The sequence below is a fragment of the Paeniglutamicibacter sulfureus genome, assembly GCF_039535115.1.
Classification (GTDB): domain Bacteria; phylum Actinomycetota; class Actinomycetes; order Actinomycetales; family Micrococcaceae; genus Paeniglutamicibacter; species Paeniglutamicibacter sulfureus.
Genome location: NZ_BAAAWO010000001.1, coordinates 3,022,261 through 3,079,931, shown reverse-complemented (window position 1 = coordinate 3,079,931; position 57,671 = coordinate 3,022,261). Strand labels below are relative to the sequence as shown.

The following is a 57,671-nucleotide window of genomic DNA, read 5'->3' as shown; positions in this document are numbered from 1 at the left end:
ACGAAGCCACCCCCCGGGTCCAGAAGGCCGTTGATCGTGCCACTCCCGCGCTGAACGAGGCGCTCGAGAAGGCGACGCCTGCCCTCACCCATGCGCGCAATGTCGTTCTCAACGATTACCTGCCGGCGGCCAATGAAAAGATCGGCCAGGCGGCCGAATTCACCACGCGCAAGCTTGAGCAGGCCAGGGTCCCCGAGGCACTTCACCAGGTTTCCGAAAAACTCACGCCTAGTCCTGAAACCGTCGAACGTGTCCAGAACAGCGCAAGCGCTGCCGTGGGCCGAGTCAGCAAGGAGCTGAACAAGGTGCAGAAGCCTGCGAAGAAGAAAAAGGGATGGCTTGTCGTAGCCGTCATTGCCGCCGCGGGCGCAGCGGCCGTGGCTGCTTGGCGTGCCTCGAAGCCCATCGACGACCCGTGGAAGACCCCGGCACCGGTGGAACCGACCACCGTACGCGCAAGCGGCCCGGTGGAAGTCCCCGCCAGCGTGGAGGAAGTCCGCGACGAAGTGGCCGCATCGGCAGCCGCCGCCAAGGAGAACAGCTCAGCTAAAGCCGACGAAGCGGTGGCAGACAACAAGAAGCAGCTTTCCGAATCGGCTGAGGAAATTTCGGAGGCGGCCACCACCGCCAAGCACAAGGCAGAGGCAAGCCTGGACTCCAGCGAAGCAAGGGTCTCCGAAGCCGAGGCTTCCACTGGGGACACCGCGCCAAAGCCGGGTCCCCGCACCAAGAAGTAGTTTCGGTCGATCCCGGGACATCCGCAACGGATGCCCCGGGCAGACATAGAGCAACAGGGCAGCACGTGGTCTTCACTGCATCCGGCAATCCGAGATGCGATGGATCAGGTGGTGCCCTGTTCCTTTGTCAGCGGTTCCACGAGGGCCTTGCTCTGAGCGTGCGCCTGTCCACGCACGACAAAGAACAGGCCGACAAGGATGATAGCCAGCCCAAACACGGTTCCGGCCGGCAATATCTGCCCCAGGAACAATGCGGCCAGGAGGGCCGCCCCCGGGATTTCCAGCAAGATCAGGGTGGAAACGGTGAGCGGGCCCAGCGAACTCAGCAGATGGTTCAGGGCCGAATGCCCGAGGACCTGGGAGCAGAGAGCCAGTGCAAGGATGCCGATCCACCCATTGAGGTCGAATCCCCAGACCGGTTCGCCGGCCAGCAGGCACATTGCCAAGAGCAGGACAGAAGTCAGCCCGTAGCAGATGGTGGTGTAGGAACTGGTGCTCATGGTCGCGCGGGCCTTGGACCCCGCCAGAGTGTAAGCGGCGGCCAGGACGCCGCCTATGAGGGCCAGCCCGTCACCGATAAGTGCCTCCGTGCCCGACCCGATGTCGAATCCCGTGATCACCAGAACGCCGGCAAAAGCCAGCAGCACTCCCAGACCGACCCTCCAGCCATACCTTGTTCCGCGCAGGGATTGGAACAGCGCTATCCACGCCGCTTGCAGGCACACCAGTGCGGTGGATGCAGCGACGGTGGTCATTCGGATCGACGTCATGAAGAAGGCGAAATGCAGCGCAAGCGAGAGGGCGGCGAGGGCGCTCCATCCCCATTCCCGGCGGCGCAGCCGGCCGAAACCGCGCCGATCATTCACCAGTGCGGGCACGGCCATGACTGCAGTGCCTATGGCATTGCGCCACAAGGCCATGGAGAGGGCGGGAACGGCCGGGAACGCGGCAATGAGCGGCCCTGAAGCGGCAACTCCCAGGACGCCCACCAGGGCCAGTAGAAAGGTCACCTGCCCACTCTATGGTTACTCGTGCCGGGCCACCGAATGCGGGCAGCGGGGGAGCCGACAACCCCTAGAATTCAAGGGGCTGGCTGGGCGCGAGTGTTAAAGAATAAAAGACCCGGAACTTGCGTCCCGGGTCTTTTATTTCGGTGGAGACTAGGGGGGTCGAACCCCTGACCTGAAGCTTGCAAAGCTACCGCTCTACCAACTGAGCTAAGTCCCCGTATTTTGTTGTGCATCAACTTCTTGCATGGCAGGTTGCCCTGCCCCGGATTCAGGATACCTTATCGGTGCCCTGGCTCCAGGTGGCCTTTTCAGCCGTGGATCCCTTGTACTTACGATAACCAATAACGCCCGCGGCTACTGCCACCAACACCAGAAATTTCCGCATGGAGATTTCCTTTCACCTATCGTTCGGACGAGGGAATCCGTGGGCGTACCTGGACTTGAACCAGGGACCTCTTCGTTATCAGCGAAGCGCTCTAACCGCCTGAGCTATACGCCCTCTATGTTCCCGCCGGGAACGAGATAAAACTTTACCCGAGAAACCACCAAAGAAACAAATCGGCCCCCAAACGTCCCTTTATCAAGGGCGTTGGGGGCCGACTTTGGCGTGTTTCCGCGAATTAATCGTCGGTCAAGGTCACGCCAATGCCGCCAACCAGGGTCGACGAGAGGTTGTAAAGCACCGCTGAGAGCATCGACAGGGCCGTGAGTAATACCACATTCACCACGGCGATGATGGTGGCAAACGAGGCAACCTGGCCCAGCGATGCGATTTCCATCAAATCGAACCCGGTTTCGGAGCCGATAATTTCGCGCAGCAACCCGTTGATGGCCTCGAAGATGCCGGTCAGGTCAAGCACCGACCACAGGACGACGCTTGCAACGACGGTAACAATGCCAAGGGCGACCGAGAGCAGGAACGCCATCTTCAACACCGACCAGGGGTCGACCTTGGAAATGAGCAGGCGTGCCTTGCGGACCTTTGCCTTGGGTGCCGGGCGGACCAGCTGCTGTGGGCGTCCCTGTGCCGGGCCGGCGGGTCGCGGTGCGCCGGGACGTGGTGCCCCGGGGCGGGGTGCGCCTGCCGGACGCTGCGCTGCCGAGGGCTTGGGCGCGGTTCCTGGCCGGGGCGCACCGGCGGGGCGCTGTGCCCCTACGGGTGCCTGTCGTGGCGGTGCGGGACGGGTACCACCTGTGCCGCCCGCCGGGCGGGGCGTATTCGGGGTGCTCACGCGTTACCTCCGTCGTTGGTGGCCTCGTCGTCGTGCCCAAGGTTTTCCTCGGTTCCTGCCGGGTTTTCATCACCCGGAAGGGCCTCGGAGGCCGTTTCTTGTGTCTTTTCCGCGTTCAACGGTACTGCATCTTCCTCGGCGTTCTCTCCGAGGCCGCGCTCGGTGTTCTTCGCGACGGCGATGATGCGGTCCTTCTTGTCCGGCTTGGCAAAGATGACGCCCATGGTGTCGCGGCCCTTGGCGGGAACCTGCGAAACGTCCGAGCGGACCACCTTGCCGCCCTCCATGACCACCAGAACCTCGTCCTCATCGTGGACAATCAGCGCGCCGACGAGGTCGCCGCGGTCCTCGGCGAGCTTGGCTACCTTGATGCCGATGCCGCCGCGGGACTGCACGCGGTATTCATCCACGGAGGTGCGCTTGGCGTAGCCGCCCTCGGTGACGACAAACACATAGGAATCGTCGGTGACCACGTCGGCGGCCAGCAATTCGTCTTCCTCGCGGAACTTCATGCCGGTGACGCCGCTGGTCGCGCGTCCCATGGGGCGCAGTGCCTCGTCGGTGGCGGTGAAGCGCACCGACTGCCCCTTGCGGGAAACGAGCATCATGTCGTCGGTCTCGCTGATCAATTGCGCAGAGACGAGTTCGTCGCCCTCGCGCAGGTTGATGGCAATGACCCCGGCGGTGCGATTGGTGTCGTAGTCGGACAGGCGGGTCTTCTTGACCAGGCCGTTGCGGGTGGCGAGCACCAGGTACGGGGCCTGCTCGTAGTTGCGCAGGTCAAGGACCTGGGCGATGCGCTCGTCGGGCTGGAAGGCCATCACGTTGGCCACGTGCTGGCCCTTGGCGTCGCGTCCGGCCTCGGCCAGTTCGTAGCACTTGGTACGGTAGACGCGGCCGTGGTTGGTGAAGAAGAGCAGCCAGTCGTGCGTGGTGGTGACGAAGAAGTGCTCCACCACGTCGTCGCCGCGCAGCTGTGCGCCCTTGATGCCCTTGCCGCCGCGGTGCTGCGAGCGGTAGTTGTCGCTCCGGGTGCGCTTGACGTAGCCGCCGCGGGTGATGGTGACGACCATTTCCTCTTCGGGGATCAGGTCCTCGACGCTCATGTCGCCGTCGTAGCCCATCAGCACCTTGGTGCGCCGGTCATCGCCGTGCTTCTCGACGATCTCGGCGAGTTCCTCGGAGATGATGGTGCGCTGGCGCTGCGGGTCCGCGATGATGACCTTGAACTCGGTGATCATCGTTTCGAGTTCCGCGTGGCGGTCCTGGATCTTCTGGCGTTCCAGGGCGGCCAGGCGGCGCAGCTGCATGTCGAGGATCGCACGGGCCTGAAGCTCATCGATGTCCAGCATTTCCATCAGCCCGTCGCGCGCGGCCTCGGTGGTGTTGGAGCGGCGGATCAACGCGATGACCTCGTCCAGGGCGTCCAGGGCCTTGAGCAGGCCGCGCAGGATGTGCGCTTCCTCCTCGGCCTTGCGCAGGCGGAACTGGGTGCGCCGGATGATGACTTCCATCTGGTGCGTGACCCAGTGGCGGATGAACGCGTCCAGCGAGAGGGTGCGCGGCACCCCGTCGACGATGGCAAGCATGTTCGCGGAGAAGTTGGACTGCAGCTCGGTGTGCTTGTAGAGGTTGTTCAGCACCACCTTGGCCACGGCGTCGCGCTTGAGCACGATGACCAGGCGCTGGCCGGTGCGGCCACTGGTCTCGTCGCGCAGGTCGGCGATGCCGGAGATCTTGCCGTCCTTGACCAGCTCGGCGATCTTCACCGCCAGGTTGTCAGGGTTGGCCTGGTAGGGCAGCTCGGTGACGACCAGGCAGGTGCGTCCCTGCAGTTCCTCGACGGAAACCACGGCGCGCATGGTGATGGAGCCGCGGCCGGTGCGGTACGCATCTGCAATGCCCTTGGTGCCCAGGATCATGGCGCCGGTGGGGAAGTCAGGGCCCTTGATGTGGCGCATCAGCTCTTCGAGCAGTTCCTCGCGGTTGGCCTCCGGGTGCTGGAGGTACCACTGGACGCCGGAGGCGACCTCGCGCAGGTTGTGCGGCGGGATGTTGGTGGCCATGCCCACGGCGATGCCGGAGGAGCCGTTGACCAAGAGGTTCGGGAAACGCGCCGGCAGGATGGTGGGTTCCTGGTTCTTGCCGTCGTAGTTGTCCTGGAAGTCAACGGTGTCCTCGTTGATGTCCCGGACCATCTCCATGGCCAGCTGGGCCATCTTGGTTTCGGTGTAACGCGGGGCGGCCGCACCGTCGTTGCCCGGGGAGCCGAAGTTGCCCTGGCCCAGGGCCAGCGGGTAGCGCATGGTCCAGTCCTGGATCAGGCGGACCAGGGCGTCGTAGATCGCGGTGTCGCCGTGCGGGTGGTACTGGCCCATGACCTCGCCGACCACGCGGGCGCACTTGTTGTAGGAGCGCTCCGGGCGGTAGCCGCCGTCGTACATCGCGTAGATCACGCGGCGGTGCACGGGCTTCAGGCCGTCGCGCACGTCCGGCAGCGCGCGTCCCACGATGACCGCCATGGCGTAGTCAAGGTAGGAGCGCTGCATCTCGGTCTGCAGGTCGATCTGGTCGATCTTGTCGACGCCGAGGTTTACCGCCACGGCGTCGTCGATCACCGCGCCCTCAACGATTTCTTCGCTGCCGGGGGCGTTGTCCTGCGGGTTTTCGGGAGTCTGATCGCTCATCGATTTCTTCCTCTAGTCAAAAGTCTGTGTCTAAACGCTTCGGGAGTGCGGGATCGAGGACTAGATGTCCAGGAAGCGCACGTCCTTGGCGTTTTGCTGGATGAAGTTTCGACGCGATTCGACGTCCTCGCCCATCAGCACGGAGAAGATCTGGTCCGCGGCTGCGGCGTCGTCCATGGTGATCTGGCGCAGCGTGCGGTGCTCGGGGTCCATGGTGGTGTCCCAGAGTTCCGAGTAGTCCATCTCGCCCAGGCCCTTGTAGCGCTGGATGCCGTTGTCCTTGGGCAGGCGCTTGTTCTTGGCGGCGCCGGTGGTCAGCGAGTCGTCGCGTTCCTTGTCCGAGTACACGTATTCGTGCGCGGCGTTGGACCACTTGATGCGGTACAGCGGCGGCATCGCCAGGTAGACGTAGCCGTTTTCGATCAGCGGGCGCATGAAGCGGAAGAGCAGGGTCAGCAGCAGCGTGGTGATGTGCTGGCCGTCGACGTCTGCATCGGCCATCAGCACGATCTTGTGGTACCGCAGCTTGGCCATGTCGAATTCCTCGCCAATGCCGGTGCCGAAGGCCGTGATCATGGCCTGGACCTCCGCATTGCCCAGCGCGCGGTCCAGGCGGGCACGCTCGACGTTCAGGATCTTGCCGCGCAGCGGCAGGATGGCCTGGACCCGCGGGTTGCGACCGCGCTTGGCGGAGCCGCCTGCGGAGTCGCCCTCCACGATGAAGACCTCGCACTCGGCGGGGTTCTTCGAGGAGCAGTCGGAGAGCTTGCCGGGCATGCCGAAGGATTCCAGCGGCGACTTGCGGCGCGCGTTGTCGCGGGCCTTGCGCGCGGCCAGGCGTGCCTGGGAGGCCAGCTGGGCCTTGCGGATGATGTCGCGGGCGGTGATCGGGTTGCGCTCGAGCCAGTCGCCGAGTTCCTCGTTGACCACGCCCTGGACGAAGCCCTTGGCCATCGAGTTGCCCAGCTTGGTCTTGGTCTGGCCCTCGAACTGCGGTTCGGCGAGCTTGACGGAAATGACCGCGGTCAGGCCCTCGCGGATGTCGTCGCCCGTGAGGTTCTCGTCCTTTTCTCGCAGGATCGTCTTCTCACGCGCATAGCGGTTGATCAGCGAGGTCATGGCGGCGCGGAAGCCCTCTTCGTGGGTGCCGCCCTCATGGGTGTTGATGGTGTTCGCGTAGGTGTGCACCGACTCCGAGTAGGCGTTGGTCCACTGCATGGCGACCTCGACGCTGATGCCCTTGGAGGTGTCCTCGGATTCGAAGGCGATGACGTCTTCGTGGACAAGCTCGACCTTCTTGGAGGAGTTCAGGTGCTTGACGTAGTCGAGCAGGCCGTCCTTGTAGAGGTAGTCGACGACGCGGTGCTTCGGGGTGTCGTCTTTGAGTTCGTCTTCCTCCGTGGCGATCTCGTCGGCGTCGACCTCAAGGGTGCGCTCGTCGGTGAGCGTGATGCGCAGGCCCTTGTTCAGGAAGGCCATCTGCTGGAAGCGGGCGCGGAGGGTCTCGAAGTCGAAGTCGATCGAGTCGAAGATGCTGTCGTCCGGGTAGAACGTCTGCATGGTGCCGGTGGCGTCGGAATCCTCGCCCTTGACGAGGGTGCCCTGCGGCTTGCCGCCCTCGGCGAAGCTCATGCGCCAAACGCTGCCCTGACGGCGGATCTCGGTTTCCACGCGCGAGGAAAGGGCGTTGACGACGGAGATGCCCACACCGTGCAGTCCGCCGGAGACCGCGTAGCCGCCGCCGCCGAACTTTCCGCCGGCGTGCAGGATGGTCATGACGACCTCGACGGTCGGCTTGCCCTCGGTCGGGTGGATGTCCACGGGGATGCCGCGGCCGTTGTCCTCGACGCGGACACCGCCGTCGGCCCGCATGGTGATCTTGATGTGGTCGCAGTACCCGGCAAGGGCCTCGTCGACGGAGTTGTCCACGACCTCGTAGACCAGGTGGTGCAAGCCGCGCGGGCCGGTGGAACCGATGTACATGCCGGGGCGCTTGCGCACCGCTTCGAGGCCCTCGAGAACCGTGATGTCTTGGGCGCCATAGGTGTGTTCCACCCGGCCGTTGACACTCTCATCCGCCGGCTGCGCCGCGGGGGATTCGCCGGCCTCTACGGAATCGATGGGTTCCTGGGGTGTGGTGTTATCGGTAGACACAGGTGCTACAGACTCCTCAAACAGTGGAAGGCCGAACACCGAAGGTGCCCGATCATGAACCAGCGTCCCATCGCACGGACAAGACACCTTCATCAATTCTACCGTGTTGCGCCATATTATCCGGCATTGACGGGCAGCAACATGCCGTCATTGGCCACCAATCATGCACAGGAGCGATTTGTCCCGCCTCGAGTGGGGGGCTATGTGGTTCGCGCGCTCTCGGTGCGCCAGTCGGCCAGCTACGCGTTTTGGTTTTCTACCCGTAGGTGTCGCGCGGACCTCTGCCCTTGACCGAGCGCCCGCCGTGGCGCCAGGATGGTGCGGCCGGTCCAAGGACCCGGATCACGGTGATCACTCCGGGGCCGAGTTCCCTGTCAAAGTGCTTGAGCAGTTCATGGGAAAGCAACCGCATTTGCGTGGCCCAGGTGGTGGAGTCGCAGCGCACCACCACGGTGGAGTCCTCGAACGACTCGGGGATGCAATGCGCGGCAATCTGCGGGCCCACCAGTTCGCTCCAGCGCGAAAGCACCGAGCCCACGGCCACCGGTGCGCTCCAGCCGCGGTCGCGCACGATCTTGCCGAAGAGGTTGCCGATTTCCTGGGGGTCGCGCCCGTCAGAGTATTTTGCCGGCGCGGAACTCGCTCGTCTCTTGGCTTTGCGCGCGGCGGCATTCTCTTCGAACTTGGCTGCCTTCGCCGCGTCGATCCGGGCCTCCCCCCGACTCAGTGCCGCTTCGCGCATGCGGTTGAGGATGGCGCGGGCGGCGTCCAATGCCTCCGGGGCGTGCGGGTCTTTTTCCTCGCTCACGAGTGCACCGCTCCCGGACTGACCTTCAGGAAGGTGCCGCCGAGCTCCCCTGGGACATCCCCGGCAACCGCGGCGGTGACTATCACCTGGTCCGCGCCGGCAACGATGGACGCCAGGCGGGTGCGCCGGGTGGCATCGAGTTCGGCAAACACATCGTCCAGGATCAGAATCGGGCCGGCCCCGGGCCGCGGGTCGTCCTCGCCCATGACCTTGTACGCGGCAAGCCGCAGCGCCAGGGCCAGCGACCAGGTTTCCCCGTGGCTGGCATAACCCTTGGCGGGGGCGCCTCCCAGGGTCAGCAGGACATCGTCGCGGTGCGGACCCACAAGGGTGATGCCGCGTTCAAGTTCCTTGGCGCGCGTATTCAACAGGGCCGCGAGGAACATCTCTTCGAGTTCCTCCGTGGTGGCGTCCAACAGCGCCGCGGGTGCCACCCGTGTGGCTTCCTCCTCGGTCTCCGGCACCCCGGAGGAGGATTCCTCGCCGTCAAAATCGGCCAGGACCGTGCATTGGTAGTAGGCGCGGGCTTCCTTGTTGGCGTCGGCCAACGATGCGTAGGCAGCACCCATGTAGGGCGAAAGCAGGCGGAGCACCTCGAGCCGCCCGCGCAGCACCCGTGCCCCGGCACGGGCAAGATGCGTGTCCCAGACATCGAGCGTGGATTCGTGGGCCGTGGAGGGTTTTCCCCCGGCCCGGGCGGATTTCAGCAGGGCATTGCGCTGTTTGAGCACCCGCTCATAGTCCCCGCGGGTCGCCGCCTCGCCAGGACGCAGGGTGACCAGCAGTTCGTCGAGGAAACGGCGTCTATTGGACGGATCCCCCTTGACCAGGGCCAGGTCCTCCGGGGCAAAGAGCACCGTGCGGACGATTCCCAGGATGTCTCGCGCCCGCACCGGGTTGGCGCGGTTGATCCGGGCACGGTTTGCCTTGCCGGCGGTTATTTCCACCTCGATGGTGGTCACCAGCTTGGCCCGCTGGACGCGTGCCCGAACCAAGGCCCGGTCGGTGCCAAAACGCAGAAGTGGCGCATCGTTGGTGACGCGGTGTGAGGAAAGGGTTGCCAGGTAGCCGATGGCTTCGACGATGTTGGTCTTGCCGACGCCGTTGGAACCTACCAGGACATTGGTGCCGGGTCCCAGCTCGACATCGGCTTGCGCATAGGAGCGAAAGTCGGTGAGAGAGACATGTGAGATATACACCTAGACGTCCTGCGGTGGGATCAAGGGGCGGGGTGCCGTCGATCGGGTGATGAAGGCCTGGCGGAAACCGCCAAGAAAAGTCGTGTTCGACCGCTCCGGTTGGAGCGGACGTGGAGCGGTCGAACACTGGATTGCAACGGGGAAGAAAACCAGGTTTTCCCCCGCTTGCAACCTAATTGGGCAAGTTTGGTAGGCGCACCGGCATGACCAGGTAACGGTACTGGTCGCTGTCCTGTCCATCCAGGGACGATTGCGCCGTCATCATGGCCGGCTTCGGGGCACTGGTGAAGGAGAACCGCACGAATTCGCTGTCGAATGCGTTCAGTCCCTCGCTCAGGTAGGCGGGGTTGAATGCAACGGTGATTTCCTCGCCGTCGATCTGCGCCTCGATGGATTCCTCGGCCTGGGCATCTTCCCCGGTGCCGGCATCGAGGGACAGCTGGCCGCCGGCGAACGATAGCCGGACCGGGGTGTTGCGCTCGGCAACGACCGCCACGCGGCGGACAGCTTCCATGAGGTCCGAGGTGCGCACGGTGGCATGAATCGGCGTGTTTTCGGGGAAGAGGGAGCGGATCTTGGGGTAGTCCCCGTCCACTAGCAACGAGGTCGTCCGGCGGTTTCCGCTTTCAAATCCAATGAGTTCGTTGCCTTCGCCCAGGGCGATCTTCAGTTCGCCGGCGGAGCCAAGGGTCTTGGCGACCTCATTCAGGGTCTTGGCCTTGACCAACGCAGAGGTGGAAATACCGGACTGTGAGGGCTTCCAGTGGACCTCGCGCATGGCCAGGCGGTACCGGTCTGTCGCCAGGAACGTGATCAGGTCGTCTTCGATTTCCATCTTGACGCCGGTGAGGATCGGGAGGGTGTCGTCTTTGGACGCTGCAACGATGACTTGGTTGATCGCGTGGGCAAAAGCCTCGCCATCGACGACGCCGGTAACCTCTGGAAGCACTGGAAGTTCCGGATACTCGGCCACCGGCATGGTGGCCAGGTGGAATCGGCTTCGTCCGCAGGTGAGAGTGACCTTTGTGCCATCGGTTTCGATGACTGCGGTGGCGTTTGGAAGGCTCCGGCAAATTTCGGCCAACAACTTGCCCGAGACCAGGATGGTTCCCTCGGTTGCGACATCCGCGGCGATCTCGAGGTGCGCAGAAATTTCGTAGTCGAACCCTGCCAGCGAAACAGTGCCGCTGGTCGCGGTGATGAGGATGCCTGAAAGCACCGGTGAGGGCGGTCGCTGAGAGAGTGAACGGGCGGTCCAGGATACGGCTTCGGCCAATACATCCTTTTCAACGCTGAACTTCACGAAGTGGTCCGCCTTTCACGACGAAGTCGACAGTACTTGACTTAAAGCAAGCTTAGCGGCTCGGAAAAAATCCAAACCCAGAACCGATCCTTGGACCGGCGTGCGTTGACACGCTTGCTTTTGAACCGACTGCAGCTGATGGCAGAACTACGGCACAGCCTTCGAGCATACCGGCTTTTGAGACTCGCAAACGATGATCCTGCCTGTGGCTTGTGTGTGAAACGCGATGACTTTAGCCGAAACCGGAAACCTGTGGCCTCTCTGAAGCCACGAAACGAACGGGGGTGTGCACTGTCCTGAACAAGCGCGCTGTAGCAAGAGAAGCCACTCAATCGAGGCAGCCGATATCACAGGTTGTTTTCGGCAGCCCCGACTATCTGAAGAGCACAAAACGCAGACGGAAGGAGCATGAAGTTTGGGTATCCAAGGTCTTGGCCGGAGTGATACGCGTTTTACGGAGTGCTAGCTAAAATCCAGGTTTCTTCGTCTTGACCAAGGGGGAGCGGACCACAAGTTTCTTCCAACGGCGAATCCAGTCCGGCCCGATGGTGGCGTCCTGAGCGGGATGTTCCATATCGGAGAAACAGAAATTCGGGCGTCTATCTTGGCGGGCAACTCGGCTGCAAGGAACCCATGGGAGCGAGGCAAACGATGGCGATATGGGCCTTGGGGCCCGGGGACGGAAAAGAGGTCTTGTTATCTGGATGAATAAGAAAGATGGGATTAGTAGTGTTAATAACCCCTGTGGATACTGTGGATAAGTACCCTCCGCCGCGGGAACGCACCAATTATGCATGTGCACAACATGTGATTGGGCGTGACACTGAGTGTCACGCCCCGGTGGATAACTTTCTGCGTAAATTAAGGGATCCACAGCGACCCCTGTGGTTATCCGCAGGTAATCGCCGTAGTCCACTTAACTGTCCACAGGCTTATCCACACCTGTGGTTATTGGGTCAAGCAGCCCCTAGCCTTCTCGCTGACGTTGCTTGATCCGGTTGGTCAGTTCGGTGACCTGGTTGAAGATTGCCCGACGCTCGGCCATGAGTTCGCGAATTTTCCGGTCGGCGTGAATCACCGTGGTGTGGTCACGGCCGCCAAGTTCTTGGCCGATCTTTGGCAAGGACATATCAGTGAGTTCCCGCAACAGATACATGGCGATTTGCCGTGCTGTCACCAAAGTCCTGGTTCTGGATTTGCTGTTGAGTTCTTCAATTGTGAGATTGAAGTACTCGGCAGTCTGGGCAACGATCGTGGCCGGGGTGATTTCCTGCGCACCCTCGTCGGTGATCAGATCCTTCAGGACTGTCTCGGCAAGGCTCATGTCAACGGTTTGGTTATTGAGTGAGGCGAAGGCCGTCACGCGGATCAACGCACCCTCAAGCTCGCGGATGTTCGTGGAGATCTTGGAAGCGATGTATTCCATGACCTCGTCGGGCGCGGAGAGATTCTCGGCAGTGGCCTTCTTACGCAGAATGGCAATACGGGTTTCGAGTTCTGGAGGCTGGATATCGGTGAGCAAGCCCCATTCGAATCGTGAACGCATCCGATCCTCGAAGCCTGACAGCTGCTTTGGCGGCAGATCAGAGGTGATCACGACCTGCTTGTTGTGATTGTGTAGCGCGTTGAACGTGTGGAAGAACTCTTCCTGGGTGGCGTCCTTGTTGGCCAAGAACTGGATGTCGTCGATGAGAAGGATGTCGACATTCCGGTAAGTCTGTTTGAAGCTGGCACCTTCGTCGTCCCGGATGGAGTTGATGAAGTCGTTGGTGAATTCCTCGGAATTTACGTAGCGGACGCGGATTCCGTTATAGAGATGCCGGGCATAGTGACCGATGGCATGGAGCAAGTGGGTCTTGCCCAAACCCGAATCGCCGTAGATGAACAGGGGGTTGTACGCCTTGGCTGGAGCCTCTGCGACCGCAACCGCAGCGGCGTGGGCGAAACGGTTCGAGGAACCGATAACAAATGTGTCGAAGATGTATTTGGGGTTCAGCCGGCCAAATTCCTGGGAATTGGACGGTGGCGACGGCTGCGGAAGGACATCGCTGATGCGCGCCTTGGGAACCGGGGGCAGCTCCACGGGGGGAGCCGGAGCCTCCTCTGGGACCAGATCCGAGTCGATGCTGAACGCACAGCGGATATCTGACTGGAAAACCAGCTTTAGAGACTGTTCCAGGGGATCCTTGAGCTGTGTTTGGAGAACGTCGCGAGTCAACTCATTGGGTACCGCCAGCAACAGGGTTGTCCCGATCAGACCTTGGGGCTGAGCCAAGGCGGCAAATGCACGCTGCATGGGAGTGACACGGTCGTCTTGTTCGACATGGCGAACTACCTGGCGCCAGGCACTGCCGACACTATTGGTCTCGTCTGTGCTCACAGTTAGGCCCCTTCGTTTTCTTACATCGACCAAACGGGCGACGAATGGGGCCGGCAACGACCGGACCCAACGGAATGATTCTAGCCGTCATCCACAGCGTTATGCACAGACGGTGGATAACTTGAGGTGGATATCTCCCGAGGGCTTGCAAATCTGCGTGTTAGCAAGTAAAAATTGACAACTAGGACCATGGTGTCAGACCCGATATTCGCTAGTTTTAAGCGTTTATCCACCGGGCTATCCACAATTAACATCACATCACGCACAGTGGTCCTTGCCGGGCCATGGTCGGTTCAATTTGACGTACCCTCACTTCCACCCCTATCGTTGTGTAGTCCTATGTGTGCACTTTTGGCACTGTGAGGTGCCTTCGAAAGTCTTCGGATTATCGAAAGCTCGGAGCAGTCCACGAGGGCCACCTGAATACGAGCGTCGGCCTGTTCTTCCCTACTTATTAGCAACGGGCAAGGCGCATCACATGATCGTCTTGGAGTTACTACCGTGAGCAAGCGGACTTTTCAGCCGAATAACCGTCGTCGTGCCAAGAAGCACGGTTTCCGACTTCGTATGCGTACCCGTGCAGGCCGTGCCATCTTGGCAACCCGCCGTGGCAAGGGTCGCGTCGAACTTTCTGCATAACCATTAAGCACTACTGTCCTGAAATAGCGCAGGTTTTCGTGGATTCTTTGTTTTACAGACTCGACGCGTGACGTCGTGTTGCCAAAGAATCAGCGATTGCGCCTTTCGAAGGACTTTACAGCCACTGTACGTTCCGGCGCCCGAACTGGGCGCCGGAACGTAGTGCTATATGCACGGGTTCGCTCTGAAGAACCCCAGGGCAATAACCGTTTTGGTTTCATCGTTTCCAAGGCCGTTGGCAATGCCGTGCACCGCAATCTCGTCAAGCGAAGAATGCGTGCATTGGCTCAGCAGTTCGCTGCGGATGCCACCGGCCTCGACGTCGTGCTCCGGGCATTACCTGGTTCTGCCGACATCGAATGGGACGAGCTAGGCCAGCAAGTCCGTTCTGGGCTTGATTCGGTTGTCCGTAAGGCGGGTGCTAAGCATGAAAAAGGATCGTAGGCCCAGAACCGGGCTCATCTGGTTCCTTATAGATATCCCGAGAAATCTCATCATCGGGTTTCTCATGGTGTATCGCAAGATCATTTCGCCTGTCTACGGCGACGTCTGTCGTTACTTTCCCAGCTGTTCGGCCTACGGCCTTGAAGCAGTCACGGTACATGGCACCATCAAAGGCATCGGATTAACCATCTGGCGTGTCTTAAGATGTAATCCTTTTAGCCATGGCGGGATCGATTACGTTCCCGAAGGCCGGCGAATTTGGCCAGAAGGCAAGACCCCCAAGATCATGGTGATGAATCATCCTCCGATTCCCGCCGACGAAGACGCCGCAGATGCGGCCTGAGGAGCATGACCGGTAATGACAAATTTCTTTGACCTGCTGCTGAGCCCGTTTCGGTATGTAGTTTCGTGGATCCTCTGGGCCTTCCACGAATTGTTCACGCTCATAGGACTTGATCCCAACTCGGGGTGGACGTGGGCGCTGTCCATCATCTTCCTGGTGCTCTTGATCCGTACGGCCTTGATCCCGGTCTTCGTCAAGCAGATCAAGGCACAGCGCGCCATGCAGGCCCTGCAGCCGGACCTGCGCAAGCTTCAGGCCAAGTACAAGGGCAAGAAAGACCAGCTTTCGCAGCAGGCCATGATTGCGGAGCAGCGTCAGCTCTTCAAGAAACACAAGACGAACCCGTTGTCGTCCTGCCTGCCGATGCTCGTGCAGATGCCGTTCTTCTTCGCACTGTTTACGGTTTTGAACAACGCTTCCAAGGCCAGCGCGAGCAATTCGGCCGTTGGCGCGCTTTCGGCAGAACACATCAAAAGCTTTGACGCGTCGTCCATCTTTGGCGCTCGCCTTTCCGACACCTTCCTGAACACCTTGAATTCCGGGGCTCCGAGCGCCGCGGTGATCATTGTTGCCATCATCATGATTCTTGCCATGACGGCTTCGCAGTTCATTACGCAGAAGCAGATCATGTCCAAGAACATGACGAAGGAAGCCCTCGAGGGTCCCTTCATGCAGCAGCAGAAAATCATGCTCTACATCCTTCCGTTGGTCTTCGGTATTGGTGGCATCAACTTCCCGATCGGTGTCTTGATCTACTGGACCGCCACGAACCTTTGGACCTTGGGCCAGCAGTACTACGTCATTCGCAACAACCCGACTCCGGGTTCCCAGGCAGAACGCGAACTCAATGAGCGCCGTGCAGCCAAGGGCCTGCCTCCGGTTGGCCAGAAGAAGGCAGAAGCGGAAGCCGCGGCGGTAGTAGTTGAAGAGCCAAAGGTGCAGCGTGTCCAGCCCCAGCGCAAGAACAGGAAGAAGAAGTAGCCATGAGCAATGTTGAGGAAAGCGAAGCTGCCGAGACCGTAAGCCCGGTGGAGGAGGACGACGTTCGCAACGAAGCCAGGAACATCGAGGAAGAAGGCGACATCGCTGCCGACTACCTCGAAGAACTGCTGGATATTGCCGACCTCGATGGCGACATCGACATTGAAGTTCGTGGTGGACGGACCTACATTTCAATCGCAGGCGAGCCGGAAGACGAAAAGTCGTTGCGTCGCCTTATCGGTTCCAATGGGGAAGTCTTGGACTCCTTGCAGGAACTCACGCGACTGGCTGTCCTGACCGCGACAGGCAACCGTTCGCGACTCGTTCTGGACATCACTGGCTACCGCCAAGGTCGTGCTGGCGATCTCAAGCGCATTGCCGAAGAAGCTGTGGCCAAGGTGGGGACGACCGGCGGAAGCGTAGCGCTCGATCCCATGAGCGCCTACGAACGCAAGCTTGTACACGATTGTGTGGCCGCCCTGGGCATGCAGAGTGAGTCCGAGGGCGAGGGTCCCGGTCGCCACATCGTTGTCTCTCCCGCTGACGCCTGAGCCTGGAACCAAGGAACAACACTTTATGAGCAACGAAGTAGAACTTACCGCCGAAGAGAGCCAGGCGGCCCGAACCGTGTTCGGCGACCGCTTGGGGCTTGCAGAGCGATACGTTCAGCATTTGGCCACATCCGGAATGGAGCGCGGCCTGCTGGGTCCCCGTGAAGTCCCACGTTTGTGGTCCCGGCATGTCTTGAACTGTGCCGTCGTTGCCAACTTGATTGACCAGGGTGCTCATGTGGCCGACGTTGGCAGCGGGGCAGGGCTACCGGGTCTGACCCTGGCCCTAGCCCGGGCCGACCTAGAATTGACCTTGATCGAGCCATTGGAGCGTCGGTGCATTTGGTTGCACGAAGTCGTTGAGGATCTCGGGCTCGAAAACGTTACGGTGATGCGTGGACGTGCCGAGCAAGTGATTGAAAGCGTGAACGCCGACTTCGCGACAGCCCGCGCAGTTTCGGCTCTTACCAACCTTGCTGGGCTCACGATCCCCCTGCTTCATGGCAAAGGAACCGTCCTCGCCATCAAGGGGCGTTCAGCTGCTGAGGAAGTCGAGAAGGCAGCGAAGATGATTCGTCGTCTCGGTGGTAAAAAGACTGAGGTCGTGACCGTGGGAGAAGATATTCTTCGCGAACCGACGACCGTGGTGCGTATCAACGTAGGCTAGCGCTTTAGCGATAGGCTGTATCAGGTGGTTCGATGCCACCGACAGAGATAGTAGAAAGAACTGTTTTGAAGCGTAGCGTCAACAAGATTCCACCGTTTGCAGCGCTTTTTGCTAGTTTTGGTTCGTCGAACACTCAAGAGCAACCTAAAACAATTGATTTAACCGAGCCCGACTATGTTTCACGTGAAACAATCTTTACCACTGCAACGATTCTCGACGAGAACGAAGCAGTGGAATTGACGGATTCCGATGGAGAGGACCCAGTGGTGGCGAAGGAACCTGCGATGGCACGAAACGTTTTCGATACCACTGACGACAGTTCTCCACTTGCAAGCCAGCTTGCTAGCGAACACAAAAGGCGGGAAAAGCTCAGCGGCCGAAAACTGCCGAAGCCGGATACCACGCGTTACATGACTGTCAGCAACCAAAAGGGTGGCGTAGGCAAGACAACCACCACCGTGAACATTGCTGCAGCGTTGGCCATTGCGGGCCTGAATGTTCTTGTGATCGATATCGATCCACAGGGCAATGCCTCGACCGCGTTGGGCATCGAGCATCACGCTGATGTTGACAGCATTTACGATGTGCTCATCAACGATCTTCCACTAGCCGACGTCGTGGCCATTTGTCCTGACATCGATAACCTGACGGTAGCTCCTGCAACCATCCATTTGGCTGGTGCGGAGATCGAACTCGTATCGCTGGTGGCCCGCGAGCAACGGCTTCGACGCGCACTGGAGCAGTACGCTCAGTATCGCGATCTGCATGGCATGGACCGCTTGGACTATGTATTCATTGATTGCCCGCCAAGCCTAGGCCTGCTGACTGTTAATGCGTTTGTTGCCGCACGCGAAGTCCTAATTCCCATTCAGTGCGAGTACTACGCACTTGAAGGCCTTAGCCAGCTCTTAAAGAACATCGAAATGATCCAGAAGCATCTCAACTCGGATCTCACCGTCTCGACGATTCTTTTGACTATGTACGATGGCAGGACAAACCTGGCAGCGCAGGTTGCTAGCGAAGTTCGGGAGCACTTCCCAAACCAGGTGCTGCAGGCCTTGATCCCTCGGAGCGTCCGCATATCCGAAGCTCCCAGCTACCAGCAAACGGTCATCACGTATGACTCGAGTTCGACGGGGGCGCTTTCCTATTTGGAAGCAGCTGCCGAGATCGCTGAGCGCGGCACCAAGTAGAGTTGCCGATGTCGGCCCGGAATCTTGCCGCGCCCGTGAAATAGTGTCGAATCTTTTCGAGCTGTCGGATAAGTGGCTTTTTCAGTTGTTTTTGTCTGTTATTTTCTACAAAGCGTTTTTGCGGCGGCTAGATGTATGCCCCGGGGTCAGGTAGGGTGCAGATGACCGCTTTTGACGTCCGCGGGGCATACCCGTGAGCCGCGTCCTCTACAATCAATCACCACCCAGTAGAATTGCCTTGGGTTCAAATAGCAACGGTGTCGAAAGGGAGTAACTTCCAATGTCGGAAAAGCGACGTGGTTTAGGACGAGGTCTTGGTGCCTTGATTTCGAGCAGCCCTGTCGCGGAAACCGAGGAGGATGCTCCGAAGAATGTTTCACGTGGAACATCGAAGCCGGCAACCGCAAGGTCTGCAAAGAGCCCGGAACTGACCGCTGCCAAAGGCAAGCCCGCCGTGAGCGCGGCAAATGGCAAAAAAGCGCGGCCGGTCGATATGTTCTTCGTGCCGGGGAAGACCGAGGAAGAAGTCGCCGCGGAGAATTCCAAATCGATTTCGGCTCCCTCTGCAGCGGCCAAAAAGCGTAGGGCCCAGATGCCCGGTCTCATTGCTTCCTCCGGACGCGCGGGGGAGCTAGACGCCAACGACGTCGATTCCAGCAGTCTGGTTGAGGTTCCTGGTGCCAGCTTTGCGGAGCTTTCCGTCGATCAGATCCACCCGAACCGGAAGCAACCGCGTTCGTACTTCGACGAAGAACATATGGCCGAATTGGTCCATTCCATTCGCGAAGTGGGCTTACTTCAGCCGATTGTTGTTCGTCCTTCACGGGAGAATGACAAGGAACCCTACGAGATCGTCATGGGTGAACGCCGCTGGCGTGCAACTCAGGCAGCAGGTCTGACAACAATTCCGGCAATCGTCCGGGAAACGCAAGACGATGATCTACTCCGGGATGCACTACTGGAGAACCTCCATCGTTCGCAGCTTAACCCTCTCGAAGAGGCCGCCGCATACCAGCAACTCCTGAGCGAATTTGCTTGCACACAAGAAGTGCTGTCAGAACGAATCGGGCGTTCACGATCTCAGATCTCGAACACCATCCGTCTGATGAAATTGCCTGCCCTCGTGCAACGTAGAGTGGCTGCCGGAGTTATATCTGCCGGACACGCCCGTGCACTGCTGGGACTTGTTGACGCTGCAGCGATCGAGCAGCTGGCCCAGCGTATCGTCAACGAGGGCATGTCCGTCCGGGCCACAGAAGAAGCCGTAGCCCTGAGTGACGGACAGGAAAAGCCTCGAAAGAGCGCAACGCCGAAGCTGACCCCGCGCCATGAGCGCTTGGATTTCCTGGCAACCTCGCTCTCCGATCGACTGGATACAAGCGTGAAGATCTCGTTGGGTGCTCGGAAAGGGCGGGTAAGCATCGAATTTGCCAGTGTCGACGACCTGAACCGCATCATGAGCGTGTTGTCACCGGATTCCCAAGTGGAGTAAGGAGCAAGACTTGCGAAGTTGGAGTGTTTCACGTGAAACACTCCAACTTTTGTTTAAGGCAGTATTACCCCGCGCGATGACCACGCCGGAAATTCCGTGACATCACTCCGCGCAAGACCACTCAGAAGCCGCTGATGGGCTCCACGAGCCCCAACGGTGACACGACCCGCCCACCTTGCGATGAGGGGCTCTTAGGGCGCGTATGTGCCGCAGGGAGCGTGCGGGGCAAATCGCGTGGATCGTCGTACGACATCTGCAACATCGGATCCTTTCGTGGTCATGAGATGAACCTGAACCAAGGTGATGCTGCATGGGCTGGACGACGATCTACCTATGCGCTGCCCTGCGTTGCATCCGACTCGGCACGTCGCCGGCCGGAAATCATCAAGCGTTCGTCCGGAAGCTGCGTGACTGAAGCCTGCGTTCCAATGTGTATCCGCGGGTTTGGGCCTTCAGATATTGCCACTGGGGGCCACACGTTCTTTGGGGGAGACGGGGCCACCGAAGTTCCTATCTGTTCCAGCTCCGCCTTGGTCTGCTCCCGGATGCTGCATGTTTGGGGCTCAATGGAAATCGTGATGCGGATGATCGCCTCTACAGGAACGCCGAAACCAAGTCGCTGGTGTAAGTCCTTCTGCTGATGATGCGTGAAGGGCAGCACCGCGTGAACCGCGAGCGCCAGAAGCCCGCCGAGAAGGGCGTTGGAGGGACAATCGAGCGGCCCACACCAATCACCACCTTGTACGACGCGTACTCAGGGACAGCGTGGCACCCAGGAACGCTACAGGTGAATTCCAAGAACAAGTTTCTGGTCTTTCCGAGGTAGTCTCCAACGTCTCTTTTGTTGCATGCTGGAGAGGAAAATTTTCCTTAAAGATACTGACACGAGCTTCCTGAGTATCCGTCGCTTTGGGGAGCGCCCATTATTGACGTTGGGGGCAAGTACCTTCCTGGGAGGAAGTCAGCGGCCTCCTACGGGCCTATCTATTCCTAATCGGCGCCGATCTTCTCGCGCATGTTGTAGCTTCCGGTCTCGATCCAGATGGTGTTGTGGATGATCCGGTCCATGATCGCGTCGTGGTGAGCCCAAGACCTGAGCCGCTGGTGCAGTCCTCGCCCTGTGCGGCCGCGCAGCTGTTCACTGTTCCATCCACGATGTGTCTTTTACCTGGCCTAAGGAGCTAACTCATGGCTCTCAAGATCGCTATAAGTGGCTCTGAAGGAGAATGTTCGCTTTTTGGCGAAGTGCCTCTGAGCGGCAATATTGTTGCCTCTCAAAGAGTCAAATATTCACGAATTCCAAGAATCTGTGGCGACCCGAAATGTCGGTTGCGCAGAGCAGAGAATGATGGGGACGCCCTGCAAGTGACGATGTTTCACGTGAAACGACCCGGCTGATGCCGATTCTCGGCGGTATCAAGATTGTCGGTGATGATTAGCCATTTCCCAACACGCATTGGTGATCGACCATTGAGACCACTTGAATAAGCGCCATAAATCCTGTCGAACTCTTCTTGTGTCCGCCCGACATTCCACATGAAGACAGCCAGCGGGTCACAGCTACATTGAAGACGTAGATTTCTAGCCCAGCATAATGCCGTCTATTTTCATGGATATGCTTGCTGCCCATTGGAAGGCAATGTGATTGCAGCCATCGGTCGTATGCCGGCCTGGCATCTCTCAGTAGTTGCATCCATGGGACGTTTCCGACTCCTCGTGGATGAGAATCAAAAGACAGGCCTCGGGTATGGCGGTCATAGATGCGCGAACAGACGGCCCGATTCCTGTAAAAGGCTCCTATGACCATCGCAGGGAAAATGCCGCATGCCCAGCGATTGGTGCCAAGAGAACGGCCGGGGGAGCAGGTATGAGCAAGTAGTCGGGATCGTGGGCATAATCCAGGACTGGCGAGGGTTTCGGTGGTGGACCGCCCGCAGTGGTTGCCTCGACCAACTGACCCGGGTGGGCTTCGGCCGCCCAGTTATTCTGCAGATGTGGTCGATGCGTGTATGGCTGGGTGTGGTTTCGGAAATCGTGCAAGGTGGGTACTGTCCAAGGTGCCACGTTCATAGACAGCCAAGGAATTTGCCGCCGGTTCCGGCGTGGTTTCGGGTGTCCCACACAGCAGGATGGCGGCGGCGGACAGGGCCTCGATTCCTGACGGGATGCGCTACTTGCGCCCGTGTGGTTTGAGGGTGCGGGCTCCGGCAATAGCTGTTAGCCCGCCATCCTGCGATGATGGCGCCCAGGCTGTTGATGGCACGTTGGTGCGGAGCGATTACGGTCCCGTCCACCGCGGTGATGTTCTATGCAATTGCGTGATGCCCGGCCGGTGCGGCACAGTATCCTTCGCATGGGGGAATTTCGGCGGCACCGAATGGTAGTTCCCGCACCAGGCAACCAACGCCTAGCGGCTGGCGATGCGTTCCTCGCTGAGGATCACCGGGTACGGGACCGCCAATGTTCCCAGGCTCTCATTGGTTGCCATGGTCTGCTCGAAGATGGCTCCGTGCTGCACGGTCGGCCACCGGCGGTGAGTTGCCGTGTGGTCGTTCTTCTTTACTACGCCGATACGATGCCCCGAATGCGCCGGACGCACGGCCACCTGCCCGTAGCGCCTGGCGGAGGTGATGGCGCGAGATCAATTTTAGGCCGGTCATTAAAGCGCTAAGAATCAGGCCACTTGGGCTCGATTTCCTGCCATGTTGGCATTTGGCCTATTTCATGAGGGCGTTCCTGACCCGGTAGGACTCGCCGGGAACTGTAGGAGCCTTCCGTGGTGCGCCTGCCGGTCGATGACGGCCGCGGCTATGTTGTCATTGCCGAACACCGATCCCCGCCGGGAAATCTCCAAATTTGTGGTGATGATCAGGCTACGCTATTCATGCCCGTCACGTGATCACCTGAAACGGCAGCCTGGTCTCTTCGATATCGTTCGGTAGATATCCCAGCTCGTCGAGACCGGGAATATGTCGATATCCAAGGCGCGGGGCGGTCCAGTTACGTGTCGATGCCGGGCCTCTTGTTAGTTGCGATAGATGTCGTGGCGGCATAGTTGCAAGCTCTTCAGGAAGTCCACGAGGCTGTCCGGTCCCTGGCATCGTCCTGGCGGCGAAGCAATTGATGTGGTCAGGGCGATAGCCCGTTCCTTGATGGTCATGTCGACGTACATGTACATGTACATGTACGTGTTCGATGACCGGACGTCGGCGCCACCGAGCTATAACGCGCTGACCTTGCAAACGTCGCCGGCATGCAGGAACGTCTGTGTTTCGTCAAATTTAAGTAGGCCATTAAAGCGCTAAGAACTAGACCACCTTGGCTCACTTCTGGTCCATTTCAGCGCCAAGCTATTTCATGAGCGCATTTTTGACCCGATAGGACTCACCACGGAACTGCAACAGCCTCCCGTGGTGCACCAAACGATCAATGACAGCCGCAGCCATGTTGTCATCCCCGAACACCGTTCCCCACCTCGAGAACTCGAGGTTTGTCGTGATGATCAGGCTCCGCTTTTCATACCCATCCGCGATCACCTGGAACAACAACCTGGCCCCTTCGGTATCGATCGGCAGGTATCCCAGCTCGTCAATCGCGATTAATTGATTCTTGGCCAAGGACGCAAGTTCCTTATCCAACCGACCCTCCTCCTTCGCCCGCCTCAGCATCATCACCAACGCCGAGGTGGTGAAGAACTTCGCCGCGATGCCCCGCTGGCACGCTGCGACCACCAGAGCGGTCGCCATATGAGTCTTGCCCGTCCCCACGTCCCCGTAAAGGACCAAGTCTTGGGCGCGATCTATGAAGTCCAAGGATTCAAGGGGATGGCTTCCATAGTCGTCGGGGAACCTGACGTTGCTGTAGTCGAATCCTGTCAGAGACTTCATCGCCGGCAACCGTGCAGCCTTCAACAACCGCTGGCGCCGAGATTCGAGCCTGGATTCATGCTCGGCCACCAGCACCCCGTGCAGGTATTCACGTTGCTTCGGGGTGCCTTTCTCAGCCCATTCGCTCAATACGCTGCCGGTCAAGGAAGCATGCTTGCCAGCATCGAGGAGGTCTTGGACGGTAATCGGGTTCATGCGACTTCTCCCGTGCTCATATTCAAGGTGGTGAAAGTGTCATAAACGCTCAAATCCACGTTCGCTGCCGAAGGTTCGGTGCCGTCGGCCAGGCGACGGGCGAGCATGCCCAGCATGGCCATGTCCGGTCCGTCCCCACGCTGGATCAGCGTGTCTGCGGCCTGTATTGCATGCTCGAACCCGGTGGTCCCGGATACGGCATCCACCGCATTGAACAGCCGCCGCCGATCCGTGGCGGTCGCCTTATCCAACCAGTCACGCACCGGATCAGTGACCAAGGTACGTAACGGAGAATGAGACCACGCCCCGGGCTTGGTCACCAGCAGCGGCACCAAGGAAGAGGGCTCGAAGATCGTCTCGGTCTGCTTACCAAAAACTCGACCGAAGGTGCGGACCGGTGCGGAATGCTCATCCAAGATCTGCACCACCTCATGCCCCAGCCCCACCGTGAGCAGTCGCCCATGGAACGAGGAACCGGCCGCGTAAGTGTTCCCGTCCACGAGTAAGTTCCCGACTCTGTCGGCCCTACGGGACTCGTAACGCACCGCCTCGAACCCGACCCCCGGCAACTCCAGGGACGCGGCGACGTCTTGGGCGAATAGTTCACCCAAGGGCAGCCCTTTGCGGTAGTGGACGGTGGAGGCCAACGCGTCGCATTTGGCCATGAACCTCTTGTTCAAACCCTCCAAAGTGGCGGCTTCCGGTTCAGGGACCATAAAATTGCGGCGGAGAAACCCCACCGCGTTTTCCACGCTGCCCTTCTCGTGGCCAGAATATGGATTGCAGTAGCGTGATTCTGTGCGGTAGTGGAGTTTGAATGCGGCAAACAGCTTGGTCTCCACGACCTTGGTTCCTACCCGTCTGCCGATGCCCGTGGCGTTATCAAACACCATGTGGCGTGGCACGGCCCCAATGTGTTCGAACACCGTCCGCAGGCCGTGGGCCACGCATTCTGCCGTTTCTCCTCGGTACGCCTGCACGAAGCGCATGTTCGAGAACGGGAAGCTCACCACGAAGATGTGGATGACCTGCCGTATCCCGGCGATGATGGCTTCGGCTTGGCCGAAGTCGACTTGCACGGTGCCGGCGGGCCAAACCAATTCTGTGAAGCCTTCCCCGGTGGTGCGGTTCCGTGCGATCCATTGCTTCATGTGGCGCTGGACCGGCGAATAGGTGCCGGTGAAGCCATGCTCTTCTACGAGACGGTCAAAAACTCGCTTAGCCGTATGCCGTTGTTTCCGTGGCCGACGTGCATCCTCGCTCAACCACTGTTCAATGATGTGATCAAAGCCGGTCAACACCGAGGCTCCAGGTCTGGCTGCGGGCAACGGTGCTGCCGGGGAGAAGTCTTCTTGCTTGGCGTATTTGGCTGCCGAAGTCCGGCTGATGCCCAACCTACGTGCGATCTCACGGACGGGGACTCCTTGGGAATCCAATTTTCTGATATTTTCTTGTAACGACATGGGTACCGTCATCTGCTTTCCAGCCCTTCCGGCGCACACGCTTTGCAATGGCAGCGCCGTAAGGAACTTATCGGCCGGCGGCGGGCCCATGTCTTTTGACACTCTGGACTGGACTCCGAACCACCGGGTGATCTCTATCTCCAAGCCAAAGCCGGAATGATGTGCTCCGGGATGAATTTACTGGCCTAGTTCTTACCGCTCTTTTGGCCTGAAATGGGCCGCCAACTTGGCTTACATTCTTGGCTGAAACGGCCTAAAGATAGTCGATCACACACAAACGTCATCGCCGTGGTGTGGCGCAGGGTGTGCGGGGTGATCTTCTTGGTCTGCAGCTTCTCGCACGTCAATGCGGCCGTGGCGTCGTGCTTGGCCAATCGTTGTTCAACGGCGTCGCGGCTCAAGCGCCTCCCCTTGCGCGTGGAGAACAATGGATCGACGGGCCGTTGCGTTCGGCTCTCCTTTCAGGACCAATGCCGTGGGATGGGTCAAGGGAACGGCGCGTTCCTCGCGTTCCTTGCCGCGGCATTGGATGTGGACTCCGGTGCGCGGGCCAATGTAACTGCCGTTGAGGCTTGTCAGCTCTGAGACGCGCAGTCCTGCTTGGATGGCTAATATCTGCAGTGCGTGGTTTCGTCGGCCTGACCAGCATGAGCGGTGCGCTGCCGCGATGAGCGCCCCGACTTCTGCCGGCGTGAGGTAGGAAGACGTAGCCTTGTCGAATCGTTTCGGAGGTATCCCCAGGACACCGGAGATCAGCGCTGAGTGCTCCGGGTGACGCAACGAGGCATCGGCGAACATGGGCCGAATGGCACCCAATCGATGAACGAACTAAAACAACAGCCGGAAGGTGCCGCGGTAGGAAGCACTAGTGCGTGAACTTGCCTGGCGCTGTCTGGCCATCCGGTCGGTGAAGGACAACTGTACGGTCGGTGCGATCGTGCTCATGGTTGGTCTTCTTCGCTGCTGGAAGCGGCATCCCCGAGGCAGTCGGCGGCAAGGGCCAAAAGCCCGACGCTGCCGAGAGGTACCAGTAAGTGAACCCCGGGTCCCGGTGTCCGAGATATGTCGAGAGATGCGGCGTCCGGGCAGGCTCGTTGGCTCCCTGCAGGTACCACTTCACCAAGGTATTCGCCGCGAACGTGTGCCTCAGGTCGTGGAGCTTAGGGCTGTGTGGCGCGCCGACTCCCACGCCGCCTTCGCGCATAGGTCCCGGAAGGTCCCGCCCACCACGGTATAGAAGAGCCCCTTTCCGGTGACGGTCACGAGGAACGCGTTGGTCTGGCGCTGGGGATGCACCGCACCCCGCAGTTTTGCATAGGAGCCCATGGCCTCCCTGGCCCCATTCTGGAAGGGTACGAGACGGGTCTTTCCGAACTTAGATTCCCGGATCAGCAACGCTCAACAACCCAATCAGCGATTTGTATGTTGCCGCAGGCAGCCGCGGACCCAGTGCAAACCGAGACTGGGCCATCAACCCCGCGACGTACCGGGCCGAGTAGATGTAGGGATGTTGACCGTCGCGTTGTTTGACGATCTTCGCGTCACCGGGTTTGACGACGAGCCGCCCATGGAAATGCCCTGCCGAGGGGTTTCGGCAGGGCATTCGTTGTCTTGCTGACGGCGTGGTCGTCGTCGGTGCCGGGCTCCTATTCGCTGTTTTCGGTGATCGCGGATTGCGCCGCGGCCTGGTCGACGATGGTCTTGTTGCCGGCGTAGGTGGCGATCAACGCGGAGACGGCGAGGTTGTTCACCGCTCGCGGGTAACCCCGGGAGGCCTGGTGGATGGCGGTAACGGCATCCTCGGAGAACAGCGTGTCCGATCTGCCCGCAAAACCGAGATGCGCTTTGATATAGCTGGCTGTGTCGGCCAGGTTCATGCCGGTGAGGGTGAAACGGGTGCCGATGCGCTGGTCCAGCGCGGCCAGGACGGCCATCTTCAGGCGCCTGCGCAGCGTGGGTTGCCCAATGAGCAGCAATGCGAAGTGGGACCCGGTATCAAGGGCCGTGTTGGTGAGCATGCGCAGGGATTCCAGCTCGGTGTTGCTCAAAAGGTGCGCCTCGTCGATGACCACGACCGGCAGGCGGGAACGGTCGTCCAGCTCCCCGGCCAGCAGTGCCGCGGTTTGGGTGGCCAGTACCCCGGAATAGAAGGAAGGCTGGCCGCCCAGGGCCGAAACGATGGTGGCATGGATGCCGCGCATGGTGATGGTCGGGTCCGGAAGATAGATGACCTGGTGGCGGGAGGCCTCGAGCCCGGCCAGTGCCGCGCGCACCGCGACGGTTTTCCCGGCACCGACCTCCCCGGTGATCACACCCATTTGGCGTTGGCCGATGCACCAGTGGATCCGGGCGATCGCCTCGCGGTGCCCGGGGTGCGGATGCAGCGCCTGGGGCGGGATGTCCGCGCTGAAGGGCATGCGGGAAAAACCGTAATGGCTTTGCAGTGACGTGATGCTCACGGCGTGTTCTCCTGGCGGTGGTGCGCTTTGGCGGTGTCGGTGTTTCTGGACGGGGTGGCGAGTTTCTCGAAGCTGATCGGAGCCCCGCTCATGGTGTGTTTGTGTTGGTCCTCGAGCAGGCGCAGGTAATCGATGCCGGTGGAAACGTTTTGGGCCCCGGCGTCCCGGTCGGCGGCCGCATTCTTGGCCTTCGGGTGCACGTGCCGACGAATCTGAAGCAGGGTCGCGGTTCCGGCCGGGACTCCCAGGTGGGAGTGCACGGCGATGGGGGCGGCCAGGTCGAAGGGATCATAGATGAGTTCGACCCGGGTTCCTGCCAGCACCGGGTCCACCTGGTAGGTGTTGCCCAGCAGGGAGATCGTGGCAGTCTTGGTGACCTTACGTTTCTCGGACCAGAGGAATGCCTCACTGACCTGGTCCGGGGATTTGCGTACCGGGGTGCGTTTGACCCAGCTGGCATCCCAGCGCTCAAGCGGTGTTTGCCCGGTGGTGGAGTGGATGGTGCGGTGATAGAGAACCTGCACCCAGGAGGTGAAGAGCGCGTTCAGTTCTTGCAGGGTGGAGATCTCCGATCCCTGCCCGGTGCCCGGAAGCGAGGGCTGGTTGGTGACGGTGATTTCACCCAGGAATTGCTGGGTCACGGTATTGAAGAACCGCTCAATTTTGCCCCTTCCCTGGGGGCGGTAGGGGGCCGAATGAACCAACCTGATCCCCAGCTTCGCCGTGACCCGCTGAAGTGCCTTGTCAGCAAAGGCACTGCCGTTGTCGACATAGACCTGACGTGGTATTCCGTGGGTTTGCAGGGCCGGACGCAGCACCGCGGCCAGGCGGACGGTGTCCTCGGCGAAGGCCCACCGGGAGGCGACCACCATCCGGGAATGGTCATCGAGGAACGCGAACAAATAGGTTTTGCGTCCCTCGATCCGCGGCCCATGCAGGGCATCTCCCTGAGTATTCGACGGTTTGGGGACCACCCATTATTGCCGTTGGGGGCCAGTGATATTGCCGTTGGGGGCCAGTACCTCCCTGGGCGGGAGCCACCGGTCCCCAACGGGCCTGGCTATGCCTGGACGGCGCCGGTCTTCTCTCTCATGTTGTAGCTACCGGTCTCGATCCAAATGGTGTTGTGGATGATCCGGTCCATGATCGCGTCGGCGTGGACGCCGGAGCCGAGGCGCTGGTGCCAGTCCTTCTGCTGGTACTGGGTGCAGAACACCGTCGACGTCGACCCGTAGCGCCGTTCCATGAGTTCCAGGAGCATGCGGAGGAAGTCGCCGCTGGGGCGGTCCAACAACCACTCGTCTACGACCAGCAGCGTGAAGGCCCCGTACTTTTTCAGGAACTTCGCGGCGCCCAGCGGCTTGTCCTGGGCCTGGACCCATTCCTCCTCGAGGTCCGGCATGCGCACGTAGTGGGTGCGGATCCGGTTGCGGCAGGCCTGCTTGGCCAGGGCGCAGCCCAGGTACGACTTTCCGGAACCGGTGAATCCCTGGAAGACCACGTTCTGGTTCTGCTCGATGAAGGCGCAACTGCCCAAGGCGGTGAGCATACTGCGGTTCAGCCCGCGTTCCTCGACCAGGTCCACCTGCCGCAAATCGGCGTTGGGGTAGCGCAGCTTGGCGCGGCTGATCAGGCCGCCGACCTTGGAAGTGGTGAACGTCGAATGCGCCTCGTCGACGATGAGCCGCACCCGCTCATCGAAGCTCAACGCCATGCTCAGGATTTCGTCCTGTGCCTCGAAGGCCTGGAGCATCTCGATGGCGTTCATCTCGCGCAGCTTCCGCTTGGTCTCGATATCCAGTGAGCTCATCGGGTGCCTCCCGCGTAGTAGTCGCCGCCGCGGACATAGCCGCCGTCGTTGTGGAAGAGCTCGGGCTGTGTGGCCAGGTTCTGGTCCTGGCCTGTTTCCAGCAGCGGGCGCAGGTGGGCGTAGCGTGGGGAGCGGACCTGACTCTGCAGCGCGATCCGGCAGACCGCCTCCAGCCGTGCCGGGCCATAGCGCCGGCTCAGGCGCAGCACCGCCAGCGCGGCGTTGAGGCCCTGCTCTTGGACCTGTACGGCTTCAAAGATCCGTTCCACCACGTTCAGCGTGCACGGCCCGGTGCGCGAGGCCCACTCCTTGACCCGGGCGGTGTCCCAGTGCTGCCACTGGCGCTCGGGCGGGATGTCGGCGTCGTTGGTGCGGTACTGGTTCAGGGCCTCGGCCGGCAGCAGCCGGTGGCTGGTGAGCCGCTCGTGGTTCCGATAGACCTCCAGTACGGACTCGGTCAGCCGCAGGTCCACGGTGGCGCCGATGCTGGACATCGGCACCGAGTAGAAGTTCTTCCGCCACGAGACGTAGCTGTTCCGGGCGACCTTCCGCCCGTAGACCCAGGTGCTGATCTCGTAGGCGGCCGCCGGCAACGGGTTCATCAGGGGCTGCTCCTCGGCCAGGAACACCGATTTGCGGGACCCTGCACGTTTCTGGAAGGGCTCCTGGTTGTAGGCCTCGACGCGCTCACGGATGGCGGCCCGCAACTGCCCCAGCGACCCGAACGTGGTCTTCCGCAGCCCGGCGATCACCCACGTGGCCACGTGGCTCACGGTGTTTTCCACGCTGGCCTTGTCCTTCGGGGCCCGGACACGGCCCGGCAGCACCGCCGCCCCGTAGTGGGCGGCCAGGTGGCGGTAGGAATCGTTGAGCACGATCTCGCCCTCGGCGGGGTGCTTGATCACCCCGGTCTTCAGGTTGTCCGGCACAATGCGTGGCACAGAACCGCCGAAGGCCTCGAACATCGCCACGTGCGCACGCAGCCAGCTGTCCTGCTTCATGTCCAAGGTCGCCTCCACGAAGGCGTACCGGCTGAACGGCAGGCACGCGACGAACAGGTAGACCCTGCTCCGCGTCCCGGTGACCGGATCGACCAATTCCATGGTGGGGCCCGACCAGTCCACCTCGATGCTCATCCCGGCCTTGTGCTGCACCCGGGATGTTGCGTGGGACTCCAGGACGAACCGCTGATATGTCTTGCAGAAGCGGTCGTAGCCCATGACCGCCTGCCCGGAGCCGGCCTGGGAATCGAGGTATTCGCCATGCAGGAGCTTCAGCGTCACCCCGACCTTGGCCAGTTCACGGTGGATGGCGCCCCAGTCCGGCTGGGCGAACACGCTCTGGTGGTCGCCGCGGCCCGGGAACAGCAGGGCGTACACCTCGCCCTCGGACTTTTCCCGCACCTCGTCCCAGCCGACGCATTGTTGCTCGGCCGCCTCGAGAACGGTCGTGATGCTTTTCCTCGAGGCCCCGACCGAGGTCGAGATCGCCCGGCCCGAAAGCCCGTCTGCGCGGAGCTTGAGAATAAGCTTCGCCTTGATCCTACGTACCATTGAAACTGTTCCTTCCACCATGTGGCCGTCACATGGTGGAAGGAGCCTATTTGGTGGCTCCCAAGAACACTACGGGTGGCCCCCAAGGACAATAATCCCGTTTTCCCGCGGTGGCCCCCAAGCGCAATATTGCTGGCCCCCAAAGAGTCAAATATTCAATCTCCCACCCAGATTTCGTTGGATTCCTCGGTTTCGAAGCGGCCGGTGGAGGCCCCGGGAACGCCGGTGGAAATGTCCAGGGACCGGAAGTGGCGCAGCAGCGTCGTTTCCGAGGGTGCATCGCCCAGCGTGGTGGCGATGATCCTTTTGATTTGGGCGGCAGTGCCGTGAGGCTTCTCCCGCTTCAAGGTCTCGGCCAGCAGCAGCACCCGGGGCTCGGTGATCGGGCCTTGGGCGCGTTGGGTTGGCTTCAACCCGTCAAAGCCGTCCTTCTTCCAGGCCTTGATCCAGCGATCGATACTTTCCCGGGAGAACCGCTTGGTGCCCCCGAAAGGCCAGGGATGGTATTGGGTGGCCAGTGCGCGCACCATGACACCTCGGGCCTTGGCACCGAGCTGGTCATCGGCTGCTTCTCGGATGAGCTGGTAGCGGAACAGGGCGATCTGCTCGGCGCGTTCGCTGCGTTTCACCGGTCCTTTTACCGGAGCCGAGGACGGTGCCGGTGTTGCCGGTGGAGGGTCGGCTGCAACGAAGGTTTCCGGACGCTGTTCCGGGATCAGGGCAAGTGGCATCAAGGCGGTGTCCTTTCAGGGAAACGGTATTTATCGGCACCACCTGCACCGGGGCGCAGGTCATGCTTGTTGCCCACTTTCGCCCATCAACACCCCGCCCTATCAGGGCCAATTGGTGTTGCAAGCCTTTTCACCCACCAGGTGCCGCTGAACACCCACGGCCCGGCGCTGGCCAACGCGGCAGCATGCCAAGGAACTGCGCTGGCTTCCGGGACCGCAAAACGCTCGCCCACCACCCGGGCATAGGCCAACAGAACCCCCAAGGCCTGGGCAAGAATTCCACGGGCGGACTGCGGCCAGAGCGACGCGGCATCCGACGCGTCCCGGAGCAGCAGAGACCGAAACCAAGAACACAGGGACGCGGCGGAAGAGCCGAAAGACCGCAGCCAACCACGCACCGTGCTCACCGGCCGGCCCACCCGATCCGCGATGGAGCGGTGGCCGAGCCCCTCGAGGGCCTTGGCTTCGATGGCTGCGGCGATCACCAAAGCCTCATCAGCCTTCCGTGCCGCCAGAACAACCGGCAACAGCACATGAGTCATCCGGCATCCGGTGCACCGGGCCCGCAACGGGCAAAACACCGACACGGACGGCCCCGCGGTTCCCATGCGGATCCGTCGTTCCCGTGCATGGCCCCACGGACGCAATGCCCCGGCGCATTCGGGGCATGAAAGGAGCCCGCCACGCAGATCAGATTCGACAGCGGCGGGCGCATAACTTACCGTGATCATTAGCGCGACTCTTTCGCGTTAGAACGACCCGGCGCAGCCTTCGAAATCTGGCGCTGGGTCGTTTGCCTTAAGTTTGGTTATCGTCAGCTTGCCGCCGCCAATAACCGAAGATCAAGACCTACAAGTCGAAACCTTGCATCGGCACCGAACTCGACGGCTCATCCCCAAACAACGCGACGCTCAACAAGGGAGGGTGCCACCGTCCCCGATGCGGGAGCAAACCGACAGGAGGGACCCCCGTGCATCGGCTGCGCGGGCAGGCACACCTGAGCACGTCCACGACGAGGTCAGGCCGAATAGGTTTTCGGGGGCTGGTTCGATCAGGAATACTTTCCTAGGTCCCGCGTGTCCGATGTCCCCGTTCCGTCGCAGGAACCCACCAACTTCTCCACCTCGGTGGCGTCAGCGAAACGGGCAGGCCGGCATCCCTCCATCCTGCGACCGACGACACTGAAATCGCCAGATCCAGCTCTGTCAGGTGGCGCAAGAGCGAACGAACCTCGACCACGCGTCCGCGCGCGGAACCCAAACTCACCCGCCCGCTCTCGAGCAGCATGAACGCTGCCACGTCCTCCGCAGGGCGGACGGTTGTGTCGAGGAACCGCCGTGCCAAATTGGCGTATCGAAGTATGGTCATTTCCGAGAGATCACGCTCAGCAGCCAGCCACTGCCGATAACCCCGCAAGAAGGTTTAGGGGCTGATGGCGGCTTGACGAGTGCGGCCGGGAGCACGTCCTGCTCGCGTAGGAAAACCATCAGCAATGTCTAAACGCTCTTTCGATCAAGTCCAGGGATTCCAAGGGATGGCCTCAGTAGTCCTCGGGGAACCTGACGTTGCTGTAGTCGAACCCGGTGAGGACTTTCATGGCCGGTAGCAGTGCGGCCTTGAGCAGTTCTTGCCGCCGCGATTCGTGTTCGGCCACAAACACCCCGTGTAGGTAGTCACGTTGCTTCGGGGTGCCCTTCTCGGCCCATTCGGTCAGCACTGTGTCGGTGAGCGAGGCATGCTTGCCGGCCTCGAGCAGGTATTGGACGGTGATCGATCCATGCGGCTTCTCTGGTGGTCATATTCAGGGTGGAGAAGGTGTCGTAGACGCTCAAGTCCACCTTGACGGGACAGCATGGCCATGTCCAATTCGTGCCCATGCGCGATCAGGGTGTGGGCGGCCTTTATCGCGAACTTGAACCCGGTGGTCCCGGGCACGGCATCCACCGCGTTGAACAGCCGTCGCCGGTCGGTGGCGGTGGTTTTGTCCAACCAGTCACGCCGGGTCGGTGACCAGAGTCCGCAACGGGGAATAGGCTCAGTTACCGGGCTTGATCACCAGCATCAGGACCAGGGACGCGGGGACGAAGATCGTCTCGGTGTGCTTCCCGAAGACGCGCGGGAAGGTGCGGACCAATGAGGAATGCTTGTCAAGGATCTGTACCACGTCGTGCCCGAGCACCACGGTGTTTGGGGGAAAGCTGGTGAGAGGCGCAATGGCTGAATAATCTGCTCGGAGTGCATGCGGGATCTTGCTTCGGTACGGTTTCACGTGAAACATCTAGTTCCTATCGTTTGAGAAGGGAATCGAGACCTGGCCAAGATGTTGAGTGTTTCACGTGAAACACTCCGTAAACGCGCAAGGCACCAATCGTGATCTACGGAGGCTGGCCGTGTTTGTTTCACGTGAAACAGTGCCCATGCCGCCCAACCTAGGGTCGAATCGTTCAGGATGAAACGGTCGGTATGCCGATCCCTGACCGCAGTAGACCACGGTCGTCGCGCGACTGGGGGAGCGGCGCACAGGAGCGCAGAAGCCGCGTTCGCGCAGCTTTGGGGGAGTGGAGGCGCATGCAAGGAGCCTCGAACGGTAAGCCCTTCATTGTTGCAGTGACCCGCGTGCACCCAACGGATAATGAATTCGAACTAGCCCACGGCTTCAAGCCTGTCCAGACGGTACTACTGGCATGCTGAGCATGTAGGGATGAGGCGCAGGATCGAAGGCCTTTCCCATGAAGAATCGATAAATGTAACCCAATCCTGTTCATCCCGTGGTGTGCATGAACCATCATGGAGATGAGCGACATGCGGCCCGGGAGCCACATATGCACGCCCTATAGCCACACACCGGGGACAACGGTCGCTCATGACAGATGCCTGATGACCAATCGGCATCGGGGTTGGTTCGCGGAGATGCGAATGCGCCGGTCAAGATCATCCGTCACCGCCTGATTTCCTGTCGGGCGAAAATCGCGGGCAGTCGCAAACTGCATGCACATGACCGGCGACCGTCCAAGGCTCACATGCGAACTTGCCTCGCGAACTCAACGTCGAGGTGCCGTCGCTCGGGACAAATCACGCTTGATTGGAACGGAGAAAGAATTGCACACGCCGCACCGCCCGCTGGATACTCGACGGTGGGGTATCGCAGAGAGATTTGGTGGCTGCTTGGTGACGATTCATGGACGTCCTGAGCGTTGAGCGAATTTTGGTGATGAATATCTGACTCTAAGAGAGTCACCAATATTGCCGTTCAGAGCCACCAATTGCGCCTTGGGAGGCGTCAATATTGCGCGTGGGGACCATCCCGGGGAAACGGGAATAGTCTTCATGGGAACCGATTTGCCGTCGAATTGGAGCAGGCCCTGCGAAATGAGTGAGTCGGTCCGGCCTCGACCGATTGCCCCGATTGCTCAGGACAACATGCTGCTGGGCACCGCGAAGCTCTGGAAATGCACTGCGGACTCCATTCTGCCGCCGATCGGCGGGCTGTTGCCGGAGCGCGCTACAGGGAAGGGGCTCTGCCTGCGGATCGAGTCTTGGGACCGCCGCTGCGGCTCAACCTCGCCGGTGCTCTGCAGGCAGTATCCGTAGAATGGCTACCGCCATCGACTCGGCTTCGGCGGCCACGCCAAAGCGAACATGGACCGGACCATTATCAACACCATCTGTAGCGAAACCGGAACGTACAACTTGCGCGAGAAGATCGGTGCCGTCCAGGCCGGCGAGGAACCGTTGGAGGCCGGTGGCTCCCGCCCGTGGCGGTACTGGCCCTCAACGGCGATATTGCTGGCTCTGACAGGCAATATCCGGTGGCTCTCAAACCTCCGGATATTCAGTCGACGTCGAACAGGCACGGCGGATGCTCTCCGCCAAGAGGTCTCACGGCTCTCCGCCCAAGAACATCGAGGGGTTGGGAACCGATGGGGAGCTGACAACGGCAAGCCTGGAACGGATGCGACCATGGAATTGCTCAGTCGGTGGATCGTGCACGCGCGTGCGTTGAACAACGAGGCATCGTCAGACCCAACACGAACCAAGCCTGAAGCCACGGATTCACTGTCGCGCAAAGGAAAACGTCTGCGTCAATCCTGGATATGGCGGGGCAGTGTGTGGGTGACGAGCTGCAGACCAGCGGTCCGTGAACTTCACGGACCGTCGGATTCGATCGGACGTGTTGCCCGAACAGGGGCAAGTGTTTCGGCGCGGACTGACAGCGTTCCGTCATTGTTGCTGTTCGCGAAGCTTGAGGTTGCAAGCAAATGGCTGAGGTGTCGACAAGCCGGAGGCCATCTATGGCAGGTGTGTAGATCCTGGTGAGTTACGGAAACTAAAACCGGGCATCGATGCCGAGTCGAACAGAATCGACTACGTTTTCTAGGTAAACAAACAATTTCAATTGTATATGGACAGCACTTGTTCCAGAGCGTATCCATTGTCGTTCGATCGGGAGACGGACCCGAGGTAGGGCTTAAAAAAGCTCGGTGCATCCGTCCCGTGGGGCGGATGCACCGAGCTGGTGGATTCGAGGGCGCGTATTAGAGGTACGCGGCGAATTCCTTTTCCAGGACCGGCTTTGGCTTGGCGCCGATGGAGGTCGCGACATGTTCGCCGCCCTGGAAGACGTAGACGGCGGGGATGCTGGTGATCCCGTACTTGGCGGCGATGGCCGGGTTGTCATCGACGTTGACCTTGACCACGTCGACCTTCTCGGCGTGCTCGGCCGCGATCTGCTCGAGGATCGGGGTCAGCTGGCGGCAAGGGCCGCACCATTCGGCCCAGAAGTCCACGATGACGGGCTTGGCGGCCTCGAGGACATCGGCCTGGAACGTTGCGTCGGTGACGTCTTTGGTCTGGCTCATGGCCTGCACCTTTCGTTAAGGATTTCTTCCCAGTGCTTGGGAAGGGGATCTAGTTGGAGACGGAAACCGCTGCCGGGGTCGCGGCGTTGGAGTGGACGTCTGCGAGGTAGTGCTCGACGTCCAGGGCCGCGGCGCAGCCGGAGCCGGCGGCGGTGATGGCCTGGCGGTAAGAGGAATCGATGACGTCTCCTGCGGCGAAGACGCCGGGGAGGCTGGTCTTGGAGGTGCGGCCTTCGACGGCGATGGTTCCTTCGGCCGTGAGGGTCAGTACGTCCTTGACCAGGTCGGTGCGCGGGTCGTTGCCGATGGCTACGAACATGCCGGTGACCGGGACGTCCTGGCGGGCGTCGGTCTTTAGGTTGCGCAGCGTCATGCCGGTGACCTTCTGCTCGCCGGTGATGCCAACGACCTCGGAGTCCCAGATGAATTCGATCTTCGGGTGGGCCAGGGCGCGATCGGCCATGATCTTGGAGGCGCGCAGGGTATCGCGGCGGTGGACCACGGTGACCTTGGAGGCAAACTTGGTCAGGAAGAGTGCTTCTTCCATGGCCGAGTCGCCGCCGCCGATTACGGCGATTTCCTGTTCGCGGAAGAAGAAGCCGTCGCAGGTCGCGCACCAGGAGACGCCGTGTCCGGAAAGGCGCTTCTCGTCGGGCAGGCCGATCTCGCGGTAGGCCGAGCCGGTGGAGAGGATCACGGCGTGGGCGCGGTACACGGTGCCGTCGCCCAGGGTGACGACCTTGACGTCGCCGGCCAGATCCACGGCGGTGACGTCGTCGAAGAGGATCTCGGCACCGAAACGCTCGGCCTGCTTCTGCATGTTGTCCATGAGGTCCGGACCCATGATGCCCTCGGGGAAGCCGGGGAAGTTTTCCACGTCGGTGGTGTTCATGAGCTCGCCGCCGGCGGTCACCGAGCCGGCGATGACCAGGGGCTGCAGGTTCGCACGTGCCGTGTAAACGGCCGCGGTGTAGCCGGCGGGGCCCGAACCGATGATGATGACGTTGCGGATGGCGTCTTGTGCTTCTGTGGCCACGGGTCGGTGAACCTTTCATGAGTGCGGCCTGGTTCAAACACGCCGCGGGTAAGGGGGACTGTCCTGCATAACAGCCAATGCAGTGTTGGTATTCCCGGCCGGGTGGGGCTAGGAGACGCGGAACTCGCCGATTTGCAGGCCGTACGGGCGGGAGGCGTTGCCGCCCGAGGCGCGGCGCGGCAGTTCGGTGACGTTAAGGAACACGTATTGCCCCTTGGCAGCTGCACCGTTCTCGCCGCTGACCGGGACGCTTACAGTCGGTCCGGTGAAGGAACCGCTGGAAACCATCTTGGCATCGGAAAGGTCGTCCGTTTCACCGACGCGGATTTCGAAGGATCCACCGGTGCCGTTCAAACCCTCAAGCTGGATTTCCGTGACGTCGGAAACTTCTTCCAGCTCCGCGATGAGCACCATGTTCGATGCAAGTCCGCCGAACTGGGGGGACGTGTAGGAGTATGACCTGTAGAGGCTTGCCGGGTTGCCGTCGATCGCCTTGGAAAGGGTGCTGTCCGTCTCCGCGTTGAGGTCCTGGTTGCCAGGCACCATGCGCGAGAGGTCGGCGACCACGGGCTCGACAGGGGCGGCGCTCGGCGATTCCGAGGCCGGCTCGCTGCCGCCGCTGGTATCGGGGGCACTTTGCGTGGGGGAGTCGCTGGCCACGGGTTCGGGGGCGCGGCCGCCCAATGCGTTGAAGGCGAAGACGACGGCCAAGACCAGCACTGCACACAGCAACGCACCCACGAGCAGGCGCGTGGTCTTCTTTCGGCCTTCACCAGCTTCCTCGTCCTCGTCCTCGTAGTCCTCTTGCAGCGGCTCCGAGTACGACTGGGCTGCGACGGGGAAGCTGGAGGCCACGCGCTGGCCCGATTCGTCGACGTTGATGCCACGGGACTTCTGCGCCGCTGCAAGGGCGGCAGCGGACGTCACGACGGGTTCCTCGGTGTGGTCCGTGGTTTCCATTCGAGTGACCTTGGGAGCAGGCTGGCCGACGGGCGGTGCCGTGGGCGCCGGGGGAGTGGTGGGGGTGGCCTGCGTCGCGGCAGGGGTTTCGCGTGGCGCGGGGGTCGGGGAGGAAGCCGCCGGGGCAGGGGCGGAGGGAGAGGGCGCCGAAACGGCAGGAGCCTGCTCGGTGCTCGAACCCACCGATGCAGCGGGCAGAACCGGGGGGACCGACGGCGGGGTCTGCTTGCCGCGGCCGAAGCGGCCCTTGATGCTGTTTAGTTTCTCGTTGAGGCTGATTTCCGGCAGCCGGTCGAGCATGGATGGACGCTGCTCTTCCTGGGTGCGCTGGTCCTCGTAGTATTCGGCGTCGTCTTCGTAGCGTGCCGGCTCCTTTGAGCGGGTCACGCCGAAGATCTCGGTCCCCAGGGTGTCGGTGTAGAACGGCTCGACGTAGGGGGCATCGACCTGGACCACCAGATCCAGAAGGTCTGCGGGCTCCGCAAGGTTTGTCACCAGGTAGGTGTTGCCCTCGGAAATTCCCAGGTCCAGGACCTGGACCGCGGCATAGCGTTCGCCGGTGGCAATTTCGCGCGCACTCGTGGCCAGCTGCGAGGCATTGGCCGTTGAACCGACCAGGATGCTGACAGGCCGGTTGAGCACCTGATCGATGCCACTGAGGACCTGGTCTCCGTCGGCTGAGGTCAAGACCAATTCGGTGACCTGGTAGCGGCCGCCAAGCATGGCGCCGGCGTCGATGGGCTGCGACACGATTCCCTCCCGGGATTACTTTGCGTTGCCGGCACCCTCGTGGGTGCCCCGTTCCATGTTACCGGGATGGGGACGGGATTTCTCGAAGTCCCAAGCCGAAGCCGGGGGCGCGCCGGGTCTCCCGAACCCGCCAGTTGCTCCGATTACCGCCGCAGTGAAGGGATTCGGCGGGCCAGCGGACCCAGGAAATCATCTAGCTCCTCCGAGCGCATCAGGCGCAGCAAAATGATGTAGACCAGGGCCATGACGGACCCGACGACGACAATCGAGACGACCGCGGCACCGATGGAACTCCACGCAAATCCCCAGTCGTAGCCGCCCAGCAGCCACAGCACCACAGCCCCCACGGCTCCGGAAATGGTGGCCATCATGCCGATGCGGATATACGCGGTCGCGACCCTGGCGCTGCCGTAGTCGCCATAGCGGCGGACGATCAGGAAGTGCGCGATCACCGCGGAGAGCACATTGGTGGCACCGTAGATCAGCGCCACGGCCCGGGCGATGTCCGTTGTAGGCAGGACCTGCACCGCGACGAAGGCCAATGCGACGGTGAGGCTGGCGACAACGGTCTGGATCAGCATGGGGGTCTTGGTGTCTTCCTCGGCGAAGAAGACACGGATCATGAAGAAGTGAATGGACTTGAATGGCAGCCCGAGCGTCGTGAGAAGCAACAACTGGCCGATGGCGGCGCCCTGCAACATCGCGGTGGAGGAGCTGCCGGCAAACAGCCGGCCCAACGGCCCGGCGAGCACGATGAAGGCCACCGAGGCGAAGACGATCGGAACCGCGCTGGTGCGCAGCCCGCGAGAGAGCAGTGGCGCTATGTCCTCGCGGCGTTTCTCATGGAAGGCCTTGGTGAACTCGTTGAAGAGCATTGTGGCCAAGGTGAGGGCAAAGATGGAGTGTGGCAGCACGGTGATCAGCTGGGAGGTGTTCAAGGCGTATTCGCCCGGAACCGTAGCCCCGCCGTCGGGCAGCAACAGACGTGCCGGAGCCGCGGCCGAGACGAACTTGGAGTTGATCAGTGAGGCGATGTTGCCCACCATCATCGACCCCAGCGTCCAGGCAGCCAGCTTGCCCACGTGCCGCAGGCCCATGCCGCGCCAGGAGAAATCCGGGCGCAAGTTCAGTCCGACGCGGCGCAAAGGCCAGAACAGGGCCAGCGCCTGGACCGCGATGCCCAGGGTGGCGCCGCCTGCCAGCAGGACGGTCTGCTCGGAGGTCCAGGCGGCCAGCTGGTCGCCGTCCCCGGAGTAGGCGCCAAAGAGGATGATGAAGGTTCCGATGGTGCAGATCTGCACCAGGTTGTTGGCCACCGGTGCCCACATATAGGCACCGAACCGGCTGTGGGCGTTGAGCACCTGGCCAATCACCGCGTAGACGCCGTAGAAGAAAATCTGTGGCAGGCACCAATACGCAAACGTGGTTCCCATGGCGATCATCGCCGGGGTCCAGTCCAGGGTCAGCACCTTGATCAGCGGTCCCGCCATGGAAACCAGCAGCACCGTGGCAAGGCCCATCACCACGATCGTGAGGGTCACGAGCTTGGAGGTGTACGCGGATCCGCGGTCGGACGCCTTCGAGGCCTTGATGAGCTGGGGAACCAGCACCACGTTGAAGATGCCGCCGGCCAGCAGCATGAAGATGATCGTCGGGATGACGTTCGCCTTCTCGAAGATGTCGGCCATCGTGGTGCTCGAGCCGATGGCAACAGCCAGCAGCGCGGTGCGGATGAAGCCGAGTACGCGGGAGACCATGGTGCCCGACGCCATCAGCGCGTAGGCCTTGGACTGGCTGTGTGATTGCTTGGCCGGGGTCTGTGGGCGTGCTGGGACGCGCGGGGTGTTTAGATACCTGGGACATAGTTGGGGAGCACTTCACGCGCAAGATCGGCGATGCGCCGCTCATTGGGGAAGGACAGGCGCTTGCCGAGATCAAGCAGCGGGACCCACGCCACGTCCACGGCTTCGTGGTCCGGGTCGTTTTCGATGGTCAGTTCGCCGCCCGTTGCACGCAAGAGGAAATGGTGCACGGTCTTGTGGACGCGGTAGTTGGTGACGGTAAACCAGTAGTCGACCGAACCCAGCGGGGCAAGGATGTCGCCGGCGATGCCGGTTTCTTCCTCGATTTCGCGGACGGCTGCTTCTTCGTTGGTTTCGGCGCCCTCGGGGTGGCCCTTGGGCAGGCACCATTCAAGGCGTCCGCCGCGGTTGTACCTGGCGATAATGGCCACCGGCAGGCTGGGAAGCGACGTGTCGATGACGACGCCGCCGGCCGAGATTTCCTCCACAGTGGGCAACGGGTGGTGTCCGGTGCCCACCTGCGCCTGCGCATGCGCCATTGACGCAGTCAACGGCGTGCGCTTCGGGGCGCTGGGAACTGGATGAGCCATGGAAACCACTCTATCGGTTTTGCGTCACTTCGTGGCTTGCCCCGCCCGCTCGGCGCGTGATTCCATTCTTCGGTGCGAAGCGGCGGCATCAGGCGTGTGGAAGCTAACGCCGAATCGGGGAGGCCCGGAACATGTCACCGTCCCGAAAGTCTGGCACCCTTAAAGAACTATGCAGCAGCTACCGTCCCCACAGGTCCTCTCCGATATTTTGCCCCCCGTCATCTTTGAGCTGGGGCAGCGGTTTGTCGATTCCGGCTTTGAACTATCCCTGGTGGGGGGACCGGTGCGCGACCTCTTCCTGGGCCGAGTGTCCCCGGATCTTGACTTCACCACCAGTGCTTCCCCAGATGAAACCCTTGCGGTGGTGGCCGGATGGGCCGATGCCACTTGGGAGGTGGGCCGCGATTTCGGAACGATTGCGCTGCGCAAGGGCGAGCACACCATCGAGGTGACCACCTACCGGGCCGATGCGTACGACCCTTCCTCCCGCAAGCCCATCGTGGCCTTCGGCCGCAGGCTGGAAGACGATCTCTACCGCCGCGACTTCACCATGAACGCGATGGCGCTGCGCCTGCCGAGCCTGGAACTGGTGGATCCATACAACGGAGCCGCCGACCTGGCCGAGGGCGAGGTCCGCACGCCGGGTGCCCCGTCCATGTCCTTCTCCGACGACCCGTTGCGGATGATGCGTGCCGCGCGATTCGCCTCCCAGCTGGGCATTGGCGTGGCGGACGAGGTGCGCGCGGCCATGAAGGAAATGGCTGAGCGGATCAAGATCATCTCCGCCGAGCGTGTCAGGGACGAACTGGTGAAGTTGATCAACGGTGTCGATCCGCGCGCCGGCATTGACCTGTTGGTGGATACGGGGCTGGCAGACATCGTGCTTCCGGAGGTTTCCGCCTTGCGCCTGGAACTAGACGAACACCATCGACACAAGGACGTCTACCAGCACTCGTTGACGGTGCTGGAGCAGGCCATGGAGCTGGAAAGTGATGCGGAGGGCCCGGTGCCGGGTCCCGACTTCGTGTTGCGCTTCGCCGCACTGATGCATGACATCGGCAAGCCTGCGACTCGCAAGTTTGAATCGAACGGTGCTGTCAGTTTCCGCCACCATGACGTCGTCGGTGCCAAGCAGGTCAAGGTCCGCATGCGCGCCCTGCGTTTCGACAATGACACCACCAAGGCGGTGGCCCGCCTGGTTGAACTGCATATGCGCTTCTATGGGTACGGAGATGCAGGGTGGAGCGACTCGGCGGTGCGTCGCTACGTTCACGACGCTGGCGACTTGCTGGAGCGGCTGCACCGGTTGACGCGGTCGGACGTGACCACGCGCAACCGCAAGAAGGCGGACAGGCTTGCCTTTGCCTACGACGACCTTGAGGCACGCATTGCAGAGATCAGCGGGAAAGAGGAAATGGCCGCCGTGCGGCCGGACCTCAACGGCCAGCAGATCATGGAGATCCTTGGGATCAAGCCCGGTCCCGTGGTGGGTCGCGCCTACAACTACCTGCTCGAGCGTCGCCTGGACAACGGGCCGATCGAAGAAGAGGAAGCAATTGCGGCGCTGCTTCAGTGGTGGCGGATGCAGCCCGAAGCTACAGAGCAGTAGGCCAAGAAGTCCCCGGGGGAACCTTGTCCCGGCGTGTCGCACCAAACACGCCGAGGCGAGGTTCCCCGTTTTAATCTCTTCGAAAAATGAGTGGCGTAACCCTATCGCGGTGTGTATCGTGGAACCTGTGATTGAGAAGTCTCAATGAGACATCGAAATCCAATAGACAATGTTGGCGCCAGAATCTTCTGGCATGTTCTTCCAGAAAAGGAGGTGGGAATGATGATTACTTCAATGAATTTCGGCGGCTTCTATGTGCCCCGTCATGGCTTCGGCGGCCTTACCGCTCGAGCTACTTCCCCCGCCTCCGGAACGGCGCCCTGCTAGTACTTCCCTAGCTTTTCAAAGTTCCCGAGGCTGATGAGTCATTAATCGACCAAATCCTTGAGGAACTTTTATCATGTCTACCCAGATCTCATCGATCTCGACCCAGGTTGCTCGCTCCGCTGAACTAATCTTCACCGGGCCGGAAGCGCTGCGTGCCCGCAGCTCGCGGCCCACGGAACAGGCCACCTTCCGCTCCTCCAACACCGTTGAGGGGAGGTAACCACCATGAGTGCAAAGGAACGCAAGCCAAAGAACAAGGCTTGGCTTCAGACGCAGTTCAACCCCGATGCAAGGGATCGCGAACTACGTCACCACCTTCCGATGGACATGATCTTCCGCGTGCGGTGAGTCAATTAGGACCAGGTCTCCACAAAGCCTGGCCCGGAATGCAAGTCACTCACCCACCCAGGAGCATGACCATGAACGAGTATGTAACCCACTGTGCAAAGCCCGCCGGCTTCACCGGCGGGCTTTGCCGGTTAAAGTTGGTTCCTGCCAATCGGCAATCGGATGCGTGCGGCTGCTCAGTCGAGCTGCGCGCGCCAATGGCGGAGGAACGCCAGTCCTGCATGGTCGTGGATGATGTCCTGTCCCAGACCTAGATCCCGTGCGGTAAGCACCGGGTAGGGTTTCCCTGCAGGAATGCCGTCGCCCGGGCGCACGTCGACGTGGCTGACCCGGTGCCCGTTTTGCGCCAGCCAGTCGGCCATGGCGTAGTCGGTGCGGGAATCGCCAACCGTGAACCACTCCGCGGGGAAGATGCCATCCGCGACCAACAGCTCGAGGGTGCGTCTGGCACCGAGGTCCTTGCCCAGTTCCACCGACTCAATGTCCGTGGAGATGATGGTCGGGTCGACCCGGTAGGAGATTTCCTCATTCGCATCCGGTTGGCTTACCTCCAGTCGTTCAACGCCCAGGCCACTGCGGGCCATCGCGTCCATGGCGGCCGAATCGAATTGCTCTTGGGCGCGCCGGTATTCATGGTTCGCTGCATCGATGTTTTGTTCCACCGAAACCATGGCGCGTTTGGTCTCGTCGAAGAACATGTGGTCGTCGAATTTGGAGGCCACCAGCTCTCGAATTTCATCCGAATAGTGCCCAGGGACAGCAAGCCCGTGGTCGATGTGGACTTCCCCGGCGCCGGTTGAATCAAAGGTGAACCAAGTGGCTCCCTTTTCGCAGATGGCGTGGATTTTAAGGTTTTCGGGCATGCCCGACGTGATCATGGGTCCCATCACCTGGCGCTTGATGAACTCGTCGGAACGCCCGGTGTTGAAGACAACGGGGATTCCCGAGATGGCGAGTTCCAGGAGCAGGGAGATGATCTCCGGTGCGACATCGCGGGTCACCGGAGATGCGATGGGACCGTCGACATCGAGAAGCAAGGCAAATGGGGGAGTTGAGGACATGACTTCCATTCTCCCACTGCGCGGGAAAGGGACGGAAACCTCGAACCCAGGCGCCCAAAGCGCACGGTCCCGCTCGCACAGGAGTTATCCACAGATTCGCCGACACCGGTCAATCGCATGGGCGCAATTCCTAGGATGAGGGCATGGACAAGGGAAAACGGAAATATGCCGTCGCAGTCGTACTCTGTTGTGTCGGGCTGATGGTTGGTTCCTGCACGCCGGGACCGGAATCGGCCGGTGGAGCAATTTCGGGAACGGACGCCTTGGCGCCCGCTTCACCTGCGGTCGACGCGGCGGCGGAACTAGCCAATCGCCGAACCCGTATGGTCGAACCCTCATGGAGCGTGAAGATGAAGGTCTTGGACCGCCCCCGGGTGGTCAACGGGGTGGCGGTCGTGCTCGCCGAAGGGGCCAAAGGGCTGCAGCTGGTGGGGCTGAAGGAAACCACGGGCAAGAAACTCTGGGGCGTCACCGTTGTCCCGGGCTGGGTACCCAGCGGCGTCAACATGACGGTGGAACTGAGTAAGACGGCCAAGGGGAAGGATGTGGCGCTCTTCCTGGAGAAATCGAAACCACGCGATGGCTGGAGCGGAGGTGTCTGGACCAAGCCGGTGGCCGTGGACATCGCCTCGGGCAAGGTCGTCTACAAGGGGCCCGCGCAGCTGATGAGGTCCCGACCGTCCTCGTGCCCAGACAGCAAGGACATGTGCTATCTCTCGATCAACCCATACATCAATGACGAGCAGCGGATGCGTGTCGACCTCGACCGGGGAACCCAGCGAACCCTCACGCCGCAGCACAAGGTGGGGGATTCCATCTTCCCAATCAGTGGCGGGGAACTCTACGGGCACTACACCGGAAACACGAGCAACCTCCTGCGGCTCAAGGGAAACAAGAAAGTGTGGGGAGTGTCCCTGGCCAAGGCCATGGGACCGGGCTACACACCCGGTCAGGGCTGGAACGTTGACTACTCGGAAAAGCTCGGAGTCTACTCCGGCTGGATCGGCCGAGAACACAAGGAAACCCAGGACAGCAAGGGAAACGTCGTCGCCCGCGATACGGACTTCCGCCAGGAAATGATGTTCGGCATAGATGCCGAAAACGGAAAGACCCTGTGGAAAGCCAAGGGGGCAGCCACTTACTGCCTGCCCCCCATGGGCCGGAAACAGACTGTGCTTGAGGAGGGAAAAGCCTATCCAGTGAGATGCATCTTCGACTCCGGAAGATTTAAGGAAGCCAAGGGAACCAAGGGCAGATTCGAGGATGTCAAAGTCCATTTGGAAGGGTTCGACCCGAAAACTGGGAAGGTCATCTGGAAGACCAAAAGCTACCCAAGGGCTGCCGACCTGGATGTCGCCCACGCACCCGATGACGGCGGGGCAAGCCTCTTCCTGGCAGCGGAAGAGACGCCGACGTTGCTAGACACCCGTACCGGCAAGACCATCAATGTCGCCGCCGGGGAACGCTTCCTGTGCACCAAGGATGCCAAGTACACCAAGCCCGAGGATGGCAACGGCGGGACGCTGCTCTATCCCTGTGCGGCAGGCGGCAAGGAAGCCAGAGGTGTCAGTGTCGGCGCGCTCCAGGCACAGGATTCCGGTGAAAGCCATGTGGTTCTGGGCTTTGCCGGAGCGGTCGCTGCCTTTCCGGTGGATCCCTAAAAGACCGAGACCTGCCGGTCACGGGGCCGGGCTTCTCCTTGTTCCGCTGATGCGGTGATAGCTTGAAGGTGTAGCGAGGACGGCCAGACTCCTTGAACGTCCTCAATCACCCCGCCACCGGGAATCCAGATAGGGGACACACTATGACAGCGATGCCGGAAGCCGACATGAGTGATCTAGCGATTGCTTCGCGGGCCGTGCTCAAGCCAATTTCCGAGATTGCCGCGTCGGCCGGGATTCCGGAAGACGCGGTTGAGGCCTACGGTCGCTACAAGGCCAAGATCGATCCGGCACGCCTGAGAGCACGCGGGGCGAAACTCGGAAAAGTGGTCTTGGTCAGCGGAGTATCCCCAACGCCTGCCGGGGAGGGGAAATCCACCATCACGGTGGGTCTGGGAGATGCCCTTGCGGCCGCCGGCGCCAAGACGATGATCGCCCTGCGCGAACCGTCGCTGGGGCCGATCTTCGGCATGAAGGGCGGAGCCACCGGTGGCGGTTACTCGCAGGTCCTGCCCATGGATGAGATCAACATGCATTTCACCGGGGATTTCCATGCCATCACCAGCGCGAACAACCTGCTGATGGCGCTACTCGACAACCATCTGCATCAGGGCAATGCCTTGGAAATTGACCCGCGCCGGATCACCTTCAAGCGCGTCATGGACATGAACGACCGAGCCCTGCGCAACATCGTGATCGGCCTTGGCGGCCCGACCGAAGGTGTTCCGCGCGAAACGGGATTTGAGATCACCGTGGCCTCGGAAGTCATGGCGGTCTTCTGCCTGGCAACCGGTCTCGATGACCTGCGGACTCGTCTGGGCCGGATGACGATCGGATACACCTACGCCAAGACCCCCGTCACCGTGGACGACCTAGGGGCGTCCGGCGCCATGACTATGTTGCTCAAGGACGCCATCAAGCCCAACCTCGTCCAGACCATGGCCGGAACGCCGGCGTTCATCCATGGAGGACCGTTCGCCAACATCGCCCACGGTTGCAACTCGGCTATCGCCACCAATACTGCCCGTTCGCTGGCCGACATCGTGGTCACCGAGGCCGGCTTCGGGGCGGATTTGGGCGCCGAGAAGTTCATGGACATCAAGGCCCGCTATGCCGGCTGCAATCCCGATGCGGTGGTCCTGGTGGCAACTATTCGTGCTCTTAAGATGCATGGCGGCGTGGCCAAAGACGCGTTGAAGAGCGAAAACGTCGAAGCGGTACGCGACGGCATGGCCAATCTGGTCCGGCACGCCCAAAACGTCAGGAAATTCGGGGTCCAGCCGGTTATCGGCATCAACAGGTTCACCGCGGACACCGAGGAAGAAATCGCGGTTGTCACCGAATGGGCAGCCGCCAACGGCATCGAATGCGCTGTGGCGGATGTCTGGGGACAGGGGGGAGAAGGGGCCGGTGAGCTGGCCTCCGCCGTGTTGCGGGCCATCGAGGCCCCGAACAATTTTGCCCCTCTCTACGACTTGGATCGTCCCGTCGAGGAGAAGATCCAGACGGTCGTGCGGGAGATCTACGGAGGCGCCGGAGTCGAGTATTCCGCAGCTGCCACGCGGATGCTCAAGCAAATCCATGACAACGGCTGGGACAATCTCCCGGTGTGCATGGCCAAGACCCAGTACTCGTTCTCCGACGACCCCACGCTGCTGGGCGCTCCCGAGGGGTTCACGCTGCACGTGCGGGATCTCATTCCCAAGACCGGTGCCGGGTTCATCGTGGCGATCACCGGGACCCTCATGACAATGCCGGGCCTGCCCAAGGTTCCGGCCTCGATGCGCATGGATGTTGACGAAAACGGGCGGGCCGTCGGCCTGTCGTAATCGCGCTGACCCGGCAATGATCGCGGGAAGGCGCAGGGACCCCCTGGTCGGGGATTAACCGTCGAAGCCACCACGGGCAACCGTGGTGGCTTCGACGGTTCGCACCCATTACACGGGCGCGGCGTTGAGTCCTAGGCTTCGCCGCGGATGAAGGCCTCGACCTTTTCCTTGGCGATGTCGTCGTTGTACTGCTCCGGCGGCGACTTCATGAAGTACGAGGAAGCCGAGAGAATCGGTCCGCCGATGCCGCGGTCCAGGGCGATCTTGGCGGCGCGCACGGCATCGATGATGACGCCTGCGGAGTTGGGGGAGTCCCACACCTCAAGCTTGTATTCCAGGGACACCGGGGCATCACCGAAGTTGCGGCCTTCGAGGCGCACGAAGGCCCACTTGCGGTCATCGAGCCAGGCGACGTAGTCAGACGGGCCAATGTGCACGTCGTCGGCCTCCAGCACCGCGGTGGTGTTGGAGGTGACGGCCTGGGTCTTGGAGATCTTCTTGGACTCCAGGCGGTCGCGCTCGAGCATGTTCTTGAAGTCCATGTTGCCGCCGACATTGAGCTGGTAGGTGCGGTCCAGGGTGACGCCGCGGTCTTCAAAGAGCTTGGCCATCACGCGGTGGGTGATGGTGGCGCCGATCTGGGACTTGATGTCGTCGCCGACGATCGGGACGCCGGCGGCGGTGAACTTGTCGGCCCACTCCTTGGTGCCGGCAATGAACACCGGCAGGGCGTTGACGAAGGCCACGCCGGCGTCGATGCATGCCTGTGCGTAGAACTTTGCGGCGGCGTCGGAGCCGACCGGCAGGTAGCAGACCAGGACGTCGACCTGTGCGGCTTTCAGCGTCTCAACCATGTCCACGGGCTCCGCGGAGGACTCGGTGATGGTCTCGCGGTAGTACTTGCCCAGGCCGTCGAGGGTGTGGCCGCGCTGCACCGTGACGCCCGAGGTCGGGACGTCGGCGATCTTGATGGTGTTGTTCTCGGAGGCGTGGATGGCGTCCGCCAGGTCCAGTCCGACCTTCTTGTCGTCCACGTCGAAGGCCGCCACGAATTGCACGTCATTGACGTGGTACTTGCCGAACTGGACGTGCATCAGGCCGGGAACCGTGGCCTGCGGGTCCGCGTCACGGTAGTACTCAACACCTTGCACCAATGACGTGGCGCAGTTGCCTACGCCAACAATTGCAACCCGAATCGGATTTTCCGACACCTTGTCTCCTCAAAATCAAAACTTCTGGGCAGGGGAAGGCCCACCGTCCAGCACATCTACAATGCTAAGTGAGAAAGCGGGACGGTTATTCCCAACGGGCTTCTTCAGTGGTACAAGCGGGCTGGCGGATCAGATCCGGGAGCCGCGTTCGCGCAGCCACCAGCGCCGTATCCGCAGCAACGCCTCGAGGGCCGGGCGTGGCAGCGAGGTGCGTACTCGCTGCCTGAAAGCGACGTCACGGACCATGGCCAGCTGCTCGTTCGAGGTGGTCAGCGCCTGGTTCTGGGCACGCTGGGCATAGTGGGAAAGCGCGGAGATGAATTCCGGGCCGCGGCGGTGGAAGTAGTTTTCCCGCAACCACGCGCGATTCGGGAAAGAAAAGTGCAATGTTGCCGCGTCATCAAGGGTTCCCAAGAGCCCGGAGCCTCGGAAGACTGAGTTGAGCATCTGGTCATTGAGGCCGAAATCGGTCATCACCAATACCGGCAGTCCACGATCCACCGCCTCCAACGCAGCCGTGGAGGAGACAGTGAGCAACGCGGAACCGGGAACCAGCACCCGGTCCATGGCTCCGGTCACGAACTCCACATGCCCGGCCCCGACCTTCCCCTCGGCCACCAGCTGCTCCCACAGGGCGTCGAAGGGGTGGGCCTCTGCATGGGTCTGTGGTTCCCCGGCACGGGCGCGGAGCTTGACCAGAACGCGCACGTCCGGGTTCAACCGCGCCACCCGTTCAAGGGCCAGCAGGATCTCCTCGCGTTCGGCGCGCTGGACCGGGACCTTGGCCTGGGAAGCAAACACCACGGTGTCGATGGGGGAGGTCTGGGGCTGCGGGAACCCGGCGGTCTTCAGGAAAGGAAGCTTCGAGACCAGGATGTCGGGGCTGTGGCCGGTCTCCATGTCGGCCAGGTGCGAGAATTCGCGGGCCTCGGCATGGGAATGCACGATAAACGCGTCCCCGCTTCGCCGGTAGGCCCAGCCCTTGGTGGTCGCCGGGTAGGCGACGCCGGGCAGCGCCGAGATCAGCGCAGCGGGGCGCGCCGAGTTGGTCTTGGAGCGCAGGAGCTTCGTGAAAAGCTCGCTGACCACCGGCCCGGTGGCAGCGGCAAAGATAATGTGTTCCTCGAGCGAGTCGTAATTCAGCGCGGCCCGCGGAATGACCGGAATGTCCTCGGCCTCGAAGCAGGTGCCGGCGGTCGCGGCGGCAATCTGTTCCGGGGTGGGGGCGATCGGGGTGCGCACCAACACCACGCGGCGGTCCCATTCCGGTCCGAGGGCCGAGAGGGTGGTGCAGGCCAGCTTCAGGTAGGAATCGGAGTCGGCCACGGCCACGATGCTGGGTCTGAATGAAAGATTGTTCACGGGGTCAACAGCTCCAGGGACGAGGACAAGTGGGAACGAAGTTCTGGGGTGGCGGCGGGTTTCCACCAGGCGGCAGGGATCCCTTGGCCCAGGATCCGCACCCCGCCCTCGCCCAGCAGCAGCCGCAGGGACGGCAGGGCAGTGGAGGGCAAGGCCCGCACGACCTGGCCGGGGCGCAGCGAGCGCAATCGCATTTCGATGGGGATGGTGTGCTCGCGGACCACGATTCGGTCGTGGTCCGCGAGCAGGGCCAGGAACTTCCCCGACTCGCGGCGGTGCGGGAAGTAGGCGACGGGCCCGTCGAGCGTCAGCGAATCCAGCCAGCGGAAGTACGGCTCCGCGTGGATGAGCCCGTCGGCGGCCATGGCCGAACCGACAACCACGGTGGGCTCGTTGATCCGCTCGGTCACCGGTTGGGTGTTCAGCCATTCGAAGCGGTGGGACTCCAGGTGCCCGCCCAGCTCCAGGAACCGCTGCGCGATGTCGGGCTCGACGGGAAGGGCAGTGAAGATCAGCAGGCGGCCCGCCCGGGCCAGGGCGCGCAGGCGGTACCAGCTGGCGATGCCCAACGCCCGGCGTGCCGGGTTCGTGCGGGAGCGCGGACGCACCAAGGGGGTCGGCTCGGCGGACACCAGCGCCTTGATGAGACCCAGCGTGGCCAGGCCGTCGTCGATGATCACCACTTCCTCCACGGCGATGTACCCCAGCATGGCGCGCTGGACCCTTCCCGAATACGCGTCGCCTATCACCCAGCGCCGGGCCCCGGCGGATCCCGGCGCGGGAGGGGCAGCGGTGGACGGCGCGAACTGCACGCCCGCCGGGGCCTGCGCGATGAGCGTGGCCAGGGTGGCGTCTAGCGTCGTGGTGCCCCCGCGCGGGTGGATGCGGCTGGTGGTTCCCAGCAGCCCGGCTCCGTGCGCCTCGATGGCGGAGAGCAGTTGCAGCGGGGATTCCACCCACACCTCGGCATGTCCGAAGCGGGGACGGGCGACGGCCGATTCAGCGGGATACACGGGAAGAGGTCTCCTGGAGCGTGCGTGCCAATTTTTCCAGGGAGCGGGAGCCGACGCGCAGGGCACGACGCTTGATGCTGCGTCCCCAGACCCGGCTGCGGTTGGCCCGCGAGGGGTGGGCCCAGGTCGGGGGCAGGTCCAGGGCGGCCAGCCGACGGCGCTTGAAATGCGCGGCAAAGGACGAGTAGTTCGACTCCAGGAACGCGGCGGCATCCTCGCGAAGCCCGGGCAGGTTGCGGTACTGCATGCAATAGGCCACGGCGCGCAGCAGTGGGGTGAGTTCGTCGTCGGGACCCGCCTCGGCGGGGGTTGCCAGCTCCTGGACGAGCAGGGCGTCGACGATCGAGACCGGGATGCGGTTGCTGTTCTGGTAGGGGCTCAGTTCCTGCAGCAAGTCCCCGGTGCCCACGGCGATGACGGGGGTGCCAAGCATGTACTTGGCGCTGATCAATGCCGTGGAGAAGCAGGAGATGACCACCAACGGGCTCATGAGCGTGATGACGGTTTCGGCCAGCAGGTCGGTGTGCAGGATCCGGAACTCCAGACCCAGGGACTCTGCGCGGGCACGCAGTTGCAGCGCGGCGGTCGTGCCGGCGCTGGGGTGCGGCTTAAACACCACGGAGCCCGCCCCGGCCTCCCTGGCTGCCAACAGCATGTGGTGGTGCAACTCCAGTTCCCTGGCCGTGTCGAGGATGCCCAGCGAGCCCAGGTACTGGCCCACCACCAGGGCTGCGCCTTGGGGCAGGTCGAGGCCGGCGGGCCCTGCCGCGGCCGCCAGCTCGGCAAAGACGGCGGCCAGCGGCTCGAGGCGCAGGACCTTGCGCTGCACCGGGGCCTCGAGCAGCAGCATGGGCTCCAGGCCCGGCACCAGGTCGATGTGGATGGTCTCGCGCAGGCGCTGGGTCATCTGCACGGACAGCTTGTTGCGCGTGGGGCCGTAGGACATCAACCCGTCAGAATGCACGGAAATCGGTGCGTCGAAGAAGATCCTGGCCAATGCCTGTGCCGGGTTCACCTGGATGGATTCGAGCACCAGCGACACCTGCCCCGCGCCGAGGTCCCAGCGGTGGCGCAACAGCTTCTCGAAGAGCGGGAGTTCCTCGTTCCGGGGATTGAACTGCCCCGGGCGGCGTGGCCACAGCAGCTCGCCCAGGTCCACCACGTCGTCGAAGCGCGCGGCCAGGGCCTCGAAGCCCGGGTTCCCGCGCAGCGGTGTGGTGATTTCGGGCATCTGGCTGCCGTTGGCCAGCACCAGGACGCGGCGCTCGGCCTCCGGGAGCAGGCCGGCATCGACCATCGCGGCCAGCGAGACGACCTGGAAGTAGGTGGACGCCTGGATGAGTTGGATCATTTGCTTTCCCTCTTGGCCGCGGCGGAGGGCCGCAGGCCGGTCAATGTCTTGCGGCGCTTGGCGTCGAGTTGGGCCAGCCCGTCTTCCAGCAGCGGTGTCGGCACCATCGCCAGCCGGTCGGCGATGCGCAAGCGCAGGGCCTGGCGCAGGGCGGGCGGGAACTCGGCGGAGCGCTTGAGGTGGTGGCAGGAAACGGCGAGGAATTGCCGCAGTGCCTTGGGTGCGTGGGTCTCGTGCGCCGGATCGTCCAGCACCATGTCCAGGATCCCTGCATAGGCGTCCACGAAGTCCAGTTGCCGGTCGTCGAAGACCTGCGTGAGGGAGCCGGGAAGTCCGCGGCGGTAGAAAACCCCCGGCGCGTTCAGGACCGCGTAGCTTTTGGCGTTGAGGCACAGCTCCCACATCCAGGCCCTGTCCTCGCAGGTGCGCAGCTCCTCGTTGAAGCGCGGTGCAGCGGACTCCAGCACCTCGGCGCGGTACATGCCCGCCCAGACCAGGGGGTAGTCGATCATGGTCGCGGTGTGGATGGGGGAGATGTCGTCGGCCGGGTCCAACACGATGTTTCGGTTGGCTTGCGGAGCGTGGTGCAGGGTCCGGTTCGCGCCGGTGACCCGGACGTGGTCGCAGCGCACGAAGTCCACGTCCAGTGCCTCCAGCCCGTCGGCCAGCTGTGCCAGGTGGTTCGGGGCAAACCAGTCGTCGGGATCCAGGAAGACCACGAATTCGCCGCTGGCGTTTTCCAGCCCGGTGTTGCGGGCGGCGGACACCCCGCGGTTGGCATGGTGCGTGAGGATCTTCAGGCCGGGAATACGTGTGCCGAACTCCGCGGTGATTGCCACGGTGGCATCGGTGGAGGCGTCATCGACAACCAGTACTTCCAGTTCCCTTCCCTTCAGTTGCTGGAGGGCCAGGGACGCCAGGGCGTCGCCAATGAAATCCTGCTGGTCCATCGCGGGGATGATGACGCTGATGCGGCCGGGGACGCGGGCCTTGACGGGGGGAAGTGTGGCTGTGGAGGGCATGGGGATCTCGGTGTGGTCCTTAGGTCTGGGAGGCTGGTCGACGGCATATGTGGCCACCTAGTCCCGTGGGGTGCCCGCCTGGTAGGCGGACACCCCACGGTGTTGAAGCTATGCGAAGAATGCTACGGGTTAGGCATCGACGCGGCGCAGGCGGGACAGCGGTGCCAGCTCGCCCGGGAAGACCTTCTTGACGCCGTCGCCCATGGCCTGCTCGAGGATGCGGATGTCGCGGATCAGTGCCTCGAAGCCCTTCGGCTCCAGCGAGGAGGCCTGGTCGGAGCCCCACATGGTGCGGTCAAGGGTGATGTGGCGCTCGACGGTGACGGCGCCCAGGGCGACTGCTGCCAGCGAGATCTGCAGGCCGCGCTCGTGGCCCGAGTAGCCGACCGGAACCTGGTAGCGCTCCTGCAGCGTGGTGATCATGCGCAGGTTGGCCTCTTCGGGAGGCAGCGGGTAGGTGGAGGTTGCGTGCATCATGACCAGCTTGTCGGTGCCGAGGGTCTCCACGGCCTTGTCGATCTGCTCGATGGTGGACATGCCGGTGGAGAGGATGATCGGCTTGCCGGTCTCGGCCAGGGCCTTGAGCAGCTCGATGTCGGTGACCGAGGCGGAGGCGACCTTGTGGGTCACTGCGCCCTGCTCTTCCATGAACTCGACCGAGGGGACGTCCCACGGGGAGGCGAAGGCGTGCAGGCCCTGTGCTGCGGCGTAGCGGATCAGTTCCTTGTACTGCGCTGCATCGAATTCGACGCGGTAGCGGTAGTCCAGGTAGGTCATGTCGCCCCACGGGGTGGAACGGATCTTGTCGCGCATGTCCATCGGGGTGGAGATGTCGGGGGTGCGCTTCTGGAACTTCACGGCGTTGGCGCCGGCCTTGGCGGAGACGTCGATGAGCTGCTTGGCGATCTCCATGTCACCGTTGTGGTTGATGCCGATCTCGCCGATGACATAAACCTGCTGGCCGGTGCCCAGGGTCTGCTCGCCGATGGCGACGGGTGCGGTTTCCGTGGTGGTGATAGTCATGGGGGACTTTCCTTTCGTTGATTGCCGGACCGTTCGGGTTGGTTATGTGAAGGTCACGGCGAGAATTGGTGGAAAACTGTGGGGGGCCTAGCGAACCAGTGAGGGTTCCAGTGGCCCGGATGCCGGGACGGTGGCTGTCACGGTGTTTTGGCTGGTGGTGCCGGCCAGGATGAGGTCGGCGGCTTCCCGCACCGCGCCGCGGCCGCCGGGCCGCGAAAGGCGGTGCCGGGCAGCGAGGTGTACGGAGTCTTGCGCGTCCGCCACCGTCAGTGGCCAGCCGACCTGGTTCATGGCGTCCAGGTCGTTCACGTCGTTGCCAAGGTAGGCGACGCGTTCCGGATCCAGGCCGAGGTCGGCGATCCATTGGTTCAGGACGGTGGCCTTGTCGCTCACGGCCTGGGCGACTTCCACGCCGAGCTTGGTGGCCCGGGCGGTGACCACGGGGTTGGTTTCCGTGGACAGGATCAGCAGGTGGATTCCTGCCTTCTTCAGCAGCGAGATGCCCATTCCGTCGGAACGGGAGACCCGTACCGATTCGCTTCCGTCCTGGCCGAGGTAGGCGGTGTCCGGGGTGTGCACGCCGTCGAAGTCGGTGACCAGCGCGTCAACGTCGATCCCGGCCACGGGCGTGTTGTGGGTCAGTCGCCATTGGGCCAAGGCCAGGTCGGCCTCGGTGTCGATGTCGATTCCGTGGTCCTCCGGCACCTGGGCCAGGGCCAGGGAGCCGAAGAAGCGATGTTCCGCCTCAAGGAATCCCGCGGTGTCCATGACGTAGAACGCCCCGGTTTCGCGGAACCGCGGTTCGCGGTCCTGCCGTCGCGGACGCCGTGCGGCATCGTGTCCGCTGGCCTGGGCGGCCCCGGTTTCGTCGCAGCTCCAGTGGAACCCGTGGTCGGGAACCACGGCAAAGCTGACGTCCGCCGCCCCGCTGGCAACCGTGGTGATGGCCGCCTGCAGGTCTGCCGGGTCAATGACCGGCGAGGTGCATTGGATGAAAACGGTGATTTGGGGGAGAACGTCCAGCGTGCCCAGGGCGTGCAACAACACCGATTCGCTGCTTGCTGTGTCACCGGCGATCTCTGCCGGGCGGTCGATGACTGTTGCGCCGTTTGCCAACGCCTCCGCCTTGATGTCCGGGTGATCCGTGCTGACCACGACGTCGAGAACTGACGGCGTGGCAAACGCGGATTCAATGGCCCGGGCCAGCAAGGTTTGGCCGCCGATCCTGCGCAGGTTCTTTAGCGGGATTCCCTTTGATCCCCCGCGGGCCGGGATGATGACCAGGGTCTTCGCTTCGCTGTTCGTACTCACAACCAAAGACGCTATCGGCGCAAGTCAACGAGCCGACCGCATTTAGGTTAACGGGAAGCGACAACTGGGAGACTATTGGGAAATGTCGATGATAACCCCTTGTCAGGACGCTTTTGCCATGGTTGAAATTAAGGATTGGGTATCGCCCGGGCAGCCGGGTTGCCCCAAGGGGAAGGTAAATGCAGGCCGGGCATGGGGGGCAGGGTTTCGTCGTGCGGCGGGTGCTGCACCGGGGCCGGAGTGCGAAGCCTGTCGGTGTCGGGGCCACCGTGGCCGGCGCGGGTGAGGGCGGCGTATCCGCGGGAGGGCACCGCCTCCGGCCCCAGTGCACGCGGGCTGCCTTCGGCCGGGACTCTCGCAACGGGAACTGTTTTCCGTACCTATGATGGATGGACGGAACCATCCACCAAAGCAGGGAACAAAGTGAGCGAAAAACCGCCGGTAGATCCGCTGGCGTTGGAGAACCAGGTTTGTTTTGCGCTGTCCTTGGCGTCGCGCAGCGTGGTCGCGGCCTATCGGCCGGTCCTTGAGCCGCTGGGGCTAACCCATCCCCAATACCTTGTCATGTTGACGCTCTGGGAGCATGAACCTCTGTCAATCAAGGGCCTGAGCAATCTGCTCCAATTGG

Annotated in this window: 49 protein-coding genes, 2 tRNA genes and 1 pseudogene (2 of these 52 only partly in view); 14 read left to right on the top strand and 38 right to left on the bottom strand. The window is 61.9% G+C overall.

Annotation, left to right across the window (positions count from 1 at the left end):
* A protein-coding gene (locus ABD687_RS14065; RefSeq protein WP_310290197.1) for a hypothetical protein crosses the window boundary here: on the top strand, window positions 1-737 show its 3' portion. The gene continues 169 nt to the left of window position 1, outside the view; the window shows 737 of its 906 coding nt (coding positions 170-906); its start codon lies beyond the left edge, outside the window; its stop codon occupies window positions 735-737.
* A gap of 104 nt (window positions 738-841) precedes the next feature.
* Here the strand turns inward: ABD687_RS14065 and ABD687_RS14060 are convergent, their stop codons facing one another.
* From ABD687_RS14060 to dnaA, 11 genes are all read right to left on the bottom strand, one after another.
* Window positions 842-1,747: a DMT family transporter gene (locus ABD687_RS14060; RefSeq protein WP_310290200.1), complete on the bottom strand. Its 906-nt coding sequence runs from the start codon at window positions 1,745-1,747 to the stop codon at window positions 842-844.
* A gap of 144 nt (window positions 1,748-1,891) precedes the next feature.
* Window positions 1,892-1,964: transfer RNA gene (locus ABD687_RS14055), tRNA-Ala, on the bottom strand.
* Between the two features lie 51 nt (window positions 1,965-2,015).
* Complete coding sequence (locus ABD687_RS20750; RefSeq protein WP_367281523.1) at window positions 2,016-2,132, bottom strand: DLW-39 family protein; 117 nt, start codon at window positions 2,130-2,132, stop codon at window positions 2,016-2,018.
* A gap of 40 nt (window positions 2,133-2,172) precedes the next feature.
* Window positions 2,173-2,246: transfer RNA gene (locus tag ABD687_RS14050), tRNA-Ile, on the bottom strand.
* A gap of 121 nt (window positions 2,247-2,367) precedes the next feature.
* Window positions 2,368-2,979, bottom strand: coding sequence for a DUF3566 domain-containing protein (locus ABD687_RS14045; protein ID WP_310290204.1), 612 nt, complete (start codon window positions 2,977-2,979; stop codon window positions 2,368-2,370).
* Window positions 2,976-5,666 (bottom strand): DNA gyrase subunit A, encoded by a 2,691-nt coding sequence (gene gyrA, locus ABD687_RS14040; RefSeq protein WP_310290206.1) that lies wholly within the window; start codon window positions 5,664-5,666, stop codon window positions 2,976-2,978. The genes ABD687_RS14045 and gyrA overlap by 4 nt, the downstream gene beginning before the upstream one ends.
* Window positions 5,667-5,726: 60 nt before the next feature.
* Entirely contained in the window at window positions 5,727-7,721 is a 1,995-nt protein-coding gene (gene gyrB, locus ABD687_RS14035; protein ID WP_264271058.1) for a DNA topoisomerase (ATP-hydrolyzing) subunit B, read from the bottom strand.
* Between the two features lie 355 nt (window positions 7,722-8,076).
* Entirely contained in the window at window positions 8,077-8,628 is a 552-nt protein-coding gene (locus ABD687_RS14030; protein ID WP_264271046.1) for a DciA family protein, read from the bottom strand.
* Entirely contained in the window at window positions 8,625-9,827 is a 1,203-nt protein-coding gene (gene recF / locus ABD687_RS14025; protein ID WP_310290209.1) for a DNA replication/repair protein RecF, read from the bottom strand. Before recF ends, ABD687_RS14030 begins: the two co-directional genes overlap by 4 nt.
* 172 nt (window positions 9,828-9,999) lie before the next feature.
* Window positions 10,000-11,130 (bottom strand): DNA polymerase III subunit beta, encoded by a 1,131-nt coding sequence (gene dnaN, locus ABD687_RS14020; RefSeq protein WP_302263321.1) that lies wholly within the window; start codon window positions 11,128-11,130, stop codon window positions 10,000-10,002.
* 967 nt (window positions 11,131-12,097) lie between these two features.
* The gene (dnaA, locus tag ABD687_RS14015) at window positions 12,098-13,510 is read right to left on the bottom strand and encodes a chromosomal replication initiator protein DnaA (protein WP_264271049.1); all 1,413 of its coding nucleotides are present in this window, start codon (window positions 13,508-13,510) and stop codon (window positions 12,098-12,100) included.
* Between the two features lie 501 nt (window positions 13,511-14,011).
* Here dnaA and rpmH point away from each other — a divergent pair.
* The 8 genes from rpmH (at window position 14,012) to ABD687_RS13975 (ending at window position 19,820) form a co-directional block, all read left to right on the top strand.
* Entirely contained in the window at window positions 14,012-14,149 is a 138-nt protein-coding gene (rpmH, locus tag ABD687_RS14010; RefSeq protein ID WP_217390880.1) for a 50S ribosomal protein L34, read from the top strand.
* Window positions 14,150-14,224: 75 nt separating this feature from the next.
* On the top strand, window positions 14,225-14,593 hold the full coding sequence (rnpA, locus tag ABD687_RS14005; protein WP_310290212.1) for a ribonuclease P protein component: 369 nt from the start codon (window positions 14,225-14,227) through the stop codon (window positions 14,591-14,593).
* Window positions 14,577-14,936, top strand: a complete 360-nt coding sequence (gene yidD / locus ABD687_RS14000; RefSeq protein WP_264271051.1) for a membrane protein insertion efficiency factor YidD — start codon at window positions 14,577-14,579, stop codon at window positions 14,934-14,936. The genes rnpA and yidD overlap by 17 nt, the downstream gene beginning before the upstream one ends.
* Before the next feature lie 15 nt (window positions 14,937-14,951).
* Window positions 14,952-15,917, top strand: a complete 966-nt coding sequence (yidC, locus tag ABD687_RS13995; RefSeq protein WP_310290215.1) for a membrane protein insertase YidC — start codon at window positions 14,952-14,954, stop codon at window positions 15,915-15,917.
* Between the two features lie 2 nt (window positions 15,918-15,919).
* The gene (locus ABD687_RS13990) at window positions 15,920-16,468 is read left to right on the top strand and encodes a Jag family protein (protein WP_264271053.1); all 549 of its coding nucleotides are present in this window, start codon (window positions 15,920-15,922) and stop codon (window positions 16,466-16,468) included.
* A gap of 25 nt (window positions 16,469-16,493) precedes the next feature.
* A complete protein-coding gene (gene rsmG / locus ABD687_RS13985) occupies window positions 16,494-17,135 on the top strand; it encodes a 16S rRNA (guanine(527)-N(7))-methyltransferase RsmG (RefSeq protein ID WP_264271054.1) in 642 nt (213 codons plus the stop codon).
* A gap of 65 nt (window positions 17,136-17,200) precedes the next feature.
* On the top strand, window positions 17,201-18,328 hold the full coding sequence (locus ABD687_RS13980) for a ParA family protein (RefSeq protein WP_372342950.1): 1,128 nt from the start codon (window positions 17,201-17,203) through the stop codon (window positions 18,326-18,328).
* Window positions 18,329-18,608: 280 nt separating this feature from the next.
* The gene (locus tag ABD687_RS13975; protein WP_264271055.1) at window positions 18,609-19,820 is read left to right on the top strand and encodes a ParB/RepB/Spo0J family partition protein; all 1,212 of its coding nucleotides are present in this window, start codon (window positions 18,609-18,611) and stop codon (window positions 19,818-19,820) included.
* Between the two features lie 990 nt (window positions 19,821-20,810).
* Here ABD687_RS13975 and ABD687_RS20745 read toward each other — a convergent pair.
* The 19 genes and pseudogenes from ABD687_RS20745 to ABD687_RS13895 all read right to left on the bottom strand — a co-directional run.
* Window positions 20,811-20,927 (bottom strand): annotated as a pseudogene (locus ABD687_RS20745) (ATP-binding protein); the annotation flags it as partial.
* 1,615 nt (window positions 20,928-22,542) lie between these two features.
* Complete coding sequence (locus ABD687_RS20740) at window positions 22,543-22,650, bottom strand: hypothetical protein (RefSeq protein WP_367281570.1); 108 nt, start codon at window positions 22,648-22,650, stop codon at window positions 22,543-22,545.
* A 520-nt stretch (window positions 22,651-23,170) separates the two neighbouring features.
* On the bottom strand, window positions 23,171-23,902 hold the full coding sequence (gene istB / locus ABD687_RS13970) for an IS21-like element helper ATPase IstB (RefSeq protein ID WP_302266476.1): 732 nt from the start codon (window positions 23,900-23,902) through the stop codon (window positions 23,171-23,173).
* Window positions 23,899-25,365 (bottom strand): IS21 family transposase, encoded by a 1,467-nt coding sequence (gene istA / locus ABD687_RS13965; protein WP_302266477.1) that lies wholly within the window; start codon window positions 25,363-25,365, stop codon window positions 23,899-23,901. Before istA (ABD687_RS13965) ends, istB begins: the two co-directional genes overlap by 4 nt.
* A gap of 185 nt (window positions 25,366-25,550) precedes the next feature.
* Window positions 25,551-25,766 (bottom strand): site-specific integrase, encoded by a 216-nt coding sequence (locus tag ABD687_RS13960; protein WP_310290221.1) that lies wholly within the window; start codon window positions 25,764-25,766, stop codon window positions 25,551-25,553.
* Window positions 25,747-26,163, bottom strand: coding sequence for a tyrosine-type recombinase/integrase (locus tag ABD687_RS20735; protein ID WP_377700406.1), 417 nt, complete (start codon window positions 26,161-26,163; stop codon window positions 25,747-25,749). Before ABD687_RS20735 ends, ABD687_RS13960 begins: the two co-directional genes overlap by 20 nt.
* Before the next feature lie 848 nt (window positions 26,164-27,011).
* Entirely contained in the window at window positions 27,012-27,824 is an 813-nt protein-coding gene (locus ABD687_RS13955) for an ExeA family protein (protein WP_310290224.1), read from the bottom strand.
* Window positions 27,821-28,798, bottom strand: coding sequence for a DDE-type integrase/transposase/recombinase (locus ABD687_RS13950; protein WP_310290228.1), 978 nt, complete (start codon window positions 28,796-28,798; stop codon window positions 27,821-27,823). Before ABD687_RS13950 ends, ABD687_RS13955 begins: the two co-directional genes overlap by 4 nt.
* A gap of 86 nt (window positions 28,799-28,884) precedes the next feature.
* Window positions 28,885-29,634, bottom strand: a complete 750-nt coding sequence (locus ABD687_RS13945) for an ATP-binding protein (RefSeq protein WP_310287143.1) — start codon at window positions 29,632-29,634, stop codon at window positions 28,885-28,887.
* Window positions 29,631-31,187, bottom strand: coding sequence for an IS21 family transposase (gene istA, locus ABD687_RS13940; protein ID WP_310287146.1), 1,557 nt, complete (start codon window positions 31,185-31,187; stop codon window positions 29,631-29,633). Before istA (ABD687_RS13940) ends, ABD687_RS13945 begins: the two co-directional genes overlap by 4 nt.
* 155 nt (window positions 31,188-31,342) lie before the next feature.
* Window positions 31,343-31,918 (bottom strand): helix-turn-helix domain-containing protein, encoded by a 576-nt coding sequence (locus ABD687_RS13935; RefSeq protein WP_310290230.1) that lies wholly within the window; start codon window positions 31,916-31,918, stop codon window positions 31,343-31,345.
* An 86-nt stretch (window positions 31,919-32,004) separates the two neighbouring features.
* Window positions 32,005-32,649, bottom strand: coding sequence for a DUF6431 domain-containing protein (locus tag ABD687_RS13930; RefSeq protein ID WP_302263213.1), 645 nt, complete (start codon window positions 32,647-32,649; stop codon window positions 32,005-32,007).
* A gap of 809 nt (window positions 32,650-33,458) precedes the next feature.
* On the bottom strand, window positions 33,459-33,635 hold the full coding sequence (locus ABD687_RS13925; RefSeq protein WP_310290233.1) for a hypothetical protein: 177 nt from the start codon (window positions 33,633-33,635) through the stop codon (window positions 33,459-33,461).
* 318 nt (window positions 33,636-33,953) lie between these two features.
* Window positions 33,954-34,196: a hypothetical protein gene (locus ABD687_RS13920; protein WP_310290236.1), complete on the bottom strand. Its 243-nt coding sequence runs from the start codon at window positions 34,194-34,196 to the stop codon at window positions 33,954-33,956.
* A gap of 2,257 nt (window positions 34,197-36,453) precedes the next feature.
* Window positions 36,454-36,777, bottom strand: a complete 324-nt coding sequence (trxA, locus tag ABD687_RS13915) for a thioredoxin (protein WP_264271063.1) — start codon at window positions 36,775-36,777, stop codon at window positions 36,454-36,456.
* Between the two features lie 49 nt (window positions 36,778-36,826).
* Window positions 36,827-37,813 carry a thioredoxin-disulfide reductase gene (gene trxB, locus ABD687_RS13910; RefSeq protein WP_264271064.1) on the bottom strand — a complete coding sequence of 329 codons (987 nt, stop codon included), beginning with the start codon at window positions 37,811-37,813 and terminating at the stop codon, window positions 36,827-36,829.
* A gap of 108 nt (window positions 37,814-37,921) precedes the next feature.
* Window positions 37,922-39,523 carry a hypothetical protein gene (locus ABD687_RS13905; RefSeq protein ID WP_310290240.1) on the bottom strand — a complete coding sequence of 534 codons (1,602 nt, stop codon included), beginning with the start codon at window positions 39,521-39,523 and terminating at the stop codon, window positions 37,922-37,924.
* 143 nt (window positions 39,524-39,666) lie between these two features.
* Window positions 39,667-41,295, bottom strand: a complete 1,629-nt coding sequence (gene murJ / locus ABD687_RS13900; RefSeq protein WP_344761003.1) for a murein biosynthesis integral membrane protein MurJ — start codon at window positions 41,293-41,295, stop codon at window positions 39,667-39,669.
* A gap of 74 nt (window positions 41,296-41,369) precedes the next feature.
* Window positions 41,370-41,915, bottom strand: coding sequence for an NUDIX hydrolase (locus tag ABD687_RS13895; RefSeq protein ID WP_302263608.1), 546 nt, complete (start codon window positions 41,913-41,915; stop codon window positions 41,370-41,372).
* 169 nt (window positions 41,916-42,084) lie between these two features.
* Between ABD687_RS13895 and ABD687_RS13890 the strand changes: the two genes are divergently transcribed.
* Both ABD687_RS13890 and ABD687_RS13885 read left to right on the top strand, forming a co-directional pair.
* On the top strand, window positions 42,085-43,524 hold the full coding sequence (locus ABD687_RS13890) for a CCA tRNA nucleotidyltransferase (RefSeq protein ID WP_310290244.1): 1,440 nt from the start codon (window positions 42,085-42,087) through the stop codon (window positions 43,522-43,524).
* A 400-nt stretch (window positions 43,525-43,924) separates the two neighbouring features.
* Window positions 43,925-44,071, top strand: a complete 147-nt coding sequence (locus ABD687_RS13885; RefSeq protein ID WP_302263610.1) for a hypothetical protein — start codon at window positions 43,925-43,927, stop codon at window positions 44,069-44,071.
* Between the two features lie 304 nt (window positions 44,072-44,375).
* Here the strand turns inward: ABD687_RS13885 and ABD687_RS13880 are convergent, their stop codons facing one another.
* On the bottom strand, window positions 44,376-45,260 hold the full coding sequence (locus ABD687_RS13880; RefSeq protein ID WP_310290247.1) for a Cof-type HAD-IIB family hydrolase: 885 nt from the start codon (window positions 45,258-45,260) through the stop codon (window positions 44,376-44,378).
* 350 nt (window positions 45,261-45,610) lie between these two features.
* Between ABD687_RS13880 and ABD687_RS13875 the strand changes: the two genes are divergently transcribed.
* Both ABD687_RS13875 and ABD687_RS13870 read left to right on the top strand, forming a co-directional pair.
* A complete protein-coding gene (locus tag ABD687_RS13875; RefSeq protein ID WP_310290251.1) occupies window positions 45,611-46,921 on the top strand; it encodes a hypothetical protein in 1,311 nt (436 codons plus the stop codon).
* A gap of 143 nt (window positions 46,922-47,064) precedes the next feature.
* A complete protein-coding gene (locus ABD687_RS13870) occupies window positions 47,065-48,750 on the top strand; it encodes a formate--tetrahydrofolate ligase (protein ID WP_310290252.1) in 1,686 nt (561 codons plus the stop codon).
* 131 nt (window positions 48,751-48,881) lie between these two features.
* Here ABD687_RS13870 and ABD687_RS13865 read toward each other — a convergent pair whose 3' ends face one another.
* From ABD687_RS13865 to ABD687_RS13835, 7 genes are all read right to left on the bottom strand, one after another.
* Window positions 48,882-49,961 (bottom strand): inositol-3-phosphate synthase, encoded by a 1,080-nt coding sequence (locus ABD687_RS13865; protein ID WP_264271073.1) that lies wholly within the window; start codon window positions 49,959-49,961, stop codon window positions 48,882-48,884.
* Window positions 49,962-50,090: 129 nt separating this feature from the next.
* The gene (locus tag ABD687_RS13860; RefSeq protein WP_264271074.1) at window positions 50,091-51,323 is read right to left on the bottom strand and encodes a DUF6716 putative glycosyltransferase; all 1,233 of its coding nucleotides are present in this window, start codon (window positions 51,321-51,323) and stop codon (window positions 50,091-50,093) included.
* Window positions 51,320-52,336, bottom strand: a complete 1,017-nt coding sequence (locus tag ABD687_RS13855) for a hypothetical protein (RefSeq protein ID WP_264271075.1) — start codon at window positions 52,334-52,336, stop codon at window positions 51,320-51,322. The genes ABD687_RS13860 and ABD687_RS13855 overlap by 4 nt, the downstream gene beginning before the upstream one ends.
* A complete protein-coding gene (locus ABD687_RS13850) occupies window positions 52,323-53,687 on the bottom strand; it encodes a polysialyltransferase family glycosyltransferase (protein WP_310290257.1) in 1,365 nt (454 codons plus the stop codon). The genes ABD687_RS13855 and ABD687_RS13850 overlap by 14 nt, the downstream gene beginning before the upstream one ends.
* Entirely contained in the window at window positions 53,684-54,709 is a 1,026-nt protein-coding gene (locus ABD687_RS13845; protein WP_310290262.1) for a glycosyltransferase family 2 protein, read from the bottom strand. The genes ABD687_RS13850 and ABD687_RS13845 overlap by 4 nt, the downstream gene beginning before the upstream one ends.
* A gap of 129 nt (window positions 54,710-54,838) precedes the next feature.
* Window positions 54,839-55,732 (bottom strand): N-acetylneuraminate synthase family protein, encoded by an 894-nt coding sequence (locus ABD687_RS13840; protein WP_264271078.1) that lies wholly within the window; start codon window positions 55,730-55,732, stop codon window positions 54,839-54,841.
* Window positions 55,733-55,819: 87 nt separating this feature from the next.
* Complete coding sequence (locus tag ABD687_RS13835) at window positions 55,820-57,043, bottom strand: acylneuraminate cytidylyltransferase (protein ID WP_264271079.1); 1,224 nt, start codon at window positions 57,041-57,043, stop codon at window positions 55,820-55,822.
* A gap of 423 nt (window positions 57,044-57,466) precedes the next feature.
* Here ABD687_RS13835 and ABD687_RS13830 point away from each other — a divergent pair, with 423 nt between their 5' ends.
* Window positions 57,467-57,671, top strand: partial view of a MarR family winged helix-turn-helix transcriptional regulator gene (locus tag ABD687_RS13830; RefSeq protein WP_264271080.1) — the start only. Its footprint extends 248 nt past the window's final position; the window shows 205 of its 453 coding nt (coding positions 1-205); it begins with the start codon at window positions 57,467-57,469; the stop codon falls past the right edge of the window.

Bases quoted from the DNA above. Each gene is read 5' to 3' on its own strand.
- ABD687_RS13920 (WP_310290236.1), bottom strand. From the start codon at position 34,196: ATGTTTCACGTGAAACCGTACCGAAGCAAGATCCCGCATGCACTCCGA.
- rsmG (WP_264271054.1), top strand. From the start codon at position 16,494: ATGAGCAACGAAGTAGAACTTACCGCCGAAGAGAGCCAGGCGGCCCGA.
- ABD687_RS13880 (WP_310290247.1), bottom strand. From the start codon at position 45,260: ATGTCCTCAACTCCCCCATTTGCCTTGCTTCTCGATGTCGACGGTCCC.
- ABD687_RS13840 (WP_264271078.1), bottom strand. From the start codon at position 55,732: ATGACTATCACCACCACGGAAACCGCACCCGTCGCCATCGGCGAGCAG.
- ABD687_RS13990 (WP_264271053.1), top strand. From the start codon at position 15,920: ATGAGCAATGTTGAGGAAAGCGAAGCTGCCGAGACCGTAAGCCCGGTG.
- yidC (WP_310290215.1), top strand. From the start codon at position 14,952: ATGACAAATTTCTTTGACCTGCTGCTGAGCCCGTTTCGGTATGTAGTT.
- ABD687_RS20750 (WP_367281523.1), bottom strand. From the start codon at position 2,132: ATGCGGAAATTTCTGGTGTTGGTGGCAGTAGCCGCGGGCGTTATTGGT.
- ABD687_RS13845 (WP_310290262.1), bottom strand. From the start codon at position 54,709: ATGCCCTCCACAGCCACACTTCCCCCCGTCAAGGCCCGCGTCCCCGGC.
- ABD687_RS13935 (WP_310290230.1), bottom strand. From the start codon at position 31,918: ATGCCACTTGCCCTGATCCCGGAACAGCGTCCGGAAACCTTCGTTGCA.
- istA (WP_302266477.1), bottom strand. From the start codon at position 25,365: ATGTCGTTACAAGAAAATATCAGAAAATTGGATTCCCAAGGAGTCCCC.
- ABD687_RS13875 (WP_310290251.1), top strand. From the start codon at position 45,611: ATGAAGGTCTTGGACCGCCCCCGGGTGGTCAACGGGGTGGCGGTCGTG.
- murJ (WP_344761003.1), bottom strand. From the start codon at position 41,295: ATGGCGTCGGGCACCATGGTCTCCCGCGTACTCGGCTTCATCCGCACC.
- ABD687_RS13895 (WP_302263608.1), bottom strand. From the start codon at position 41,915: ATGGCTCATCCAGTTCCCAGCGCCCCGAAGCGCACGCCGTTGACTGCG.
- ABD687_RS13890 (WP_310290244.1), top strand. From the start codon at position 42,085: ATGCAGCAGCTACCGTCCCCACAGGTCCTCTCCGATATTTTGCCCCCC.
- ABD687_RS13930 (WP_302263213.1), bottom strand. From the start codon at position 32,649: ATGATCACGGTAAGTTATGCGCCCGCCGCTGTCGAATCTGATCTGCGT.
- gyrA (WP_310290206.1), bottom strand. From the start codon at position 5,666: ATGAGCGATCAGACTCCCGAAAACCCGCAGGACAACGCCCCCGGCAGC.
- istB (WP_302266476.1), bottom strand. From the start codon at position 23,902: ATGAACCCGATTACCGTCCAAGACCTCCTCGATGCTGGCAAGCATGCT.
- istA (WP_310287146.1), bottom strand. From the start codon at position 31,187: ATGGTACGTAGGATCAAGGCGAAGCTTATTCTCAAGCTCCGCGCAGAC.
- ABD687_RS13850 (WP_310290257.1), bottom strand. From the start codon at position 53,687: ATGATCCAACTCATCCAGGCGTCCACCTACTTCCAGGTCGTCTCGCTG.
- yidD (WP_264271051.1), top strand. From the start codon at position 14,577: ATGAAAAAGGATCGTAGGCCCAGAACCGGGCTCATCTGGTTCCTTATA.
- ABD687_RS13945 (WP_310287143.1), bottom strand. From the start codon at position 29,634: ATGAGCTCACTGGATATCGAGACCAAGCGGAAGCTGCGCGAGATGAAC.
- trxA (WP_264271063.1), bottom strand. From the start codon at position 36,777: ATGAGCCAGACCAAAGACGTCACCGACGCAACGTTCCAGGCCGATGTC.
- ABD687_RS20735 (WP_377700406.1), bottom strand. From the start codon at position 26,163: ATGTTCGCCGATGCCTCGTTGCGTCACCCGGAGCACTCAGCGCTGATC.
- ABD687_RS13870 (WP_310290252.1), top strand. From the start codon at position 47,065: ATGACAGCGATGCCGGAAGCCGACATGAGTGATCTAGCGATTGCTTCG.
- ABD687_RS13885 (WP_302263610.1), top strand. From the start codon at position 43,925: ATGTCTACCCAGATCTCATCGATCTCGACCCAGGTTGCTCGCTCCGCT.
- ABD687_RS13975 (WP_264271055.1), top strand. From the start codon at position 18,609: ATGTCGGAAAAGCGACGTGGTTTAGGACGAGGTCTTGGTGCCTTGATT.